Source organism: Kocuria sp. CPCC 204721 (assembly GCF_040980945.1).
Lineage (GTDB): Bacteria > Actinomycetota > Actinomycetes > Actinomycetales > Micrococcaceae > Kocuria > Kocuria marina.
The window spans coordinates 1-56432 of the sequence record NZ_JAVKPO010000003.1 but is presented as its reverse complement, the minus strand read 5'-3'; the positions used below and the strand labels follow the sequence as shown (position 1 = coordinate 56432).

Below are 56432 nucleotides of genomic sequence, written 5' to 3'. Positions count from 1 at the left end.
CTCATGCCCGGAGTGGTAGGAGGTCACGTGGTCCTCTGGGGCGAAGGCCGCGAACCACGCGAGCGGGACCACGTACGCGGACTCACGGGTGTACACGGGGTCGAACGTCTCGCGGGACGTGGCCTTCGCAGCGTCGCTGACCTGCTTCTCCGGAACGAGTAGCGGCAGCAACTGGGCGCTGTCGTCGTTCTCCGCGGCCGTGAACAGGCGAAGGGATCGACGCAGCCGTTGCGTGGGGTGGAAGACCGGGAAGTCGCCGGTGGGTCCGGGCAGGCGCCGTGAACCGGCGGGTGCGGTGGAGAACGGCATGGTCCACAGCGGCTCGCGTGCGGGCGGGAGCAACGGCTGGGAGGTGTCGGACAGTCGGGCCAGTTGCTCCGAAAGTTCGTGCACGCCCGCGGTAAAGGGGTCCAGGGCGCGGGGGATGCCGGGTGCGTAGGCGGCGTCGAGATCCTGCTGGGGCACGTAGATCCGCAGCGCGAAGCGCATGGGCGGGCCCGTGATGCTGCGGTAGGCGCTGCCCACGTTGATCAGGGGCATGGCTCAGTGGATCTCGATGACGACCGGGGCGTGGTCGGACGCGCCCTTGCCCTTGCGCTCCTCGCGATCGATCCACGCGTCCTGCACACGGGCCGCGAGCGCGGGGGAGCACAGCTGGAAGTCGATGCGCATGCCTTCCTTCTTGGGGAAGCGCAGCTGCGTGTAGTCCCAGTACGTGTACACGCCCGGTCCGGGGTGGCGCTCGCGGACCACGTCCTGGAACCCGGCGTCCTCGATGAACGCGTTGAAGGCCGCGCGCTCGGGTTCGCTCACATGGGTGTACCCGCCGTCGCGGAAGAGCTGGATGTCCCACACGTCCTCGTCACGCGGGGCCACGTTCCAGTCACCCACAAGTGCGATCTGGGCCTGCGGGTCCTCCTGCAGCCACTGTTCGGCGTGGCCCTCCAGGACACGCAGCCACTCGAGCTTGTACGGCATGTGGGGGTCCTCCAGGCCGCGACCGTTGGGCACGTAGAGGGACCAGATCCGCACGCCGTCGCACGTGGCAGCGATCGCGCGCGCCTCCTGGGCGGGTTCCTGGCCGGGTTTGCCGAACGTGGGCTGACCGGGGAACGTGCGCTCCACGTCCTTGAGCCCCACGCGGGACGCGATGGCGACGCCGTTCCACTGATTCACGCCGAAATGCGCCACTTCGTAGCCCGCGAACTCGAACAGCTCCCATGGGAAGTTCTCGTCCTTGGCCTTGGTCTCCTGGATGGCCAGGACATCCACGTCCGAGCGGTCGAGCCACGCCTCGATGCGGTCGGCGCGGGCGCGGATGGAGTTCACGTTCCACGTGGCGATTCTCATGGGGTCCACCGTAGCGAGCCGCGGCCCACGCTGGGAAACCGCGGGCGGACGACGGACCGGGTTCTGTGTGGCGGCGTTGCCCACGAGGTCGTCCTTTCACGAGGGCTTATGGGACGGGGTGGATTGCCATTCGGCGGATTCCCGCCGCGTAACACCTCAGTGCCCTTGGTCGCGGGACGGGCGGTGTGAATTCCCAGGGCCGGTCCGGTCATGATCCGGGACGCGCCATGTGACGCCGCAGTAGTGTGAGGTCATGGACGCAAGGCGGGCGCTAGCCGAGATCAGAGAACGCCGTATCCTCCTGAAAGCGGCCGGTGCGGGTGCTGGTGCCCTGCTGGGGGCGCAGGCCGTGGTGATCGCCTCGCTCGCCGGGCTCGACTGGTGGAAGCATCACGGGCGTCAGCAGCGTGACGCCCCGCACCCCGGGACGTTCAACGCGCACGTGCAGGACTCGGACATCACCATCTACACGTCGGGTGAGTCGGTGTACGAGGACATGCTCGAGGCCATCGACAACGCCCAGCACTCCATCCACATGGAGACGTTCATCTGGAAGAACGACGAGACGGGTCAGCGCTTCCTGGACGCGTTCAACCGGGCAGCGGATCGGGGCGTGGAGGTGTTCATCATCTACGACGGGTTCGCGAACCTCGTGATCCCGTCCTCCTTCTACGACTTCTCGGACCGGGTTCATGTGTACCGGATGCCGGTGGTGCGCCGCCCGTTCTGGAAGGGGCCCCTGCGGTTCTCGGGCTTCAACCATTCCAAGATCCTGGTGGTGGACGACAACATCGGTTTCGTGGGGGGCTACAACTTCGGTTCTCTCTATTCCCGGCAGTGGCGGGACACGCATATCCGGGAGATCGGGCCTGCGGTATGGGGGTTACGCAGCTCCATCGCGAGCGTGTGGAACGAGGACCGGGACCCGGAACACGCCATCGACTGGGTGGCGCCCAAGAATTGGGACCCGGAGGTGCGGGTCTCCGCGAACCTGCCCATCCAGCTCGTGTACCCCATCCGCGAGATGTACATGAACGCGATCAACAGGGCGCAGCACCACATCTGGGTGAACACGCCCTACTTCATCCCCGACCAGCAGATCCTGGACTGTCTCCTGGACGCGGCCGCTCGCGGGGTGGATGTGCGGATCATGGTCCCCAAGGACTCCAACCACATCCTGGCGGACTGGGTGTCCCGCGGGTTCTACGGCCAGTTGTTGGAGGGTGGGGTCACCATCTTGCTGTATGCCGCCTGCATGATCCACGCCAAGACCGCCACGATCGACGGCGAGTGGTCCACCGTGGGCACCGCCAACATCGACCGGCTCTCCCTCTCGTTCAACTACGAGACCAACGTGGAGATCGTGGACCCGGATTTCGCGGCCGAGATGGAGAAGGTCTTCCTCGCCGACAGCGAGCACTGTGAGGAGCTGTCCTCGCCCCAATGGCGCGATCGTCACCCCATGGCCCGGGTCGCCGAGACGATCCTGGTACCGCTGCGCCCGTTCCTCTGACCGGACCTTTCCGATCGGCGACGACGCCGCTGACGCCACCGACGATGCCGCCCCGCCCACCGTGCGGGGCGGCGTCGTCGTCCTGTGGCGGGGTTGCGCCGCGGGGTCTCAACCCCGCGTGAGGTGACCCCTCAGCGTGGTGGCGGTGTACGCGGTGCGGAACAGGCCGCGGCGCTGGAGTTCGGGGACCACGAGGTCCACGAAGTCGTCCAGGGAGTCCGGCTGGACGGGCGGCATGAGGTTGAAGCCGTCCGCGCCGGCGTTGTCGAACCATTCCTGCATTCGATCCGCGATGGACTCCGGGGTGCCCACCATCGTGCAGTGACCCCCGCCGGCGGCGAGGCGGCCGAGCAACTGGCGGACCGTGGGGCGCTCGGCCTCGATGATCCGCAGGATGGTGCCGTAGCGGCCCTGCGGACCGGTGAACTCCTCCAGGGGCGGCAGCGTGGGCACGGGCGCATCTAGGTCCCACTGCGCGCAGTCCTGCTCCACGAACGTGGAGAGCTGTGCGAGCGACTGCTCCACAGGGAGTAAACGGTCCACGCTGGCCTGCTTCTCGAGGGCCTCTTCGTGCGTGCGGCCCACGTACGTGACCAGACCGGGCATCACGATCACGGAACCGGGATCACGCCCGGCGCGGGCCACTTCGGCCTTCACCGCCGCGTAGTACTCCTGCGCGGCGGGCAGGTCGTAGGCCACGGCGTAGATCCCCTCTGCAAAGTCGGCCGCGAGTGCCTTGCCGGGCCCGGAGGCACCCGCTTGGAAGAGGACCGGTTCCCCCTGGGGGGGGAGGGCGGAAGCGTGAGGGGTCCATCCACCAGGAAGTGGCGGCCCTCGTGGTCCAGGCGGTGCAGCTTGGAGGGGTCCGCCCACTGGCCCTCGGGGTCCGCGGTGACGGCGTCCTCGTCCCAGCTGGCCCACAGGGCGCGGGCCACCTCCACGAACTCGCGGGCGCGCTCGTAGCGCTCATCCTTGGTCGGCATGGCCCGGTAGCCGTGGTTGCGGGCCTCGGAGTCCCACATGGAGGTCACCACGTTCCACCCCGCTCGCCCGCCCGAGATGTGGTCCAAGGACGCGAGCATCCTGGCCGCGTGGAACGGGGTGAAGAACGTGGTGGACACCGTGCACACCAGGCCGACGCGCTCGGTGGCCCGCGCCATCGCGGACAGCGCTGTCAGGGGTTCCAGGCTCCAGCGGGGCCCGCCGGAGACATCACCCACGCTGTGCCCGTCCGCGAAGAACACCGCGTCGAACAGACCGCGTTCGGCAGTCCGCGCGAGCTCCTCGTAGTAGGCGATGTCCGTGAGGCGGTGCACCGGGGAGCCCGGCGCGCGCCACGCGGCCTGGTGGTGGCCGGCCCCGTAGAGGAAGGCGTTGAGGCGCAGCGTCCGGGCGGGTGTCCCGGGCGGCTGGTTCACCTGGGTGGGACGAGTGGACGCCGCAGGGGCGGCGGACGGGGTCCGCGCGGTGTCGTGCGGGGCGGCCATGTCAGTCCATCACCAGTCCACCGTCGACCACGAGGTTCTGCCCGGTGACGCCGCGGGACCAGTCGGAGGCGAAGAAGAGGGCGGTGTCCGCGAACTCCTCCGGGGTGGTGACCCGACCCAAGGGCGTACCGGCGGCAATGGCGTCGAAGACTTCGGCCGGGGTAGCGGCACTCGCGTCCGTGGTGCGTAGCAGGCCACCGGAGATCATGTTCACGGTGATGCCCAGGGCCCCCAGGTCCTTGGCCGCCGTGCGGGTGAGGGAGAGCAGGGCGGCCTTGGCTGCGGTGTAGTCGTGGTAGGGGACCACGGGGTTCTGGAAGAGATTGGTGCCGATGTTGATGATGCGCCCGTGTCCAAACCGGCGCATCCCCGGGACGACCGCCTGGATCACGTTGAGTCCGCCCACGACCGCGCCGGTGAACTGCTGGGAAAGATCCTCGGCGGCGAGGTTTTCGAGCGAGGGGCGGGCGTCCCCGTTGAAGCTGAAGTCCACCAGCGCGTTGTTCACGGCCACCGTGATGGGCGCACCGAAATGGTCCTGGGCGAGTGCCACCATCTCCTGCACCTGCCCGGCATCGGTCACGTCCGCCCGAACGGCAATGACCTTGTCCTCACCGAGTTCGCGCACCAGTGAGCGGGCGCGGTCCTCGCTCGCGTGGTAGTTCACGACCACCCGGGCGCCTTCGCGGGCGAAGGCTCGGCTGAGGTGTTCACCCAGACCCCGGGCTCCCCCGGTGATCAGGACGATGGTGGTGTCGATCCGCATGCTCACTCCTGTGGCTCACGGCGAAGAACGCGGTGCGCCACCCGTGCGGTGCCACCGTGACATCCCTTCGCCAGTACTAACTGGACAGGTTCGACGGGTGTCATCTCAGCCATTGCCTCCAGGGCTCCCCGGCCCGGTGGGTCGTGGGAACGTGCAGCGGCACCCCGTGTCACTGGGCCCAGTCTAAGCACAGGGGTCCGGACCGGGGTCGCGCACGGCGCAGGCCGTCGGCGGGCATGGCCAATGCGGTTGTCCAGCGCAGTCAGGCCAGGGTCGTCCCCTTGGGTATCGCGCGGGCGGGGAGGATCAGCCCTCCCGCCACCACTCGTCCGCCGGGGTCACCGGGACCGTGCGCTTGTGGCGGGTGCGCAGGAACGTGCTTTCGATCTTGCGGGCCACCTCCTCGGGGACGTCCTTGCCCTCGAGGAAGTCATCGATGTCGTCGTAGCGCAGGCCCAGCTCGTCCTCGTCCGTGCGCCCGGGGTTCTCGTCCAGGAGGTCCGCGGTGGGGACCTTGCCCACGAGTTGCTCGGGGGCCCCCAGGTACGCGAGCACCTGGCGGTTCTGCCGTTTGTTCAGCCCGCTCAGGGGCAGGACGTCCGCGCCGCCGTCGCCGAACTTGGTGAAGAACCCGGTGACCGATTCCGCCGCGTGATCCGTGCCGATCACCAGCAGGTTGTGGTCCCCGCCCACCGCGTACTGCGCCGTCATACGCACGCGGGCCTTGGTGTTACCGCGGGTGAAATCGGTGAGCTGCTCACCGGTCGCGGCACCGTAGGCGGACTCGAAACCGCGGACGGCCGGCGCGACGTCGTACGTGATGACCCGGTCCGGTTGAATGAATTCGAGCGCCGCCTGGGCGTCGGCCTCGTCGTGCTGGATCCCGTGAGGCAGTCGCATGGCCACGAACTCGGCCTTAATCTCGTCCTCGCGCAGTTTCTCGACCGCGAGCTGGGCCAGGCGCCCGGCCAGGGTGGAGTCCAAGCCGCCGCTGATCCCCAGGACGAACCCCGCGGTGTGCGTGGCCTTGAGGTAGTCGCTCAGGAAGTCGACGCGGCGTTGGGCCTCCCGCTCCGGATCGATCTGCGGAGAGACGCCGAGCTCGGCAATGATCTGTGCTTGCAATTCACGCATGCGTCCATGCTAGTGGCCGGTTCCCGCGGGGACAGGGGCCTACCGCCGGCCCGTCCCGTGGCCCGGAGGACGGAGGCCGGCGCTGGGCCCCGGTGCTGGGCCCCGGTGCTGGACCCCCACGCTCGGACCCGCCCCCCCTGGGGGACCTATGAGATGCTGATCACATGAACGAGAACTCCTACGAGACCATTGAAGTCCGCCGCGAGGGACGCGTGGGTGTCATCACCCTGAATCGTCCCAAGGCGCTGAACGCGCTGAACGAACAGACCATGCGGGACGTGGTGGCCGCCGCGACCGAGCTGGACCGTGACTCGGGGATCGGCGCGCTGATCCTCGCAGGTTCGGAGAAGGCCTTCGCGGCCGGTGCTGACATCAAGGAGATGTCCGGCAAGTCCGCGTCCGATATGTACCACGAGGACTTCTTCGCGGGGTGGGATGCTTTCGCCCGGCTGCGCACCCCCAAGATCGCCGCGGTGGCCGGTTACGCGCTCGGCGGTGGGTGCGAGCTCGCGATGATGTGCGATCTGATCCTCGCCGCGGACACTGCAGTGTTCGGTCAGCCCGAGATCGCCCTGGGTGTGATCCCCGGGATGGGCGGCACCCAGCGCCTCACCCGCGCCGTGGGCAAGGCCAAGGCCATGGACATGATCCTCACCGGACGGCAGATGCGCGCCGAGGAAGCCGAGCGTTCCGGTTTGGTCTCCCGCGTGGTCGCAGCGGACGAGCTCATGGACACCGCCCTGGAGGTCGCCGGAAAGATTGCGGAGATGTCCAAGCCCGCGGCCCAGCACGCGGTCGAGACCGTCAATGCCGCGTACGAGTCCGGGTTGTGGGCCGGCGTCCAGCACGAGCGGCGGGTCTTCCACGGGCTGTTCTCCACCGCGGACCAGAAGGAGGGCATGTCGGCGTTCGCGGAGAAGCGTAAGGCGCGGTTCTCCCACGAATGAGCCCTGTAGGGGACGACGACGCCGCGCGGCCCGGTCCGCGCGGCGTCGTCGCGTGTCAGGTCAACACCACGCAAGTGCGGTTCAAACAGGGCCGTGGTTCCGCAGATGCGGATAAACTGCTCCCATGACCCACCTCCGTATCTCCCAGGCCGCGACCTTCGTGGGCGTCAGCGACGACACCGTCCGGCGGTGGATCGAGCAGGGCACGCTCACCGGGCACAAGGATTCCGCAGGGTACGCCGTGGTGGACGGCGCCGAACTCGCGGCATACGCGCGCGATAACGCCGTGAGCCCTCAGGATCCCGCCGGGGTGAACAGTTCGGCGCGCAACCGCCTCGTGGGACTCGTAACCGCCGTGACCTCCGATCCCGTGATGTCCCAGGTGGAGCTGCAGTGCGGCCCGCACCGGATCGTCTCGCTCATGAGCACGGAAGCGGTGCGTGACCTGGGGCTGGAACCGGGGTCCGTGGCCACGGCCGTGGTGAAGTCCACCGCGGTCATCGTCGAGACCGAGGGGCGCAAGTGATGGGGCGCGCGGCGACACGCATGCGCGCCCTGGCTTGCGCGGTGAGCGCGGTGGCGCTCTCCGGATGCGCGGGAGCGTCGGACGGGGGAGGGGACGCGGCGTCGTCGTCCGATCAGGAGACGACCCTGCGGGTGTCCGCGGCGGCCTCGCTGACCCATTCCTTCGACGAGCTCGCGCGCACGTTCGAGGCGGCGCACCCGGGGGTGAAGGTCAGCATGAACTACGGAGGCTCGTCCGGGCTCGTGCAACAGCTGACCGAGGGCGCCCCCGCGGACGTCTTCGCCTCCGCCGATCAGAAGAACATGAAGAAGCTCACGGACGCGGGCCTGGCCGCGGGGGAGCCGAGCGTGTTCGCGACCAATGTGCTCACCCTCGCGGTACCCAAGGACAACCCCGCGGACATCACCTCCTTCCGGGACGTGGTGGACCGGGACGTCAAGCTGGTCACGTGCGCCCCGGAGGTACCGTGCGGTGCAGCCACGCAGGAGATCGAGAAGGCCAACGGTGTCGCGCTCCACCCCGTGAGCCAGGAGAACGCGGTCACGGACGTGCTCGGCAAGGTGACCTCCGGGCAGGCGGACGCGGGGATCGTGTACGTCACGGATGCCAAGTCCGCGAAGGACAGGGTCACGACCGTCGAGATCCCGCGCACGGATCAGGCGGTCAACAACTACCCCGTGGTCGCCCTCAAGGATTCCGCGGAGCCGGAGCTCGCCCGGCAGTTCGTGGACCTCGTCCAGGGTGACGAGGGCCGGAAGGTCCTGGAGGACGCGGGCTTCGGCGCACCGTGACGCGCGGGTTCGTCACGACCCCCCGGTGGGTCCTGGTCCCGGCGGTGGTGGGGGCGTTGGTCATCCTGTTGCCCTTGCTCGGCATGGTGCTGCGCATCGATTGGGCGCACCTGGGGGAGTTGCTCACGAGCGAGTCCTCGCTCGCCGCGCTGTGGTTGAGCCTTCGCACCGCGGTCGCGTCCACGGCGCTGTGCCTGGTGCTGGGGTGCCCGCTCGCCCTGGTCCTGGCCCGTTCCACCGTGCGCGGCCTCACGCTCCTGCGCTCGCTGGTGCTGCTGCCGCTCGTGCTGCCACCCGTGGTGGGCGGTATCGCGCTGCTGTACACCTTCGGACGCATGGGTTTCCTGGGCAGCACCCTGTCCTCGGCGGGCGTGGACATCGCGTTCACCACCGCGGCCGTCGTGCTCGCCCAGACGTTCGTGGCCCTGCCGTTCCTGGTGGTCTCCCTGGAGGGCACGCTGCGCACCGCGGGCGTTCGCTACGAACGGGTCGCGGCGGGCCTTGGTGCATCCCCCACGCGCACCCTGTTCCGGGTCACGCTGCCCCTGGTGCTGCCTGCAATGCTCTCCGGGGCCGCGCTATCCTTCGCGCGCTGCCTCGGCGAGTTCGGCGCCACCCTCACGTTCGCGGGCAGCCTGCAGGGCGTGACCCGCACGCTCCCGCTCGAGATCTACCTGCAGCGCGAGACCGATCCCGACGCCGCCGTGGCCCTCTCCCTGCTGCTCGTGCTCGTTGCTCTGCTCGTCGTGGGGGTCAGTGCTCCCTCCCGACGACGCCGCGGCGCCGGCTTCCGCACCAACCTCACCCGGTGGTTCGCGCCGGGTCCGCAGTGGGGTCCCGATCCGGAGGGATCACGGCCCCGGTCCGGCGGCTCGACGCAGTCCTCGAAGGACAGCCGCGCTGCCCATGCGGTCGGTGACCGACCCGCGGCCGGGTCTGGGGCGGTGGACGCCGGGGCCGGGCGGAATGGCGCCGTGGTCAGGACCGCAGCCGCATCCGCGGTTGCACCCGGGGGCGCGTCGGGCCTAGGGGTGAGCACGCCCCGCGCAGCGGGGGAGGCGCCCGGACTGATGGTCCGTGTTGAACACGACCGCCGCCGTGTCGCCGCCGAGTTCACAGTGGAGCCGGGAACCACCGCGGCCCTGATCGGGCCCAATGGCGCGGGGAAGTCCACCGTGTTCGACGTGATCGCGGGCCTGCTGGCCCCCGACCGCGGTGAGATCCGGGTGGGGGACGAATCCGTGCTGCGCGCCGGTGGGACGGCCCAGGACATGTGGGTCCCGGCGCATCGCAGGGGTGTGGCCCTGATGGCCCAGGAACCGTTGCTGTTCCCCCATCTCAACGTGCTCGACAACGTGGCCTTCGGCCCCCGGGCGAGTGGCGCGGGGAAGGCGATGGCGCGGCGTCGTGCCCTGGCGTGGCTGCGCGAGGTGGACGCGCGGGCGTTCGCCCAGCGCATGCCGGACGAGCTGTCCGGCGGGCAGGCCCAGCGCGTGGCGATCGCGCGGGTGCTGGCCGCAGAGCCGCGCGTGATCCTGCTGGACGAGCCCCTGAGCGCCCTGGACGTGACCGCGCGGCCTCGGATGAGGAAGGTGCTCCAGCGGGTGCTCGCCGGGCGCACCGCAATGATCGTGACGCACGACCCGCAGGACGTGGCCGAGCTCGCGGACCATGTGGTGCGGCTGGAGCGGGCCGGCAACCGGGATCCGGCACCGCGCACGACCGCCGACTGAGCGCGGCGCGCCTACTTCACCTCGCGCGTGAGCACACGCCAGATCCCGATCACCAACGGGACGGACAGCAGGGCGAGACCGAACGCCACGCCCTGGAGCACGGCGATCAGCTGGGTGAGCCACCCGCCCGCGAGCTGTCCCCAGTCCGGATCGGGATTCAGGGACTGGCCGGTCAGTGCGGCGAGGATCAGGAAGGCCCCGAGGGCCATAACCCAGGCGAGAGCCACCGCGATGGTGCCCAGCGCCGCCGCCGAGAGCAGTTTGGCGAGGACCACGCGCAGCCTGCGGGGTTCCTGCGTGAAGGGGATGAGCGCGGTGCGCTGGCTCTACTCATTGCATGCCGTGATGATCCCGAGCACGGGCAGCAGCAGACCCTGGGGGGGGTCGTGGTCACGGCCAGGGCCGCCGACAAGGGTGCGCCGTCGTTGCGTGCGACCCACATGAACAAGCCCAGGGCCAGAGCGGTCAGCACGCCGATGGCGATCAGCAGACCGCGCCCGGCGCGGGTGTCCACCTGCTTGCGCAGCTCGACGCGCGGCAGGGTCAGGGGCACACGGCGTCGAGGTCCAGCATCTCGTCCACCCGCGCCCTGCCCGCATCCGTGATGGTGGCGGAGAGCTGCAGCACCTCGCGGCCGGTGCGTCCGGGGTGCTGCGCAGCGGCGTCGAGCATCACGCCCACGTGTCGGCTGGGGTTCGGCAGCTCCGCGTAGCGGCGGCCCAGCACGAGCGCCTCACCCGAGCTCGCCGGCGTGAGACCGGTGAGCATCCGCAGCCACCGAGGCAGGCGGGGTTTGTGGACATGTGCCTCCCACATGTCCAGGTCGATGGTGACCCCTGGGCCCACCGAATCCTGCACCCTCCCTGCGAGTCGTTCGCCCTCATGGCGGCCGGCCTCCCGCTGCTCTGCCGTTGGCCAGCCCCTCTCGTGGTCGAAGTTCCGAGTCCAGACCAGGACGTCCCTGGTGAGTTCCGGCGGGAGGGGGGAAGTCCTCCTGGTCCGGGAGACCGTTCTCTCCCCAGAACGGCCAGCTGCAGGTGTACTCGTTGAACATGCGAACGACGGGTGGTTCTGCCATGGCCGGTGCTCTCGGGTGGGCGGACAACGCGTGGTGGGGACATCTTGCCGGGGCCACGGTGCACGGCAGCGCATGCCTCCCCGCAGGGCACATCCGCCCTGCCCTGCAGAACCGCGCCAGCTCGGGTCGGTAGCATGAGTCGGGCCGGTGACCGTCCGGCGTCAACATCGAGAGAGGACAACCCATGGCCTTCGTCTGCAGCGCCACCTGGACTGCGAAGCCCGGAGAGGAGGACACTGTGCGTGACGCGCTCTCTCACCTCTCCCCGGCCGCTCGCCAGGAGCCCGGGAACCTCTACTACCAGGCGTACCAGAGCCCGGAGGAGCCTGCCGTGTTCCGCATCTTCGAGGTGTACACGGACGAGGATGCGTTCACGGCCCATGTGAGCTCCGAGCACTTCGACCAGTGGGGAACAAGCCAGGCGATCCCCGCCCTGGCGGAGCGTGCGCACAAGACCTACGAGACGCTCGACTTCTGACCGCCACACGTGACCAACTACGAGGGGACAACGCCGCCGCGCCCGGATCCTGCCCCGGCTGAACGAGGGCCCGCGTGGGCCCTTGTCCTCAGCGAGGTCTTCCAGGCGCCGCTCGTGCTGGCCGCGCTGCTGGTGGTCCTGCCGTGGACCGTGCACAGGAGCCTCGGGGCACTGCTGTGGGGCGTGGCGGCGGCGCTGGCGGTCTGCGGGGTCTCACTCGCCACGGTCACGGTGCTGGCGCGCCGGGGTGTGCTCACCGACCACCACGTGAGCGTCAAGGAGCACCGCCGACCCGTGATGCTGGGGACCTTCGCGCTGGTGGCCGTGTTCCTGGCGGTCAACCTCGCGTTCCACGGACCCGTGGAGATCACCGGACTGCTCATGGCCACGCTCGCGGCGAGCGCGGTGGTCGCGCTCGTGAGCCCGTTCTGGAAAATCTCCGTGCACGGGATGATGATGGGCGGCACTGCGGTGATCCTGCCCGTCGCGGTGGGGCCGTGGGGTCTGCTGTTCCTGCCCGTCGCGGTGGCGGTGTGCGTGAGCCGCCGCGTCCTGCGCGCCCATACGTGGGCCCAGTTGTTCGCGGGCTTCGGTTTCGGGATCGTCGTCCTGGGCGGGATCTACGCACTGATCGCCGGTTGACGACGACGCCGCGCGGCCCGGTGCCGTCGCCGTGCCAGGGGTCATCGTGCCGTCGGCCCATGTACGGGCGGCCGCGGCGTCGACCGCTATGCGGGCGACTCGAGTACCTGGTTTGTTGCCCGGACCAACCGGCCCTGACCCGCCGGCTCAGACCAGCGCGGTGAGCAGCGCTGCGGCCACCAACCCGCCGATCACGACCCACCCGGTGACCAGCAGCGTCTGTTTGGTCCCGAAATGCCGGGCGACCATGATGATCGAGGGGATGCTCAGGGCCGGCAGGGTGATGAGCAGGACCCCGGCCACCCCGTAGCTTGCGCCCGCCGCGGTGAGCCCCACGATCACCGGGAACTCGCCGCCGGTGGGGATCACCAGGGCCGCCCCGATCAGGCCCACGATGAGCAGCGAGAAGAGCCCGGCGTGGTCCGCGAGACCCGCGAAGTCCGAGAGCCATCCGGCGAACAACCCCACCAGCAGCACCAGGATCACGTACTCCGGGACGATCACCACCAGGTACCGGCCCAGTGCTCGCCCGAACCGGGTGACCAGCTCACCCCAGTGCTGCGGATCGGCGGGGAGGGCCTCGGGGGTCTGCACCGTGACGGTCGAGAACGTGCGGCTCACGAGCACTGCGGCGATCAACACCACCAGGATGCCCACGGCCACGCGCGTGGTCACGAAGGGCCAGGACATGGTCAGCGCCAGGAACACCAGCACCGCCGGGTTGAGCAGGGGGTTTGCGAGCCAGTACGCCATGGTGGCCCCCGCGGGCGCACCGCTGCGGCGCAGTCCGATGGCCACCGGCGCGGTGCAGCACGTGCACATCATGCTGGGCAGTGCCAGCAGCGCCCCGGAGATCCCCTGACCCCACGAGGTCTTGCGGCTGAGGACCCGCAGCAACCAGCGCCGGGGGACCAGGGATTCGAGGGCCGCGGCCACGAGCAGGGCAACGAGAGCGGCCTTCCATACGGCCTTCAGGTAGACCACGGTGAAGTCGATCGCACCCCGCAACGACGACGCGGACCCCGGTTCGCCCGCGGAGCCGAAGATCGCCGCACCGTTCCACACCCCGGTTTCGGCGAGCGTCTGGGTCTTGGCCTCGTAGGGGAGCCACTTGGCCCACAACAGCCCGCCCACGAGGATCGCCAGGGTGATGCCCAGTCCCACCCACCCCAGGACGCGGGCGCGTGAGCGGTCGGTGGTCTCCACGGGAGTGACGGTGATGCTCACGGCGGGCCTTTCGCAGCAAGGAGGTTCCAGGGCGCCGTCATCCGGGGACGACGACGCCCGGCAAGCTTACGTCCGCGCCGGAGCTTCGGAGCACAGGCCCGGGAACGCGCGACCCCGACATCACGCCGTGACGTGGGAGTGACGCACTGGACCCCTCTGTTGCACCCGTCACAGCGCTTTGGAAGGCTGGCTGGTGGATCAACAGTCGCCACCTCCAGGAGTTCCCGTGACCCGTGGTCAGGGGATCGTGCCCGCCGCACTGCCCGCCCACGTCGCGGACAACAACGCCTATTCCTGCGGTGTGCTGGACGAAGATACCCTGCACGTGTCCGGGATGGTGGAGGTCGCTGCGATGGCGCGGATCGTCACGTAAGGACGACGACGCCGCTGCGGCGCTATCCTGCCGCGCGGTCTGTCGGGTGCCGCGCGAGGTGGGTGAACTGCCCGGACCCCTACTTCCCGCGTAGCGAGGGGAAGTCAGAGTCCGAGAACTCGGTGTGCTCCCCGGTGGTCCCGCCCTCCGGGCCGCCCGGGTGCAGCTGGGCTTCCCGGGTGCGCAGTTCCACCCGGCGGATCTTGCCGGAGATGGTCTTGGGCAGGTCGAAGAACTCGAGGCGCCGGATTCGCTTGTACGGCGCGAGGTTCACGCGGCAGTGATGCAGGATGCTCTCCGCGGTCTCGGCGGTGGGCTCGTGACCCGCGGCGAGCACCACGTACGCCTTGGGAACGGCCAGGCGGATGGGATCCGGCGAAGGCACCACTGCCACCTCCACGACCGCGGGGTGCTCGATCACCACGGATTCCAGCTCGAAGGGAGAGAGCCGGTAGTCGGAGGCTTTGAAGACGTCGTCCGCGCGGCCCACGTAGGTGAAGACCCCGTTCTCGTCCCGCGAGACCACGTCCCCGGTGTGGTAGACGCCGCCCCGGAACGCCTCATCGGTCTTCGCGGCGTCCCCGTGGTAGCCGGGTGTCAGGCTCACGGGACGCGGGTCCAGACGCAAGCACAGTTCGCCCTCGGTCTCGCTCACCTCACCGGTCGTGGTGTCGATCAGCACGGTCTCGTACCCGGGTAGCGCACGGCCCATGGCCCCGGGTTTCACGGGCATCCCGGGGGTGTTGGCGATCTGCAGTGAGGACTCGGTCTGACCGTACCCGTCACGGATCTCGGTGCCCCACGCGGCCTTGACCCGCGCGATGATCTCCGGATTCAGTGGTTCACCCGCGGACACCGTCTTGCGCGGCGGGTTCTTCAGATGGGTCAGGTCCGACTGGATGAGCATGCGCCACACGGTGGGCGGTGCGCAGAAGGACGTCACGCCCTCGCGGTCCATCTGGTCCATGAGTGCCACGGCGTCGAAGCGCGAGTAGTTGTAGAGGAACACGGTGGCACCCGCGATGAACGGTGCGTAGAAGTTGGACCACGCGTGCTTGCCCCACCCCGGCGACGCCACGTTCAGGTGCACGTCCCCGGGTTCCAGCCCAATCCAGTACATCGTGGACAAATGCCCCACGGGGTACGTGACGTTGGTGTGCTCCACGAGTTTCGGCAGGGACGTGGTCCCGGAGGTGAAGTACAACAGCAGCGGGTCATCCGCGGGCGAGGGCTCGGTCACCTCGAACTCCTCGGGACCCGCGAAGGAGTCCCGGTAGTCGATCACGGGGTGCTCCCCGATCTTCCGCGGGCTCGGTTCTTCACCCTCGCCCGACGACGCCGCAGTCCCGGCCTCCGGCGCTCCCGCCGCGTCGTCGCCGGCAGCAGCGGGCGACGACGCGGCGTCGTCGTGCCCAGCGGAGGACGCGAAGACCGACGGCGCGGAACGGGGACGGTGATCGGGCTGATCGGGAACCTCGATGATCGTGAAGTCCCCGGGGACGTCCTCGAACTTCAGGGCGTTCGTGTGGGACGTGACCACCCAGGCCGCCCGGCCGCGCTCCACGCGGTCCTGCAGATCGGCGGGCCCGAGCATCACGGTCGTGGGGATCATGGGTGCGCCCAGTTTGGTGCACGCAAGCATGGTTTCCCACAGCTCCACCTGGTTGCCGAGCATGAGGATGACCCGGTCACCGCGGCGCACGCCCCGGGAGCGCAACCACGTGGCCAGCTGCGACGAGCGCCGGGACAGCTGCGCGTACGTGCGGCGGGTCTCGGTGCCGTCCTCCTCCACGATCACGAGGGCCTCGCGGTCCGCTTCCTCGCCGTTGCCCAGGACATCGAACCAGTCCAGGGCGAAGTTGAAATACTCGAACCGGGGCCACTCGAACTCGCGGTGTGCGGCGTCCAGGTCGGTGCGTAGGCGCAGCAGCTGGTCCCGTGCGGCGCGCAACCGCTGCGTGACGGAGTGTTCTGAGGCGGTGGTCTCGCTCATGGGATCCTCGCTGCGACGTGTGCGGATCCCCGGCCCGTTCACGGGAGGGCGGCCCGGCGCGCCGGTGGTGCTCGCGCCTCGAACCGGGGGTGGCTGGTTCCTCAAATTTACTGCACCACACCGGGGCGTCGTCGCTGGTCGCGCGCTGACCGGGGCTTGCCGGCTCATGGGGCCCGTCGACCTGCGCGCACCGGAGCCGTACGATCGGGCGGAGAAAGCGACGAACGGCGTCATCAACAGCGTGCTGGACCGCCCACGAGGCGGGGAACGGAGCGGACATGGACATCAGGGACTCGACGGCGGTCGTCACGGGTGCGGCCTCCGGGCTGGGGGCGGCCACGGCCGCGGAACTCGTGGCGCGTGGGGCGCGCGTGATCGGCCTGGATCTGCCGCAGGTCGTGCACGCCGCCGCGCCGGTCGATGGCGTGCAGTACGTGTCCGCGGACGTCACCGACGAGGAGCAGGTGCGGGCCGCCGTGGTCACCGCCGCGGACGTGGCGCCGTTGCGCACCGTGGTCAACTGCGCGGGCATCGGGACCTCCGCGCGCGTGGTGGGCAAGAACGGCGTACACGACATCGCGTTGTTCGAGCGCGTGGTGCGGATCAACCTGGTGGGCACGTTCACGGTCCTCGCGCTCGCCGCGGAGGTCATGACCGCGCAGGACCCCGTGGACGAGGCCGGTCAACGCGGCGTCATCATCAACACCGCCTCCGTGGCTGCCTTCGAGGGACAGATCGGCCAGGCCGCGTACGCCGCGTCCAAGGGCGGTGTGCATTCGATGACGATCGCCGCGGCGCGTGACCTCTCCTCCCGCGGGGTGCGCGTGATGACGATCGCCCCCGGGATCGTGGACACCCCCATGCTCGGTCGGGTGAGCGAGGATTTCCGCAGCGCCCTGGCGGAGTCCGTCCCCTTCCCGCGCCGCCTTGCCCGCCCGGACGAGTACGCCCAGCTCGCGGGGATGATCGTGGAGCACGACTACCTCAACGGGGAGACCATCCGCATGGACGGCGCCCTTCGCATGGCGCCGCGCTGATCCTCGCTGGCGCGCGCCTGTCCCGTCCCGGCCACGCAGCCACGGGCGACGACACCGCACGGCCCCGCACATGACGATGCCTCGTCACGGTCCACCCGTGACGAGGCATCGTCGTGATGTGGTCAGAGCTCCGTGGCCCCGGCCTGCGCGAAAGGCCCCCGGGAGTCGCCCCGCTGAGGTCGAGACGCCCCCGGGGCGTTCCGCGGATCAGTCGACCGTGAGCACGATCTTGCCCACGGCGTGGCCCTCCTGGCTGGCGGTGAATGCGTCCGGCAGCTGCGCGAGCGGGAAGGTGCAGTCCACGCGGACGGTGAGCTTGCCGTCGTCGGCCAGGCGACCGAGCTCGGTGAGTTGCTCTGCGTCCGGAGAGACCCACATGTAGCTCCCGCCGTGCTCCTCCACCTCGGGGTCCGCGATGGAGGCGTGCTGGCCGCCGTCCGCGAGCACGGCGACGGAGTCCTCCACCACGCCGCCCACGAAGTCCACGACGATGTCCACACCGTTCGGGGCAAGCTCCTTGACGCGTTCCACGAGACCGTCCCCGTACTCCACGGGCTCCGCGCCGAGCTCACGCACGTAGTCGTGGTTCTTGGTCGATGCGGTGCCGATCACCCGCGCGCCGAACGCCTTGGCGATCTGCACGCCCATGCTCCCCACACCACCGGAGGCCGCGTGGATCAGCACGGTCTTGCCCTCCGCGAGACCCAGTCGGGTGAGCACCTGGTACGCGGTGAGTCCCGCGAGCGGCAGTCCTCCGGCCTGTTCCCAGGAAAGACTCTTCGGCTTGGGGGCGAGTGCGCGCACGGGGACGGAGACGTACTGGGCAAACGTACCGCCGTGGATCCAGTCCTTGCGGGCGTAGGCGATCACTTCATCGCCCTCGGAGACGCTGGGGGTGTCGAAGCCCTTGCCCACGACGACGCCCGCGACGTCCCAGCCGGGGGCCGCCGGGAACTGGACGGTCATCATGGGATCCAGCCCGCCGGACATGACCTTCCAGTCCACCGGGTTGATGCCCGCGGCCTTCACCTTCACCAGGACCTCGCCGGGGCCCACCTTGGGCATGGGCTGGTCGGTGAGCTCCAGTACGGAGGTGTCGCCGTACTGCTGATATGTCTGCGCCTTCATTGTGGTCATGTCTGTCTCAACAGCCCCGGGCGGGGACCTTATTCCATGCCGCAGCAAGTTTTTCGTGCGCGCTGCCGGACGACGCCGCCCGGTGGCCTTGGTCTTCCAGTCTCCCCGGGGGTACCCGGGCGAGTGGGGGAGCAGCCTCAGGCGGAGATCAGCGCAATGCCCGTGAGCACGGCGGCGCAGCCGATGAGCCGCGGCACCAGGCGGTTCTCCTTGTAGATCCACCACGCGAGCAGCGAGCCCACCACGATGCTCGACTCCCGCAGGGGAGCCACGAGCGCCACCGGGGTGGACTGCATGGCGAAGAGCACCAGGATGTACGCGAGCGGGGACAGCAGGCCCACCGCGACGATCCGGTTCCGGTCCACGGCCCACGAGCGCACCATGTCCTGGCGCTGCCGCCACGCCTTGGGCGTCAGGGTGAGCACCAGGACCACCGAGGTCAGCGCGAAGTACAGCACGGGCGGCAGGTCCAGGGTGGCCATGGAGTGGTTGTCCCACAGGGTGTACCCGGCGATGCACGCGCCCACCGCGGCACCCCACAGCACGCCGGTCAGGGCGGACTCGCGGGTGGGTGTGGCAGCGGCGTCGCCCCCCGGTGAGTGCCCGTCCGCCCCTTCCGGGGTCGACGTTCCGTACGCGGAGGAGTCCAGCGGGGCGGCGTCGCGCGCGATGACCGCGCCGGGATCCGACGCGTCGGACGAACTCGGCGGGGCGGCGTCGTCGTCCCGGGTGGAAGTGGGCGTACCGAACGTGGCGACCACGGCCACGCCCACGAGCACGGCGATCGCCCCGGCGGCGGCCGTGAGGGAGAGCTGCTCACCCAGGAACAGGACCGCCACGATCATGGTGATCATGGGCCCGGTGCCGCGGGCCACCGCGTAGACCACGCCCAGAGGTGCGCGGTCGTAGCCGGTCTGCAGGGCGGTGCCGTAGACGGTGTGCAGCAGCCCGGAGACCACGGCGGCGCCCACGAGGGGCCACCCCCAGGACTGCCACGCCCCGGGTTCCAGCAGGCTCACGGGGATCAGCACCACCGAGGAGACGAGCCCGTACCACCACACGAACAGGGTCCCGTTGCCGCGGATGCCCTTGGCGAGGATGTTCCAGACCGCGTGCACCACGGCGGCCAGGAGGATCAGGGACACGCTGAGGGTGGACATCACCGTCCATTGGAGCGCACGCGGGGACGCGCGGCCGAATCGGAGCGCGGATTGTGTCGCCGCGCCACGCCCGCCGGGCGGCGGGCAGCGTCCGGGGCGGTTCAGTCCCGCCGGTACCTCAGCAGCTCCGCCATGGCCGCCACGGTCTCCCGGGCGATCCCCGTGCGGTTCTCCACGTGCAGCTTGAACATGACGCCCTCCCCCAGGGAGATCACCAGCTCCGCGGGAACGGTGGTGCACCCGCTGAGCCGCAGCAGCTCGCGTGCCTGCCCCTCGAGCCGCACGCGCTCCTCCGCGAGCACGGTGGCCAGCTGCGCGTTCTCCCGGGTGCGCGTCCGCGCGGAAGGCTGCGGCGACACGCCGGTGAAGGCGGTGACGCTGCTGAGCCGCCGGGCGGACGACGCGGAGACCACACGCACGCCCATGCGGGAGACCGCACTGAACGGCGAGTACACGGCCCACCTGCCGCAGGGCCCGGCCTCGGGTGAGATCGAGTACGCGGTCGAGGTGACCTCCGAGGATGGCCGCGTGCAGCGCTGGCCGCGCCCGTCGAAGGCGTGGCTGCGGGCGGCGATAGACTGACCGACCGTGGCCAAGCTCTACTTCCGCTACGGCGCGATGAACTCCGGGAAATCCACGGCGCTGCTCCAGGCCGCCTACAACTACGAGGAGCGCGGGCAGCGCGTGCTGCTCGCCAAACCCCACGTGGACACCAAGGGCGAGGACCAAATCCTCTCCCGGCTGGGTGTCACCCGCACGGTGGACTTCCTGATCCAGCCCGGCGAGAGCGCCATGGGCCTATTCAAGCGCCACTCCACCGGCGATGACCCGGAGGCCCTGCTCGAGCACGTGGACGCCCAGCCCGTGGCGTGCCTGCTGGTGGACGAGGCGCAGTTCCTGGAGACCGGGCAGGTGGACGACCTGCTACGGATCGCCGTGCTGCTGGACGTGCCCGTGATGGCCTACGGCATCCGCACCGACTTCCGTACCCGTTCCTTCCCCGGCTCCGAGCGGCTCATGGAGCTCGCCCACACCTTGGAGGAGCTCAAGACCATCTGCCGCTGCGGACGCAAGGCCCTGTTCAACACGCGGAAGGTGGGCGACGACTTCGTGTTCGAGGGGGACCAGGTGGCCATCGACGGCGTGGCCGTCACCTACGAGTCCCTGTGCGCGGCGTGCTACCTGCGAGAATCCGGCGGCAGGCTGGGCTGAGGGGTTAGCCCCGACACGTAAACTGCCCGTATGAGCACCGACTTCTCTCCCGTGGACCTGGCCACCGCCCGTGAGCGCCTGCGCGAACTGATCAAGGACCTCGCCGTGGTGCGGGGCAAGGTCACGCTGGCCAGCGGCATCGAAGCGGACTACTACGTGGACCTACGCCGCGTGACCCTGCACCACGAGGCCTCCCGGTACGTGGGTCAGGTCATGCTCGGTCTGCTGGACGAGGCCGGGATCGCGTTCGACGCCGCCGGTGGGCTCACCATGGGCGCGGACCCGGTGGGCAACGCGATCATGCGCACGGCCGGGGACCAGGGCCGCGCCGTCGACACCTTTGTGGTGCGCAAGGCTCAGAAGTCCTACGGCATGGGGCGTCAGGTGGAGGGCCCCAGCGTGGTGGGCCGCAACGTGGTGGTCGTCGAGGACACCTCCACCACGGGTGGTTCCGCGCTAACCGCGGTGGAGGCGCTGCAGAAGGCGGGCGCGAACGTCGTGGCCGTTGCCGTGATCGTGGACCGCCGCACCGGCGCCAAGGAGCGCATCGAGGAGACCGCGGGCGTCCCGTGCCTGTACGCCTACTCCAAGGACGAGCTCGGGCTTGACTGAGCCGGACGCGTCCGGGTCTCGGCAGGACGACGACGCTGCGCCCCGCGTCGTCGGCGTGGGCCCCTGGCAGGGCGAGTGGCCCGCCGGCGAGCGCTGGGACCCCGAGCTGCTGCGCGAGGGCGACCGCCGCAACGTCGCGGACCAGTACCGCTACTGGCGCATGGACGCGATCATCGCGGACCTGGACTCCAGGCGCCACGCCTTCCACGTGGCGGTGGAGAACTGGGAGCACGACTTCAACATCGGCTCCGTGGTGCGCACCGCCAACGCGTTCCTGGCTCGTGAGGTGCACATCATCGGACGACGCCGCTGGAACCGCCGCGGAGCCATGGTCACGGACCGCTACCAGCACGTGCGCCACCACGCGAGTGTCGCGGAGTTCACGGCCTGGGCACGCGGCGAGGGACTCGCGGTGCTCGCGATCGACAACGTCCCCGGTTCCCAGCTGCTCGAGACGTTCGAGCTGCCCGAACGCTGCGTCCTGGTGTTCGGTCAGGAGGGCCCGGGGGTCTCCGAGGAGCTCGTCGCGGAGGCGGACGCGGTGCTGGCCATCGAGCAGTTCGGCTCCACCCGCTCCATCAACGCCGGAGCGGCCGCCGCCGTGACCATGCATGCATGGATCCGCCGCCACGTGTTCGAGCAGCGTCCTGCGCCCTCGTCCGACGTCACGAAAGGCGCGGGAGCGTGAAAAAGGCCGGCCGACCATAGCCAGGAGGCAGAAGTTACCGTATGGTCATGTGAGTTGAATCACATGATGAAAGGTTCGCATGCTCATGGCTGCCTCAACCACTCGGCCATCGTCCTTGCGGCGTTCTGCGGGTGCCCTCGCCCTGGGCGTTGGGCTGCTGCTTGCTGGACTGCAGCCCGCGAATGCGCAGAGCGCAGCAGGCTCCGCACCGGATGGCGGTTTCTCCGAGCTGCCGCGCAGCGAGCAGGACCAGAAGCTCCAGGAGCAGGGTCTGACCCGCGATGATCTTGCTCGCGAGGATGCGCTGAAGAAGCTCCGCAGCTCCACGGACACGGACTTCTACAGCACCCCGGCGCAGCTGCCTGCCGCCAACGGGGGCGTGGTGCGTTCGGAGCCGTCCACGTTCTACCTGGACCCCGTCAAGCTCATCAAGCCCAATGCGTCCGCCACGCGCATCATGTACAGGACCACCAACAGCAAGAACCAGGCCGTGGCCACCACGGGCACCGTGCTGCAGTCCAAGGCTGCGTGGCGCAAGCCCGGCCCACGGCCGCTCGTGGTGCTGTCCTCGGGTACCCAGGGTATGGGCGACTCGTGCGCACCGTCCCGTCAAATGGCCATGGGCACGAACTCCGAAGGTCTCAGCCTGGCCGGCCTGATCAATGCCGGCTACAACGTGGTGGCCCCGGACTACATCGGTCTGGGCACTGACGGCGCCCACACCTACATGAACCGTGTGGACCAGGCTCACGCCGTGCTCGATGCCGTGCGCGGTGCGCAGCAGCTCGGCATGGAGGGAGTGGACGCTAAGACCCCCGTGGCCGCCGTGGGATACTCGCAGGGCGGCGGTGCCACGGCTGCAGCCGCGGAGAGCGCCCCTGAGTACGCCCCGGAGGTGCAGCTCAAGAGTGCCTGGGTGGGTGCGCCGCCCGCGGACCTCACACTCACGGGTCAGCACATCGACTCCTCTCTCTTCTCCGGCCTGTCCTTCTACGTGATGGGGGCGGCCGAGGACTCCGGGGTGGCGGTTCGGGACAGACTCAATGCGGAAGGGCAGAGGCGCTATGACAAGGCCCAGGACAGCTGCCTGGTGGGCACCGTCCTCGCCGACGCCCTGGTGCCGTCCGAGAAGCTCACGGCTGACGGGCGCTCCTTCTCCCAGCTGCTCGGGGACCCCGCTCTGAAGGCGTACCTGGACGAGCAGACCATCGGTGCCGCGGGCCGCCACCCTCGTGTCCCGGTGCGCATCGCCCACACCGTGGCGGACGATGTCGTGCCCTACCAGTCGGGCCGACGGCTCGCCCAGAAATGGTGCGCCTCCGGGGTAAACGTTTCCATGCAGACGCTCGCTACGCCCACCCATGTGGGGGCCTCCCTGGAAGGCATTCCCTCGATGCTCGTCTACCTCGACGCACGGTTCAATGGCATCCCGCAGACCAGCTCATGCTGGCGGCTGTGAGCGCCACGGGCAACGACCCCCGGGCGCCGCGCACCCACCGAGGAGGTCACCCGTGGGTCCGCACGTGGTCACGGCGGCGTGACCACGTGCGGCTCTGAGACGATCGGCCCGCCACGGTTCATCCCGTGGCGGGCCACAATTTTGCGGTGCCGTCCCGGGTCACGAGCAGACCCGTCGCCTAGACTGGAAACAGGCCTCAGGCCACGGTCCAGCCGTGCATCGGGAACCCAGTAGAAGGAGTGTTTCATGCCCATCGCAACCCCTGACGTTTACTCCGAGATGATCGACCGGGCCAAGGAGAAGGGCTTCGCCTACCCGGCCATCAACGTGACCTCCTCCCAGACCCTCAACGCCGCGATCCGCGGTTTCGCCGAGGCGGGTTCGGACGGCATCATCCAGGCGTCCACCGGTGGTGCGGCGTACTGGTCCGGCTCCTCCGTGAAGGACATGGTCACGGGTTCGCTGGCCATGGCGGCGTTCGCCCGCGAGGTCGCCAAGAACTACGACGTCAACATCGCGCTGCACACCGACCACTGCCCCCAGGACAAGCTCGAGGGCTTCGTGCTGCCGCTGCTGGCCGAGTCGGAGAAGGCCGTGGCCCGCGGTGAGGACCCCATCTTCCAGTCGCACATGTGGGACGGTTCCGCGATCGATCTGGACGAGAACCTCAAGATCGCCCAGGAACTGCTGGAGCGCACCCACAAGGCCAAGATCATCCTCGAGGTGGAGATCGGGGCCGTGGGCGGCGAGGAGGACGGCGTCGTCGGCGAGATCAACGACACGCTCTACACGACCGTCGAGGACGGCATGAAGACCATCGAGGCGCTCGGCGCCGGAGAGAAGGGCCGTTACATCACGGCGCTGACCTTCGGCAACGTGCACGGCGTGTACAAGCCCGGCAACGTGCGCCTGCGCCCCGAACTGCTCAAGCAGATCCAGGACGAGGTGGGTGGCAAGATCGGCAAGGACCGCCCGTTCGACCTCGTGTTCCACGGCGGCTCCGGTTCCACCGCGCAGGAGATCGCGGACGCGGTGTCCTACGGCGTGATCAAGATGAACGTGGACACCGACACCCAGTACGCGTTCACGCGCCCCGTGGCCGGTTTCATGTTCAGCAACTACGACGGCGTCCTCAAGGTCGACGGCGAGGTCGGCAACAAGAAGAAGTACGATCCCCGCGTGTGGGGCGCCGAGGCCGAGACCGGCATGGCCGCCCGCGTGGTGGAGGCGTGCCAGAACCTCGGTTCCGCGGGTACCTCCATCAAGTAGGTTCCCCGTGCTCCTCCGGTGCCCCGTACCCCGTGGTGCGGGGCACCGTCGTGTCTCGGGCCGCAACACTACAGGGTCGCTCACCGGGGTGATGCGAATCACTTGTTACGCTCCCCAAGTATGGGAACGAGCCACTCGCCGGAAGAAAACCCAGACCGCGACCGCCACCACCTGACGATCAATTCCGAGCCCTCCCGGGCCTACCTCGAACAGCTCGAGCAGGATACGGAACGTCGTAAGAACGAGCTGAAACATCACCTGGCCAGCCACGACGGCGCAGCGGATGAGCTGCATGAGCGTCTCGAATCCTCGATCGAGGGCCAGACCACGGCCCTCGGTCACGTACTGCACGAACTGCATGAGAACCCCGAAACGGCATTCCAGGAACATCGTGCGGTCAAGCTGATCGTCAATCATCTGGCGGACCATGACATTCCCGCGGAGAACCCCGCTTTCGGTCTGGACACCGCCATTCGCGCTGAGGTGACCTCCGAGGACTTCGACCCGGCGTGTCACCGCACCATCGCGATCATGTCGGAGTACGACGCCCTGCCCGGTATCGGCCACGGCTGCGGACACAATGTGATCGCCGTGACCGGCCTGGGTGCGTTCGTGGCACTCGTCGAGCTCATCCGGGGCACACCCTCCGCGTTCTCCGGCCGCGTGGTTTACCTGGGAACGCCCGCAGAGGAGGGTGAAGGTGGCAAAGAGATCATGGCCAGAGCAGGTGCACTGGAGGGTATCGACGCCGCGGTCATGGTGCACTCCTACATCGCGGATCTCGTGGACCAGGTGTGGCTCGGTCGCCGTCAGTGCACGGTGCACTATCGCGGTGCGGCAGCCCACGCGTCGTCGCACCCGTTCATGGGACGCAACGCTCTCGACGCCGCGGTGCTCGCCTACCAGGGGCTGGGCCTGCTGAGACAGCAGACCCCGCCCACCGATCGGATCCATGCCGTACTACCCGAGGGCGGAGAACGCCCCAACATCATCACCGAGGCAGCCACCCTGCAGCTGTACGTCCGTTCCCAGCGCCCTGCGACCCTAAAGGCCTTGTCCCAACGGGTGACCGAGGTTCTCCAGGGTGCCGCGCTGATGGCCGGGGTGGATGTCGAGATCGATTGGGATTCGTCCCCCGCCACCCTTCCCGTGCTGGGCAATTCGCCCCTCTCCGATCGGTGGGTCCTCGCTCAGCGACGCCGCGGGCGCGATCCTTACCCGGCGGGCACGGTGTCCGAGGTGCTGGCCGCGTCCACGGACTTCGGCAACGTCAGCTACCGGATTCCCGGTATTCACCCGTTGATCAGCATCACGGACCAGCACATGGGCCTGCACACCCGGGATTTCGCGGCTGCTGCAGCTACCCCGCAGGCAGAAGCTGCGGGTGTCGACGGCGCCTACGGACTGGCAGCGGTGGCTCTCGACTATCTGGTCGATGATGCACTGGCTCAACACGTCCGTGATGACTTCCACGCCGGCGGGGGCGGCATTGCCGTGGAGAGCTATTTCGACTGAACCGGAGCCGGCGGGCCACGCATCGACATTTTTCGACCACTGACCTCGATGGAGTACACATGACCGCCACCGCGACCAAGAGATCGAATGTGGGAGACAGACTCCTCACCGGTATCGAGCGGGTGGGCAACAAGCTGCCCGAGCCCTTCGCCCTGTTCACCATCCTGTTCCTCATCACGGCGGTCGTGTCCACCGCCATGGCCTGGGGCAACGTGGTCGTACACGTACCGGGGAAGGATGAACCCCTGGCGATCAAGGGTCTGTTCACCGGGGAAGGTCTCGCGTGGTTCACCACGACCCTGGGTGAGAACTACATCGGGTTCCCGCCGTTGGTCACCGTGGCCACCATTCTGCTGGCGATCGGGATCGCGGAGAAGTCCGGGTTCCTGGCCGCAGCCATCCGATTCACGATCGGTGGAGCCCCGCGCTGGTTGCTGCCGTACACCGTGGGTTTCGTGGGCGTGGTGGGGTCGATCATGGCCGATTCCGCGTTCGTGGTGATTCCGCCCCTGGCCGCCCTCGCGTTCAAAGCAGCCGGCCGTCACCCGGTGGCAGGTCTGCTCGGCGGCTTCGCGTCGGCCGGTGCTGGTTACTCCACCAATATCTTCCCGACGTCGCTCGATGCCCTGTTCGCGGGCATTACCAACGCCGTGATCCCTACCGTGCCCGCGCTCGCGAATCACGCCACCGAGGCCAACCCGCTGTCCAACTACTACTTCAACATCGTCGCGGCGGTCGTACTCTCCTGCGTGGCGGGGTTCGTCATCGACAAGGTGGTGGAACCGCGAGTCATGCGAGCAGGGGTGTCCAAGGACGAGGTCAACCCGGAGACGGGTCAGCTCATGACCGACACCCGCGCCATGCGCGTCGTGGGGGACGAGCAAACCGTTGCGGAATCCCGGGAACCCCAGGTCGAGGCCGAATTGTCCCCCAGGGAGAAAAAGGCACTTCTGTGGGCATGTGTGACGTTCGTGCTGATCGGTGTCGCACTGACCGTCTTCACACTCTTGCCGAGTTCACCATGGCGCAACGAAGACGGGAACTTCCTCCCCAAATCACCGCTGCTGGCGTCCATCGTCTTCATCATCTTCGTGTTCTTCTCCGTGAGCGGTTACGTCTACGGCCGGATTGCGGGAACCGTTCGGGGATTCAAGGACGTCCCGGTGATGATGGGAGCAGCCCTCAAGGACATGACGTCCTTCCTGGTCCTGGCGTTCATCCTGGGGCAGTTCATCGCGCTGTTCAACTGGTCCGGGATCGGTTCCTGGATCGCGGTCACCGGCGCATCGGGTCTGGAAAACGCAGGTGTCACCGGCTTCCCCGTGATCATCGGGTTCATCATTCTGTGTTCGATCCTGAACCTGTTCATCATTTCGGGATCCTCCATGTGGACTCTGATGGCCGCAGTCTTCGTGCCGATGTTCGGCATTCTGGGATTCGAGCCCGCCTTCATCCAGGCCGCGTTCCGCGTGGGTGACTCGGCGACGCAGGTGATGACCCCTCTCAACCCCTACATGGTCGTGCTGCTCGCCATGCTCCGTAAGTACGAACCCTCTGCCGGGCTGGGGACGGTGATGGCCAGGATGATTCCGTTCGTAGTCCCCTTCTGGGTGGTGTGGGTTCTCATTCTCATGGTCTTCTACTTCCTCGGACTGCCGTTGGGCCCGGGAGTGGGCATCATGATTACGCACTGAGCCGCTTCGACGGCGCTCGGTGACGTCGTGCGCGAACGGCGTGGAGCGACGTCGTGCACGCTGCGTAGAGTGGCTACGAACCCTTGAACTCGGCGTGGAAAGGAACCCACCGTGGCACTGCTCGGCAAGAATCTGCTGGACGAACCGGCTCCCACCTATCTGGACGAGAACCCCGAGCTGACGGCCCGCCTCGACGCGGGTGACGTGGCCGAGGACCTCGCGGCGGCCTTCCCCAAGGAGCAGTTGCCGTGGGCGATGCTCGCGGAGGAGGCGCTCGCGGACGGCCGCACTCTGGAGGGGTACGCCTACGCCCGGGTGGGCTACCACCGCGGGTTGGACTCGCTGCGCGGCCATGGATGGAAGGGGCACGGCGCGGTGCCGTACTCCCACGAACCCAACCGCGGGTTCCTGCGGGCGCTGGCAGCGTTGGGCCAGGCCGCCGCGCAGATCGGCGAGATGGATGAGGCCGCCCGGATCGAGAAGTTCCTCCACGATTCGGACCCGGAGGCGGCGGAGCAGATCGCTCGCCGCTGACCCCGTCCGGCTGCGACGATGAACCGGTCGCCCGGTCCTGAACGGACCGGGCGACCTGGTCATATTCGCCCCGGCCCCCTGTGCGGGTGCGGGTGACGCGGGGCACAATGGAAGGACAGCCGGGGCCCATCGTCAGACCCGAGCACACCTCCTCGGGTACGCGTGCCCCATGAGAGGAGCGCGCCGTCATGAGAATCTCCGTACCCCGTGAGATCAAACCGGAAGAGGCCCGCGTGGGCCTCACCCCCACCATGGTCACCGCACTGGTTGCCGAAGGCCACGAGGTGTTCGTCGCGGAGCACGCGGGGGAGGGCGCGGGTTTCTCGGACGAGTCCTACCGCGCGGCGGGAGCGCGGATCACGTACCAGGAGGACGCATGGGCGCAGGCCGAGCTGCTGGTGAAGGTCAAGGAGCCGATCGCCTCCGAGTACGACTTCCTGCGCCCGGACCTCACGCTGTTCACGTACCTCCACCTGGCCGCGAGCCGTTCGCTGACGGAAGCACTGCTGGACAGGGGCACCACGGGGATCGCCTATGAGACCGTTCGGGTGGGACGCACGCTGCCCCTGTTGCGCCCGATGTCCGAGATCGCGGGCCGTCTGGCGATCGCCAACGCCGCACACCACCTTCAGCACCACGCGGGCGGCCCCGGGATCCTCCTGGGTCGGGTGCCCGGCGTTGTTCCGGCCACCGTGCTGGTGATCGGCGGTGGCACCGTGGGTGAACACGCGGCCCGCGCAGCGGTGGGGGCCGGCGCGGACGTCACGATCCTCGAGGCCAACGGCGATCGCTTGCGACAACTGGACGCGCTGTTCCCCCACGCCCGGGTCCTGATGAGCGACACCCACCGCCTGGATGAGGAACTGCCGCGCGCGGACGTGGTCGTGGGTTCCGTCCTGGTCCCGGGCGCCTCCGCCCCCAAGCTCGTGCGCCGGGAGCACCTGTCGATCGTGAAGCCCCATGCGCTGCTCGTGGACGTGGCCGTGGACCAGGGCGGGTGCTTCGAGACCACCCGGCCCACCACGTACGACGACCCGGTCTATGCCGTGGACGGTATTCGTCATTACTGCGTGGCGAACCTGCCCGGTGCCGTGCCCGTCACGGCCACCCAGTCGCTCACGCACGCGACGTCCCCGTACGTCATGGCGTTGGCGCGCGGTGTGGACTCCGCCCTGGAGAACGACGCCGCTCTGGCCGCCGGGCTCTCGACCCGTGCCGGGCAACTGCACTCACCGGGCGTGGCGGCGGCCTTCCCCGATCTGCCCGCGGCGAGCTGAGGACGCCGACGGCGCGCCCTGGAGCCGGGGCGCGCCGTCGTCCGAGCGACTCGGGATCTGCGCTCGGTCACGCCGTTGTCGGCGTGGAGCGGGGTCAGAGCCGGGGTACGACGTCGTCGGCCTCGCCGGTGGAGGAGGTTTCCTCGGGGCGGACGCGTGAACTCGTGAAGATCTTGCACGCGAGCGCGATCAGGCACACCAGGATGAACGTGGCGATGAGCTGGAACCGCACGGCGGTGTCCAGGAGGCCCAGGACGACGATCGCGGCCAACAGGGCCAGGGCGAAGTAGGACAGCCACGGGAAGGCCCACATCTTCAGCGGCGAGGACACCCCGGCGCGGTCGGCGCGCTTGCGCAGGATGATCTGGGAGATCAGCGCCAGGGCCCAGACCACCAGGCACGTGGAGCCGATCACGTTGAGCATGACGTTGAGCACCGTCTCGGGCCACAGGTAGTTGAGCACCACGGCGATGAAGCCGAAGAGCACCGAGATCGTGACGGCGAGGCGGGGAACCCCGCGCGAGGAGGTGGCCGCGAGCCCACGCGGTGCGGATCCCCGGCGCGCGAGGGAGTAGAGCATGCGCGAACTGCCATACACGTTCGCGTTGAGCGCGGACAGCAGCGCCAGGATGATGACGATGTTCATCAGGACGTTCGCACCGGGGATCCCCACCTCCGTGAGGACCGCGACGAACGGGCTGGAGGAGAGGCCCTCATTGTTCCACGGCAGCACCAGCACCATGACGGTCACGGAACCCACGTAGAAGATCAGGATGCGGATCAGGATGGTGCGGATCGCGCGGGCCACGTTGGTCTGCGGGTCCTCCGTCTCGGCGGCGGCGATAGTCACGAGCTCGGTGCCGCCGAACGCGAAGACGACCACCAGCAGTGCGGCCGCAACCCCCGTGATGCCGTTGGGCATGAACCCGCCGTGCTCCGTGAGGTTGGACAGCCCCGGGCTCGGAGCGGGCAGCACACCGATCAGCAACAGCACACCCACGACCAGGAACGACACGACCGCGGCGACCTTGAGCAGCGCGAACCAGAACTCCGTCTCACCCAGCGTCCCCACGCGCACCAGGTTGATGACCGTGAACACGGCCATGAAGATCAACGCCCACAACCACTGGGGCAGCGAGGGCCACATCTCGGTCACGAGCTGCGCGGCGGCGGTGGCCTCCGCGGCCACGACCACCACGATCTGGGCCCACCACAACCACCCGAGGGCGCGACCGATCGTGGGCCCCATGGCCTTGCCCGCGTAGGTCGAGAACGCGCCGGAGGACGGATCCGCGGCGGCCATCTCGCCCAGTGCGCGCATCACGAGCACGAGCAGCAGACACGCCACGAGGTAGGAAATCAATACGGCGGGCCCGGCGGTCTGGATCGCCGCGCCCGTCCCCACGAACAGGCCGGTGCCGATGGCCGAACCGAGCGCCATCATCACCAGGTGGCGCGGCTTGAGGTAACTCCCCTGTGGCGGTTGCGACGGCGCGTGCGGCGAGTGCTCGCGGGATCCCCCGTGGATCACGCTGGCCGAACCGCGTGCGCCGGTGGGACCGTCATGGGGTGGGCGGGGTGCAGTCATGGGAGAGAACATTACCCGTCCGCACGGGCACCGGTGGTGGCCGTCCGTCATCCTGCGCACGGCAGGCGGGACCGGACGGGGCTACTCTGGGGCTGTCGCGGCCGATGTGTTCGGCGCGGTGATTCGCCGAGCCGACAACGGCCCCGCCGACGGGGACACCGTGCAACCCCTGAATCCGGGGATCGACCTGTGGGTACCCTGCATCCATGCGCAATCTTCTGAAGGACCATCGACGGGTCCCTCCCGCTCGCAAGCCCCCGATCTACCTGATCTCATGGGCGGGCTACCCGAATTTCGGGGACGAGCTGATTGCGGCCACCTGGGTCAACTACCTGGCCAAGGCGGCACCCACCACGGACGTGTGGCTGGACGTCCGCGAACCGGGGACCGTCACCGCCCTGCTGCGCGGCATCCATCCACGACTGCATGTGGTCAATACGGTCTTTCGCGCTCTGCACGACGTGGAACACGGCTCGGGGCGCTCGATGCGCAGCCTGATCGAGGATCTGGGGTCCCCGAAGTACGACGCGGGATTGCTCGCCCTGCGCGAAGCGAGCACCGTGCACCTGCTGGGCGGCGGGGTGCTGCACCGGGACTGGGCCACGAACCTGCACATCGTCGAGGCGATGCGCGCGGTCCGGGAGGTCTCGGGAGCGCGGTTGTTCGCCACGGGCCAGGGGCTGATGCCCTTCGCGGGGGACCCGCTCACGGACCTGGACCACCTCAGCGTGCGGGACCGCCCCAGCGCCCAGGCTGCCGGAGTGCCCATGGGGTTCGACGACGCTTTCCTCCTCGCGGAGGACGCCCGCCACGCACGGGCCCTCGGGCTCCTGGCCGGGCACAAGGGGGATGGGTCGTCCGCTCGCACCGAAGGTACGGACGCCCCGAGCGAGGTGGTGGTGTGCGTGCAGTCGGACACCCTGGCGGAGGGGTCCTTCGAACGGATGCTGGACTTCGCCGGGGCGCAAGTGCGGCGGTGGGATCTACCCCGGGAATCCGTGCGCTACCTCGAGGCCATCCCCGGGGACGATCATGAGGGCTTCGACCGGCTGCGGGATCTCGTGGCCCCGGACGGGTTCATCCCGTTCCAGGCCGCATGGGACGGGGATTTCACGTTCGGGCCGCACCAGGTGTGGTTGACCACCCGTTTCCACCACCACCTGGTCGCGGCGCTGCACGGGGCCAGGGGTGTCGCGCTCAGCGGCAAACCCGGGTACTACGACGTCAAGCACCAGTCCGTGATCGAGGTCGGCTCCAACTGGTCGCTGGTCCATGCCGGGCAGACCCCGGAGCCTGTGGCCCTGGAAGAACTGACGGCGCCCGCGGGCTTCGCCGAGGCGGTACGTGCCAAGCGGGACGAGGCGAAGCAGCTCTACGGCCGGTAGGGCAAAAGGCCTGACCCGGACACGGCGAGGGCCCCGTGACACCCACACTGTGGCTGCCACGGGGCCCTCGCCGTTGCGGAGGATCAACCGATGGGGTGAACCCCGCTGGGAGCGACTACTTCTGCTGGTCGTAGCGGAAGAGGAACGCCGCCATCTGATCGCGCCTCACGGGCTCGTAGGGGCGGAAGGTCCCGTCCGACCAACCACGGGCGATGTTCTGCCCGTTCATCCAGGCGATCTCCTTGTAGAAGACGTGGCTGGTGGGCACGTCCTTGAAGGGGGAGGCCTTCGGAGCGGTGTACGCCGGGGATCCCGCCATCCGGTAAAAGAACGCGGCCATCTGGTCGCGGTTGATCTGCTGGTACGGGCGGAAGGTCCCGTCCGGCCACCCCTTGGTGATGCCCTGCTCGCTCATCCAGGCGATCTCCTTGTAGAAGACGTGGCTGGTGGGCACGTCCTTGAAGGGGGACTTGGTGGGAGGCGTGTACTGCGGCGAACCGGCCATCCGGTAGAGGAACGCGGCCATCTGGTCACGGTTCACGGCCTGGGCGGGGTGGAAGGTCCCGTCCGGCCAACCGCGGGTGATGCCCTTGTTGGCCAGCCAGGAGATCTCCGAGTAGAACACGTGATTCTTGGGAACGTCCTTGAACATCGGGTTCTGGGTCTCGGGGGCCTTCGCCGCGGACTGGAAGGTCTTGACCTCGGCCTTGGCGCCGTCCTGACCCGCGCGGATACCGGAGAGGTCCCCGGCGGCGTTGTGCAGGTGCAGGAACAGGGCCTCGCCCTTGGCGCTCTCCGAACCGCGGTGCGCGGTCAGCTTCTTACCGGGCAGGTCGGTGAACAGTGACGTGTTGACCTGTTCCCCGCGGAAGGAGATCTTCGGGGTGACCGGGCTGTACTCGATCACGCCCGTGCGGTCCACGGGGCCGTCGATGCTCCCGGAAAAGGTGGTCACCTGGTAGGTCAGCTTGGTGTCGGTCTTGGTGGGATCGATACCCAGTTTCGCGGCGCTGACCGGCATCACCATGGCGTTGGTGTCGAACGTGTTGGTGTCCACGTCACCCCAGGAACCGTTCAGCGGCTGGCTGTCGATCACCGTGAGTTCACCGTTGACGTAGCCGTACAGGTTCACCACCGGGTAGTCCAGACCATCCGTCCGGCCCAGGGCCGCGATGTAGTTGGGGCGACCGTTGCCGGTGGTGTCTATCGCGATCTCCGTGGAGACGTCCGGCTTGATCGTGCTCGCGTTGCCCCAGCTGGAGACACCGAAGTTGATCATGCCGTCCTTGCTCACGTCCTTCTTCTCGGCCTTCAGTTGCGGGAGGTTCGAGGAAGCGCCCACGTACTGCAGATCGGCGAACTGGGAGTTGCCGCCGGCCAGCTTGGTGGAATCCAGGCGGCCCGACTTGGCGCCCAACTCGAAAGCCCCCAGGGCCGACTGCCAGCCGCCCTGGTCCAGGCCGGTGCCGGCGAGGGCGACGGCGCTCGTGCCGTTCTTGTCCCACCGGTCCAGCGTGGCGTTGTCCACCCGCATGTCGGCCGCCGGCTTCGGGGCGATCGACATGGGGACGCGCAGGTCCTGGCCGTTCTCCGTCAGGACCAGGCGGCCGGATTCGGAGGCCAGGAACTGACGGGCGAAGCCCAGCTGGGTCACGGCCTCGGAGGGGTCGTGGGTCTTGGCCAGCTGCGCGCGATCCACGGTGGCGGTCACCTTGACGGTGGCCTTGCCGCCCTTGGCCACACTGACCGAGCCCGGCGTGGAGAAGCTCACGCCCGGGACGTCGGTGGAAGCGTCGAAGCGCACCTGGTACGTGTGCGCCGCGCCGCTGGTGTTGTCCACGACCAGCTCACGGGAGAAGGTCTCCTTGCCGTTCTTGATCTCGGTGACCCCGAAGGTCGAGGAGATCAGGGCCGGATTGGCCTTGTCGTAGACCAGCACATCCTGGTTCACGGCGCGCAGTGCGTCCACACGACCCGAACCCACGCGGTCCACCGCGGAGGTGGCCCCGTTCGCGGCGTGCACGTCGTGCACGGCCGAGTTCATGATGGCGGCCTTGATCATCTGGGGGTCGTAGTTCTGGTGCTTCTGCTGCACCAGGGCGGCGATCCCGGCCACGTGCGGGGTGGCCATGGAGGTGCCGGTCTTGACCGACACGCCGTTGCCCGCGGCCACACCGGCGGAACCGATGTTGGTGCCGGGTGCGGCGACGTCGGGCTTGATGACCCCGTTGCTGCCGTGCTGACCGCGGGAGGTCGAATCGTTGACCTGGTCCTTCTGGCCGGTCTGCGCCCTGGCGGCACCGATCCACTCCGGGGCTAGCTTGACCCGGGCCCCGCCGGCCTGGGCGGCCGGCTTGATCTTGGCGACGGATTCCTTGCTCATCAGCAGACCCGGGACGCCGGCGTTGCCCGCGATGCTCGTGGGATCCACCGAGTAGTCGGACTCCAGGACCACGCCCTTGCCGCCGGCGGCCTGGACGTTGTCGAAGCGGACCTTGGAGCCGCACGGGAAGCCGGCCTTGTCTTCCCAGTCGAGCATGACCCACTTGCCGCCGAAGTTCTGCGAGAAGGGAGCGCAGCCGAAACGGTTGTCCTGCGGGCCGACCACGACGTCGCCCTGGAGCTGTTCGGGCTTGGCATCGCTGTAGTTGAAGCTCCCGCTGTAGGAGCCGGTCAGTTCACCCTTGGCGCTGTCAGGCGAGAGGCCCTCGGCCTTGTCCTGCGCGGCGGTGCTGCCCTGGGAGTTGGCCACAGTCAATGCGGAACGCGCGCTGCCCGGGGAGCCGGAGATCTCGTGGGCGTCCCCGGCGTTGCCCGCGGCGATGACCGAGAGGATGCCCTGGCGGGACAGCGCGTCGATCAAGTCGTTTTGGGGGTCGTCGGCCGGGCCGAAGTCGGACCCGAGGGACATGTTGATGATGTCCACCTTGTCCGAGAAGTCCCCGTCCATGTTGGGGTCCAGGGAACGGTCCAGGGCGTCGAGGACCAGGTTGGTGGAACCCTCACAGCCGAAGACGCGCAGCCCGATCAGTTGCGCCTCGGGTGCGGTGCCCGGGCCGATCCGCATCTTGCCGACCTGCTCCTGCGTCAGCTTGGTGAAATCGCCCTTGTAGGTCTTGCCGTCCGCGCCCACACCGTAGCCCGCGGTGGTGCCCGCCACGTGCGTTCCGTGGCCGCCAGCCTCGCAGTCCAGCGGGTTGTTGTCCGGCTTCGGGACGCTGGTGGGAATCTGGGCGTCGTAGGCGTCGCCCGCGAGGTCGTACCCGCCGAGGAACTTCTTGGAGTCGTACAGACCCGAGTCCTTGCCCGGCAGGTCGTTCGAGGCCTTGGCCTTCTTGTAGGCGTCGACGGTGCCCGGACCACCGAAGTCCGCGTGGGTGTAGTCGATGCCCGAGTCGATGATGGCGACCCTGACGCCCTTACCGGTCTGGCCGGTCTGGGTCCAGGCGTTGAGGGTTTTGGTGTCCAGCACGGAACCCGCGTTGTTGCGGTAGGCGGGGACGATCTTGGAGATCTTGACCACGTCGGAGCGTTTGCTCAGCTCACGCAACTGCGCGGCATCTCCCTTGAGGGCGACTCCGCGCAGGGCGTTGGATGTGGTGTACAGCAGGTCGGACCCGGAGGCGGAGGCCAGGGTGGAACCCATGCTCTCCACCGACTGACGGATGGCCCGCACCCGCGCGGCGGCCTGGACCGGGTCCTGGCTCCCGGAGCGCACGCCCTCGGGTTGCGTGGCCTCGAAAGCACTCGGTCCCTGCAGCTGCACGAAGACCGCCACCTGGCCCTCGGCATCCTTGAGGTCCGAGCCGATCAGCCGGTCGGGGTTCTGGGTGTTGTGGTCGTCCGTCTTGGGCGCCGGGGTGATGTCGACGGCGCTCGCCGGCAGCGCCGTGCCCAGGGCCAGTGCCAGGCCCAGGGCGGTCGTGAGGCAGGCCTTGGCGGCTCTGCCACGACCAGCCCTTGTCTCGTAGTTCATGTCTCGTCCTTTGACATTCGGGGGATGTCGTGAGGTGCATCGCAATGACCCAAGCCTGCGTGCGCCCTACCGAAAAGTAAAGGTTTCATCAAAATATTCTGTGCTCTCACCAGTCGCGATGTCCGTGGCGTGTCGGACGCCGGATTCGCGCCGTGACCGGGGTGGGCGGACGAGAGCGGCGGTGGTGGGCGTCACCGTTAGAATTGGTTGGTACGTGCCCCGCGCGTACTCCTCAACCGTTGTCGTGCCGAATGGGTGCAAGCCCGGGCAGGAGTAGCCAGCTATGCCAGCAATCGTGATCGTCGGAGCCCAGTGGGGCGATGAGGGCAAGGGCAAGGCCACGGATCTCCTGGGTGGCCGGGTGGACTACGTGGTCAAGCCCAACGGCGGCAATAACGCCGGGCACACCGTGGTGGTGGGCGGTGAGAAGTTCGAGCTCAAGCTCCTTCCCGCGGGCATCCTCAGCCCCAACGCCACCTCTGTGATCGGCAACGGCGTGGTGATCAACCCTCAGGCCCTGTTCGAGGAGATCGACGGCCTCGAGGCCCGCGGCGCGGACACGTCCCACCTGCGGATCTCCGCCAACGCGCACCTCGTGGCCCCGTACCACCAGACGCTGGACCAGGTCACCGAGCGGTTCCTGGGCAAGCGCGCGATCGGTACCACGGGCCGCGGGATTGGTCCCACGTACATGGACAAGGTGGGCCGCCTGGGCATCCGCGTGCAGGACGTGCTGGACGAGTCCATCCTGCGGCAGAAGATCGAGGGCGCGCTACGCCAGAAGAACGAGCTGCTCGTCAAGCTCTACAACCGCCGCGCGTTCGAGGTGGATGAGATCGCGGAGTACTTCCTGGGCTTCGCCGAGCGCCTCGCGCCCATGATCGTGGACTCCACGCGAGTGCTCAACGAGGCCCTGGACCGCGACGAAGTGGTGCTCATGGAGGGCGGCCAGGCCACGTTCCTGGACGTGGACCACGGCACCTACCCGTTCGTGACGTCGTCGAACCCCACCGCGGGCGGCGCGTCCGTGGGCTCGGGTGTGGGCCCCACGCGCATCACCCGGGTGATCGGCATCCAGAAGGCGTACACCACGCGCGTGGGCGCCGGTCCGTTCCCCACCGAGCTCTTCGACGAGATGGGCGAGCAGCTGCGCAAGACCGGCGGCGAGTTCGGCGTCAACACGGGCCGGCCGCGCCGCACCGGCTGGTACGACGCCGTCATGGCCCGCCAGGCCGCGCGGATCAACGGCTTCACGGACTTGTTCATCACCAAGCTGGACGTGCTCACCGGGCTGCGTGAGATCCCGGTGTGCGTGGCCTACGAGGTGGACGGTCAACGCTTCGACGAGATGCCCATGACCCAGTCCGACTTCCACCACGCCCAGCCCGTGTACGAGAACTTCCCGGGCTGGACCGAGGACATCACCGGGGCCCGCACCCTGGGGGACCTCCCCGCCAACGCCCGCGCATACGTCGAGGCATTGGAGAAGATGTCCGGGTGCCGGATCTCCGCGATCGGTGTGGGCCCGGACCGGGACGACACCATCGTGATGCGGGACCTGATCGCGGACTGACGCCCCGATTCCCACCCGCGGACACGACGACGCCGCTCCAAGCCTTGGAGCGGCGTCGTCATGTCATCCGTGGGGCACGGTCGGATCAGTGCTGCGAGACGTCTGCGGTGAGCAGGTCCACGGGCTTGTCCTTGGTCACGACCTTGTGCCCGAGCCACAGGGCCAGGAACACGGGCAGGCCCAGGTACGAGGACAGCAGGCCCAGGGCGTTGACCTCCCCGGACGTGATCAGGCTGTAGCCCTGACCCAGGATCACCACGGCACACATGATGAGCGCGACCACGGGGCCGATGGGGAAGAACCGGGCACGGTAGGTGAGGTTCTTGGGATCCCCGCCCTGCAGGACGTAGGCCCTGCGGAACCGGTAGTGGCTCCACGCGATCCCCATCCACACGATGAAACCGGCCAGGCCGGAGGCGTTGATGAGCCACACGTACGCCTGACCCTCACCGATCAGGGTGGTCAGGAAGCAGAACATGCCGATCAGCGTGGTGGCCAGCAGTGCGAGCATCGGGACACCGCGGCGGTTGACCCGGGCCAGGAACCGGGGAGCCTTCCCGCTCTTCGCGAGCGCGTAGAGCATACGGGTGGAGGCATACAGGCCCGAGTTGCCCGCGGAGAGGATGGCGGTGAGGATCACGGCGTTCATCACGCTCGCCGCGGCCAAGACACCGGCGTGCTCGAACACCAGGGTGAACGGGGAGATGGAGACGTCCTCCACATCGCTCGCGAGCAGGTGGGGATCGGTGTAGGGGATCAGGAAACCGATCACGGCGATCGCGCCGATGTAGAAGAGCAGGATGCGCAGGAAGACCGTGCGGATGGCCTTGGGAACGGTCTCGCGGGGGTTGTCGGCCTCGCCGGCCGCGACCCCCACGAGCTCGGTGCCCTGGAAGGAGAACCCCGCGACCATGAAGATGGCCATGATGCCGGTGAAGCCGTTGACGAAGGGCGCCTCGCCGGCGGTCCAGTTGTGGAACCCGGGGGACGGGCCGCCCAGGATGCCCAGGATCATCAGGACACCCAGGACCAGGAAGATCACCACGGTGATCACCTTGACCAGGGAGAACCAGAACTCACTCTCGCCGTACGCGCGAGCACTGAGGGCGTTGAGGGAGAAGAGGATCACCAGGAACAGTGCGGACCAGATCCACGCGGGGACGTCCGGGAACCAGTAGCGCATCACCAGCGCGGCCGCCACGAGTTCCGCGGCCACGGTGATCGCCCAGTTGTACCAGTAGTTCCACCCGATCGCGAAGCCGAAGGAGCGGCTGATGTAGCGGGTGGAGTACTCCTCGAACGAGCCCGCCACGGGCAGGTGCGTGGCCATCTCGCCCAGGGACTGCATGAGCAGGAACACCATGAACCCGATCGCAGCGTAGGCGACGAGCGCCCCGCCGGGACCCGCGGTGTTGATGGAGTTGCCGGAGGCCACGAACAGACCGGTGCCGATCGCACCGCCCATCGCGATCATGGTCAGGTGACGCGACTTGAGGGTGCGGCGCAGCGAGCCGTCGGGCGCGACGTCCTGGCCGGTGGGCCGTGGATCGGGGCGGTGGGATGCGTGTGGATCGGGCGGCGTGGCCGCCGTCGAGATGTTTCCCCCACCGGACGAAGATGAAGACACAGGGTTCTCCCGTAGTTGTGATGGTCCGGCGCCGCAGCGGATCGCGGCGGCTGAGGGACATTATGCGCGGCATCGCAGCACACGTGGGGATCCCCACGCAAGGGTCCACCGAAGTGGCCACAAATTCTCAGAAGATGATCACCGTGATGATTCCCAGGACGCCCAGCACCAGACACGTCCCGGAGGTCACGACCACGGCCACCAGGTCCGGCGTGATCCGCTCCCCGGCGATTCCCACGGATTCTCGCCGATAACGCATGCGTTGTGTGGCATAGATCCCTCCGGAGAGGCACAACGCCACGGTGAACAACGAGAGCACGAACGCGCCGTGGGCCGGGAGCCACTTCAGGTAGATCGCTGCGGCGGTGCACAGTGCCAGCATGGTCCGGCCCCAGGACAGCACGGTGCGCTCGGGTTGCAGTCCCGGATCTTCGTGCGTGCGCACGCCCGGCGGGGTGATGGAACTCATCGGGTCAGCACCACGACCACGAGCACCCCGGAGGCGATCGCGCCCCCTACCGCCACGAGCGGGACGATCAGCGGCAGGGGCAGGGGAGCCTTGTGCCGCATGGAACGTTCCACGCGCAGCCACCGCAGTGCGGCTCCGGCACTGAGGAACATACCCAGCACCAGCAGGACCAGGGCCAGGAACTTGCGCACCGCGATGTCGAAGATGTCCCCGGTGAACGCCTCGATGGCGATGCCCCCGGCCAAGAAGGCCAGGGACGTGCGGATCCAGGCGAGGAACGTGCGTTCGTTTGCCAGCGTGAAGCGGGGGTCCGGTTCCGTCCCGCCGCGCAGGACACGGTGGCTGATCGATCCACGACGCCGCTCGGCCGGGTCTTCGGGGTGGCTCACGGTTCTCCTTCGTCTGGGCTCTCCGTACGCGCCTCTCGGTGCAGAAGCAGGATCCTGAGGTGATGGTATGCGCTCGGGGGCCGGAAGCGGCGTCGTGGGCGGGGGGGGCGCACCCTTGTCCGCTCGTGCCGCGCACGAGAAGATGGTCGCACTCGCAGACCACTGGCGTAGGGAGAACAGGTCATGAGCACGAGCAACCACCCGGGCAGTGGCACCTCGCCCCACGAGGAAGGAACCCGGTACTCGGGGACCGAGTACCACCGCGACACGCGGCCCCTGTCCGTGTCGGCCGATACCCACCGCCCCTACGCGCAGCCCGCAGGACAGTGGCACTACGTCCCCGCCGGACCGGAGGACGCCCAGCGGCAACAGCAGGCGAGCTCCAGCTCGGAGACGTCACTCGTGCTGGGCATCCTGGGAGTCACCGTCCTGCCGATCCTCGCACCGTTCGCCCTGTGGCAGGCCACGAAGGCTGAGAAACTCGGCGGCAGGGCGACCGCGGGCAAAGTCCTGGGCTGGGTCGGTGTGGTGCTGCTGATCCTGATGGTGCTGTGGTTCGTGTTCTTCTTCGCGATCTGGGGATTCGCGATGAACGAGTTCATGCAGCAATCCCGCTCGAGCGTCTGAGACGCGCAGGAGCCCCGCCGGTCCGACCGGCGGGGCTCCTGTCCACGTAGCTCGAGGGCGCTACCAGATGGCCACGCGTTCCTCCTCCGGCAGCCACATGCCGTCCGAGTCCTGGACGTCGAACGCCTCGTAGAACGCGTCCACGTTGCGCGGGGTCTGGCCGGCACGGAACTCGGCGGGAGAATGCGGATCCGTGGCGATGCGTGTTTTTAGCGCCTCGTCCCGGGACTTCTCCTGCCACACGTAGGCCCAGGAGATGAACAGCCGCTGCGCGGGGGTGTACCCGTCGACGCTCTCGCTGTCCGGACGGTCCTTCTTCTCCTGCGCGGTCTTCCATGCCTTGTAGGCAATGGACAAGCCGCCCAGGTCTCCGATGTTCTCACCCAGGGTGAGTTCGCCGTTGACGTGCGGAGCGGCGTCGTCGTCCGCGAACTGCGCGGGGGACAGCGCCGCGTACTGGCCCACGAGACGGGCCGTGCGCTGCTCGAACGCCGCGCGGTCCTCGTCCGTCCACCAGTTGCGCAGCTTGCCCTCGCCGTCGCACGTGGAACCCTTGTCGTCGAAGCCGTGACCGATCTCGTGACCGATCACCGAGCCGATGGCCCCGTAATTCACGGCGTCGTCCGCGTCCTCGTTGAAGAAGGGGGGCTGCAGGATGGCCGCGGGGAACACGATCTCGTTGCGCAGCGGGTGGTAGTACGCGTTGACCGTCTGCGGGGTCATGAGCCACTCGTGCTTCTCCACCGGCTTGCCGGCCTTGCGCGCGAGCTCGTCCACCGCGAACTGGGCGGTGCGCACTACGTTGCCCACCAGGTCGTCCCCGCGCACCAGCAGGCCCGAGTAGTCCTTCCACTTCTCCGGGTAACCGATCTTGGGGGTGAATCCGGAGAGCTTCTTGAGCGCCTCGGCCCGGGTGTCTTCCGTCATCCAGTCCAGGCGCTCGATCGAGTCGCGGTACGCCTCCAGGAGGTTCGCCACGAGCTCGTCCATGCGTGCCTTGGCGGATGGCGAGAAGTTCTCGGCGACGTACAGTTCGCCCACGGCCTCACCCAGGGCGCCGTTGACCAGCCCGACGCCGCGCTTCCAGCGTTCGCGCAACTGCGGCGTCCCGGAGAGCACGGTCCCGTAGAACGAGAAGTTCTGGTCCACGAAGGCCTGCGGCAGGTACGCGGCGCGGGCGGAGACCACGTGCCAGCGGGCCCAGGACTTCCACGCGTCCAGCAGGTCGTCGGTGAGTAGTTCGTCCAGGCCCGTGAAGAAGCTGGGCTGGGCGTTGATCACGGTGCTCAGGTGCTCCGGGGTGAGCCCCATGCCCTCGAGCACGGCGTCCCAGTCCAGGCGGGAGACCTGGTCCGTGAGTTCCGCGAACCCCATGGGGTTGTACATCTTGGTGAGGTCCCGCACCGTGACCTTGTCCCAGTGCTGCGCGGCGATGCGCGTCTCCAGCTCCATGACCGCCTGCGCCTGTTCGGCGGCGTCCTCGAATCCGGCCAGTTCGAGCATCTTCGCCACGTGCGCCACGTACTTCTCGCGGATCTCGGCGTACTGCTCCTCGCGGTAGTACTCCTCGTCCGGCAGCCCCAACCCGGACTGGCCCACGAACACGAGGTTGCGCTGCGGGTCCCCGGGGTCCGAGTCCAGGTCGATGTCCAGCGCCGCCCCGATCCCCCGGCGCATGGCCGTACCGAACCACTTGGACAGCGCACGCGGGGAGTCGATCACGGCCACGGCGTCCAGGTCCTCGCGCAGCGGCTCGGTGGCCAGCTCCTCGATCCGGTCCGTGTCCATGAAGGACGCGTACAGCAGCGCGATCTTGGTCTCGGCGCCCTGCTCCGCCGGGTTCGACGCCGCTGCGCCGCCCTCCGCGCTTGCGCCCGTGATGATCTCGCGCACCGCCTGCTCGGCCTGATCCCGCAGTTCGATGAACGCCCCGGTGCTGGCCTTGTCGTCCGGGATCCGGGCCTCCTTCAGCCATGAACCGTTGACGTGGCGGAAGAGGTCGTCCTGCGGGCGGACCGAGCGGTCGAAGGCATCGAGGTCAAACACGGAAGTGGTCATGAGCCCCACGGTACTGAGCGGCGGTGGGGCGGGTCGCACCGGGGCTCGGCCTGTTCCCGCAGGGCGGAACCGTACGGCGTCGTGACCCCGGGGGCGGGACGGTCAGTCATGCGCAGAACATCTGAGGCCCGGAAATGCCATCCGAACCCGCCACCACCGGCCTTTTGGGGACTCAGATGTACCGGCCGAATTGGCAGCCCATGGTACGCCGTATCGCCATGATGACCTAAATGGGCGCCATCCGTGAGTATCTACAGGACCTGGCGGTAGCTACGAACGCAGTGGCGAGCGATTTGCCCCACCACCGTGTTGGACAGAGGAATGGTCCGCTCCCTGCGGGCCGATTGTGTCAGGACCGCGACGGCGATAGGCGGTTCGTCGGGGTGGGAAATGACCCCAGCCTCATGGCTGAACGCCGTCAAAGACCCAGTCTTGGCTGCGATCTGGACACTCGGGTACGTGAAGACTTCAGCGAAACGGTGTCCCCATGCTTGTTGTCCCAGTACATGCCGCATGAACGAGCACTGGGAGGGAGTGGCTGCGTGGTCCTCCCAGATGAACGAAAGGACATCTACGAGATCGGAGGTCGTGGTACTCGATACCACAGGGGGTCGTATTCCCGGGGATCGGGCAGAAGGTAAGGATCCAGATTATCGGCGTCACGGCCAACCTCGGCCGTGTGCAGATCGGTTGCGGGTAGGTAGGCCCGGATATCGGTTTGCAGCAACCCGAGACGTCTCAGAGTGTGTGCCACACGGTCGAAACCCACAGCGCATAGCACCGCGTTTCCAGCCGTGTTGTCCGAGATGGTCGTCATCAATTCGACCAGGTCTCGCCACGACATGCATACGGGGTCCAGGCATATCGACAACCCCGTGGGCCCGGGAACGCGGGTCTCAGGCACCAGATCGACCGGTGCAGCCGGGTCGATGAGGCCATCGTCCGCAGCCTGACAGAAGGCGGCCATGACAACGAGCTTGTACAGGGAAGCCGTTGGAAACCTGACCCCAGTCCGGTAATTAAAGGGAGATAGCGGACCGGTGACAGTTTGACCTGCCCCACCGCCTGCAAAGCTGTTCTGCGGATCAACAATCCGAGCTACCTCCCGTGTCGGGTGAATCAGGTGAATATGGCCAGCCTGTACCCTTCTCGGCAACCATTCTCCATGGGGGTACGGGAAATGTTTATTCCTGTCGGGGGGTGGGATCCGGATACTCAATGGTTGGAACACCGAAGCGGAAGGGCTGCATTAGAGGAATTAATGGTCGATTTTGCTGGGCGTACAGGCAGGGTTCCCATCAGACAGGCGAGAGCGTCCATTCCTGCGGGGGCTACCCAGTTCTCGGTGACGGGGTAACTCTTCCAGCCGCGATCGAGAGGGCGATCGGAAGATTGTTGATCAAACGGGTAAACCCTTCACGGGAAACCGAACATGTGTCGGCGAGGGGCATTTATCACGGTCAGTCCTCTTCTTCGTCCTCGGAGGACGCGTCCGAGATCTTCTCCCCCCGGCGCTCGGCCATCAACAGTTCCCACGTGCGGATGAGGCGGGGGATGGAGATGATCACCAGGCCGCCGATCATGTTCAGCGGGATGACCCACGCGAACCACACGAACCAGTCCAGGTAGGAGTAGTCCCAACCGGCGTGCATGGCCCCGAAGATCACGATGGAGTTCAGCGCCCCGTGGAGCATGCCCAGGCCCACGACCAGCAGTCCGCCGATCAGGGAGATCACCGCGGTCATCATGTCGTTGTTCGTACCCTGCTGCATGCGGGTCATGAGGGTGATGGTGGAACCGGCCAGCAGGGCAAGACACACGGTCTCCAGCCCGATCCCGTCCGCCACGTACCCCGAGGCCACCTCCACCAGGGAGTCCGTGAAGTCGGGGAATGCCGCCACGACCACCCACATGAACACCCAACCACCCACGAGGTTGGCCAGCAGGGTCACGACCCACAGCCGCACCAGGGACCACCAGGAACCGTGCCCGGCCACCACCGCGTTGATGGGGAGCAGGAAGTCCTCGGTGAACAGCTCGGAGTGGGCCAGGCGCAACGCGAGCAGCCCCACGCCGAACGCGATGCCCGCCAGCAGTTTGGAGTCGGTGACATCCATGACCGCGAGCATGGCCATGATGCCCAGGCCCACGTCGATCCCGCCGAAGAGGCCGGTGATGATCAACGCCCGCCACGTGCGGTGCAGCCGATCCGTGCCTTCCTGGACGGTGTTCTGGAACTCCTCGACCAGTTCGTCCTCGAGGGGTTGATCGGTGCGTCCCGAGGAACGCCGCTTGGACTCGCTGTCACGCGCTGTGGGCATGGGCCTCAGCGTAGGCCACGCGAGAAGCCATCACGCGATACATCTGTGTCCCGAAAAAACACGGACAGGCGCTTCCCGTGGTCTTTCCGGGGCACAGATCTACTCACTGCGTCGGAGCAGCCGCCCAGGTATGCGCAGCGAAGGCCGACGGCGTCCCTACTCACCGCGGCCCGGCTGCGGCCCAAGCGCTCAGCCCCGTCCCGTGAACTCCGGCTTGCGCTTCTGCTGGAAGGCCGCGAAGCCCTCCTTGTAGTCGTTCGTGGCGCACAGGGCCGCCTGGGCCTTGTTCTCCGCGGCCATGGACTCCCACAACCCCACGCGGTTGTCCCGCACCTGGGCCACGAGTTCCTTGGACGCCAGGTAGGACTGCGTGGCACCGCGGGCCACCTTCGACACCCGCTGCATGGTGAACTCCATGAGCTCCTCCGCCGGCACGGCTCGGGAGAACAGTCCCGCCGCCACGGCCTCAGCGCCGGTCATCATCTCGGCGGTGTAGATCAGGTCCAGGGTGCGGTGGGGGCCCAGTCGTTCGGTGAACAGGGCGTGCCCGCCCGAGTCCAGCGTGGCCCCCAGGTTGGCGAACGGGGATCCGATGGTCGCGTCCTGCGCCACGTACACCACGTCCGTGGCAATCGCGAGCCCCAACCCCACGCCCAAGCACGCGCCCTGCACCGCGGCGAACGTGGGCGCGGGGAACCGGGACATCTGCTGCAGCAGCGGTTGCACCTTGCCGGTGAGGTAGCCGTCGGTGTCGTCACTCGCCGGGTCTACGGCGGAGATGTCCCGGCCCGCGCAAAACGCACGCCCCTCGCCACTCAGCGCGAGCGCTCGCACGCCGGCCCGCTCGGCCTCGGTGTATGCGGCGGCGAGATCGTCCAGCGCGGCCTCGTCCAGCGAGTTGAGCTTCTTGGGCGCGTCGAGCACCACGCGGGCGATCGCGTCCTCGATCGTCAGGTCGATCATGGGGTTCTCCTTGCGGTTCGGGGTTCCTGTGCGCCCCGTGGGGCGAGCGGGCAGGTACGACGACGACGCCGCGCGGTCCCGGCGCGGCGTCGTCGACGGAGTGCATGGGACTCAGGCGTCGAAGTCCACACTCAACCGGTCGGACGTGGGGCGCGTCTGGCAGGTGAGGACGTATCCGGCGTCCAGCTCGTCCTTCTCGAGCGCGAAGTTCTCCTCCATCTCGAACTCGCCGGAGGTGACCTTGGCGCGGCACGTGCCGCACACCCCGCCGGCGCACGCGAAGGGGACGTCCGGGCGCACGCGCAGGGCGGCGTTGAGAACGGTCTCCGCGGCGGACGTGGGAGACTTTACCTGGGCGGAGGTGCCGTCCAGGGTGAAGACGATCTTGTAGTTCTCGCCCTTGGGGTCCGCCTTGACCACGCGGCCCTGCTGGCCTTGCGGGGTGGTGGGCTTGCCGGTGGTGAACAGCTCGTAGCGCACGCGGGACTCGTCCACGCCGCGCTCCTTGAGGACGTCCCGGCACAGCTGCACGAGCTCGAAGGGCCCGCACAGGAACCACTCGTCCGTGGAGTCCACCTGGACCACGTGGTCCAGCAGCTCCTTGAGCTTGTCGTGGTCGATCCGCCCGGACATCAGCGGGGAGATCCGCTGCTCGCGGGAGAGCACGTGGTGCACGGCCAGGCGGGCGGGGTACTTGTCCTTGAGGTCGCCCAGCTCCGCCGCGAACATCACGTCCATGGACGAGCGGTTGGCGTAGATGACGTCCATCGCGGCGGTGTCGGAGGCGCGCAGCAGCGCGCGGGCGATCGCCATGATGGGCGTGATCCCGGACCCGGCGGCGAACGCCACCAGGTGCACGTTGCGCTTCTTGGCCACCTCCCGCTCGGCGAGCTTCTCGGGGTCGTTCATGGAGGTGATGTTGACCTTGGAGGTGAACGCGCCCTGCGGGTTCATCACGTCGAGGGTGTCCCCGGCGGCGAGCTGCTCGTTCGCCCACGTGGAGAACACGCCGCCCATGTCCTTCTTGATGGCCACACGGATCTCACCCGGGGTGGGGTCCGCGCAGATCGAGTAGGAGCGGCGCACCTCGTGGCCGTTGATCTGGGCCCGGATGGCCACGTACTGGCCCGGGAGGTAGTCGTAGTCCGCCACGAGGTCCTCGGGGACCTCGAACGTGACCTCCACGGCGTCGGAGGTCAGCTTGCGCACCTCGGAGACCGCGAGGGTGTTGAACGTGGCGCGGCGCTTGCCGTCACCCGCGCTGGCCTCGGTGGCTTCCTCCACGGCGGAGGTGTCCGGCGTTTCGCTCATGATCAGTGCACCTTGAAGTAGTCGAAGGGTTCTTTGCAGTCGTTGCACACCCACAGGGCCTTGCAGGACGTGGACCCGAAACGGGTCATTTCGCGGGTGTCCAGGGAACTGCAGTGCGGGCACTTCACGGCCAGGCTCAGTCGCACCGGTCCGGAGTTGTGCCCGGCGGCGGTGCGCCCGGTGGGCGGGGCGATGCCGTACTCGCGCAGCTTGGCCTGGCCCGCGGTGGACATCCAGTCGGTGGTCCACGCCGGGCGCAGCACCTGCACCACGCGCACGTCCTCGTAGCCGGCGGCGGTGACCGCGGCTTCGAGATCCGCGGCCATGGTGTCCATGGCGGGGCAGCCCGAGTAGGTGGGGGTGATGACGACGACGTTCTCGTTCTCCCGCGCCACGGCGTCCCGCAGCACCCCGAGGTCCTCGAGCGTGAGCACGGGGATCTCGGGGTCGCACACCGTGGCGGCGACGTCCCACAGGGCGGCGTCGCGCGCATCGCCCGGGCGCCGGGACGGCCCCAGGGGGACCTCCCGGGGCGCCACGCCGCCCGTGGGTGGCAGCGAGCGGGGCGGAACGCGGGAGAACACGGTGCTCACCACGTGGCGCCGGGATGCTGGCGGGCGAGCCACTGCATCTCAGCGAGGATGTACCCGCGGTACTCGGAGTAGGAGCCGTCACGCGGTGCGGCGGAGAGTCGGGCCTGGGCCACGTTCGGGACATCGAGCTCGGCCTCCGCCAGCAGGGCGGTGACGCGGTCCATGGTCCGCTCGCGCAGGCTGGAGGGCCGCACGGCGATGCCCTCGAGCTCGTCGTGCAGGGGCTCGTCCGCGAACAGCTCGTCCAGGTAGGGCCACATGTAGTAGAGGCCCTCCTGGATGCGCCGCTTGGACTCCTCGGTTCCGAGGCCCAGGCGCAGCATCCACTGGGCGGCGTGGTCCTGGTGGTACTCGACCTCCTTCAGCGCCTTGTCCGCGATCGCGGCCAGGGTCTGGTCCGTGGAGGACTGCAGCGCCGAGTAGAGCTCGTACTGGTAGAAGGAGAACAGCAGCTGACGCGCGATGGTCTGACCGAAGTCCCCGTTCTCCTGCTCCACGAGGCGCACGGAGCGGAACTCCTCCTCGTTGCGGAAGTACGCGAGCTCGTCCTCGGTCTTCCCCCACGCGGAGCCCGCGTAGGTCAGCAGGAAGCGCGCGTGGCCGATGAGGTCCAGCGCGATGTTGGCGAGGGCGATGTCCTCCTCGAGTTCGGGGGCCCGGGAGATCCACCAGCCCAGGCGCTGGGACAGCATCAGGGCGTCGTCGCCGAGACGCAGAGCGTACTGGGCCACGGCTTCCGAGGCCTTGCCGCCGGTCTCCGCGATCTCCTCGGCGGTGATCGCGTCACCCGCGGACTGCTTGGTGGCGGAGTCGTGGGAGGCGAACGCGCTCACAGGTGCTTCACCCCTTCGCTCTTGGTGTAGTACGTGGCGTGGCGGTAGCTCTTGCCCTGCGCGGACTCGAAGTAGCCGCCCTTGGAGTCCGGATCCGAGGCCGTGATGGCGTCCGCGGGGACCACCCACACGCTCGTGCCCTCGTTGCGCCGGGTGTAGAGGTCACGCGCGTTGCGCACGGCCATGGTGGCGTCCGGGGCGTGCAGGGAGCCCGCGTGCACGTGAGACAGCCCGCGCGAAGAACGCACGAAGACCTCCCACAGGGGCCAGTTGCCGGTTTGGTTCTCACTCATGCTCAGGCTCCGATCAGCTCGGCGGAGCCGCGGCCCGCCATCACAGTGGTCTCGTCGATCGCCACGGCGGCCTCGGGGGACGACGCCGCTGCCTCCACCTCGGTGGCCTCGCGCGCCTGCCGCTGGGCATAGGCCTCGGCCGCCTCGCGGACCCAGGCACCGTTGGTGTGGGCCTCGCGGCGGCGCTTCATGCGCTGCACGTTGCACGGGCCGGAGCCCTTGATCACGGACATGAACTCGTTCCAGTCCAGCTGGCCGTAGTCGTAGTGGCCGCGGGCCTCGTTCCACTTCAGGTCCGGGTCCGGCAGGGTCAGGCCGAGAGCCTCGGCCTGCGGAACGATCATGTCCACGAAGCGCTGGCGCAGCTCGTCGTTGGAGAAGCGCTTGATGTTCCACTGCATGGACTGCTGCGAGTTGGGGGAGTCGGCGTCCGGGGGGCCGAACATCTGCAGGGCGGGGCCATAGAAGCGGTTCACGGCCTCCTGGGCCATCCGCTTCTGCGCCTCGGTGCCGTGGGAGAGCTCGTAGAGGATCTCCCAGCCCTGGCGCTGGTGGAAGGACTCCTCCTTGCAGATGCGCACCATCGCGCGGCCGTACGGGCCGTAGGAGGCGCGGCACAGCGGCACCTGATTGCAGATCGCGGCGCCGTCCACGAGCCAGCCGATCGCGCCCATGTCCGCCCAGGTGCGGGCCGGGTAGTTGAAGATCGAGGAGTACTTGGCCTTGCCGCTCAGCAGCTGCTCGTTGAGCACGGAGCGCGGGGTGCCCAGGGTCTCCGCCGCGGAGTAGAGGTACAGCCCGTGGCCGGCCTCGTCCTGGACCTTGGCCATCAGCACGGCCTTGCGCTTGAGGCTCGGGGCGCGGGTGATCCAGTTGGCCTCCGGCTGCATGCCAATGATCTCGGAGTGCGCGTGCTGGGAGACCTGGCGGGTCAGGCTCTTCCGGTAGGCCTCCGGCATCCAGTCCCGGGGTTCCACGCGGGAGTCCTCGCTGAGGAGGTGCTCGAAGTGCTGCTGCTCGGCGGTGGGCTCCGCCTGGTCCGCAGAGGTGGTCTGCTCAGTCATGGTGTGTGTCCTCGATTCGCGGGTGAGATGGGAGCGGAGGATGAACTCTGTACGCTGCCGACAATAATAACTGACCGCTCGTTCAGAATATAGGCCCCCGGTGTGGTCGTCAACACATTTCGGGGGGCTGTTCCGCGCTCGCGGGAGGCCTCACGGGGCTCGCGTCATGCACGGATTTTTGTTGACACGGGTCACATTTCTGCGATTACATACTGACCGATCGTTCGAATAATCTGAGGAGCGCCCGTGCCACATCATCCTGTTCTGACGGGGGACCGTGCATCCGAATGGCTCGGGATCACGGTGGAACGAGCCGACCCCGGGCACAGCGTCATCACCATGCCCGTGCGCGAGGAGATGCTCAACGGCTTCGGCGTCGTGCACGGCGGGATGATCTTCGCGCTCGCGGACTCGTGCTTCGCCATGACGTGCAACGACCCGGAACCGGACGGCACCTCCATGATCGTGGCCCAGGGCGTGGACATCAACTTCCTCAGCTCGGCCCACCCGGGCCAGACCCTCGTCGCGGAGGGTCGCCAGATCGCCACCACCGGGCGCAGCGGCCTGTGCGACATCACCGTCTCCACCCAGGACGGGGACGTCGTCGCCCAGTTCCGCGGCCGCAGCCGCACCGTGCCCCTTCGCCAGAAAGCGTGAACCCATGACGTCGTGCTCCGTGCCCAGCCCGTACCACCCCGTGGCCTCCGGGGACTCCTCCCAGCCGGATCCCGAGGAGCTGATGAGCCGGGACCAGATCGAGGCGCTGCAGACGGAGCGCCTGAACTGGACCCTGCACTACGCGTACGAGAACGTGCCCGCCTACCAGGAGCTCTTCGACGAGCACGGGGTGCACCCGGATGACTTCCGGGAGCTCGAGGACCTCGCGAAGTTCCCTTACACGGACAAGGAATTCCTGCGCAAGGCCTACCCGTTCACGTCCTTCGCCACGCCCATGTCCGAGATCCGACGCATCCACGCGTCGTCGGGCACCACCGGGCAGCCCACCGTGGTGGCCTACACGGAGGAGGACCTGCAGACGTGGGGGGCCCTCGTGGCACGCTGCTTCCGGCTCTCGGGAATGAAGCCCGGGGACAAGGTGCACAACGCGTACGGTTACGGGCTGTTCACCGGCGGGCTGGGCGCCCACTACGGTGCGGAGCGCCTGGGATGCGCCGTGATCCCGATGTCCGGAGGGCAGACGGAAAAGCAGGTGCAGCTCATCCGGGACTTCGAGCCGCAGGCCATCCTCTCCACCCCCACGTACCTGCTCACCATCGCGGACGGCTTCCGCAAGCTCGGTCTCGACCCGCGCGAGACCTCCCTGCGACACGCCGTACTCGGGGCGGAGCCGTGGACCGAGGAGATGCGCCACGAGATCGAGAAGACGTTCAACATCTCCGCGTGCGACATCTACGGCCTCTCCGAGGTCATGGGTCCCGGCGTGGCCGGCGAGTCCTGCGAGACGAAGGACGGTTCGCACATCTGGGAGGACCACTTCCGCCCGGAGGTCATCGACCCGTTCGACGACACCGTGCTGCCCACCGGCCGCCCCGGCGAACTCGTGTTTACCGCCCTGACCAAGCAGGCGCTGCCAATCATCCGCTACCGCACCCACGACCTCACCCGTCTGCTGCCGGGCACCGCGCGTCCGGGTCACCGGCGCATGGGCCGGATCACGGGGCGCTCGGACGACATGATCATCCTGCGCGGTGTGAACCTCTTTTCGTCCCAGATCGAGGAACTCGCGCTGAAGATCCCCGCGCTTTCCCCGCACTTCACGCTCGAGATCACCCGGCCCCACCGCATGGACCAGATGACCATCCACATCGAGCGCCGCGAGGAAGCCACCCTGGAGCAGGCCCAGGAGGGTGGCAAGAAGCTGCTGCACGACATCAAGACGAAGATCGGTTCGAGCGCCACGATCGACATCGCCGAGCCCGGGACCCTCGCACGTTCCTCGGGCAAGCTGCGCCGCGTCTACGACCACCGTGACAAGTGAGTTCCGGCGTTGCCGGGGCCCGCTGCGGCGGTGGAGCCCAGGTGACGAGCCGGTAGCCTGAGGTTCTCCGTTCCCGACAGCCCGACAGAAGGTCGAGGTCCCCGTCCATGCCCCCCGCGAGCACTCCCCCCGCCTCCGACGACGCCGCGGCGGCCCCCAAGCGAGGCCGTCCCGGGTACGACCGAGAGACCCTGCTGTCCGTGTGCGTGGACGTCTTCAACCGCTACGGCTACGACGCCACCTCCATGGGGACCCTCTCCAAGCACCTGGGGATCTCCAAGTCCGCGATCTACCACCACGTGGAGTCCAAGGAGGCGATTCTCGGCCAGGCCCTGGACCGTGCGCTGGACTCGCTGGAGGCGGTCTTCGAGTCCGTCCTGGCCTCGGACCACGGGCCGGTCAACAAGCTCGAGGCGATCCTCGACGGCTCGGTGCGGGTGCTCGTGGACCAGATGCCCTACGTGACCCTGCTGCTGCGCCTGCGTGGGAACTCGGAGATCGAGGAGGCCGCGCTGCAGCGTCGTCGCACCCTGACCCGCACGGTCGAGGACCTGGTGCGCGAGGCGCAGGAGCTGGGGGAGCTGCGCACGGACGTCTCCGGCAAGTCCGCACCGCGTCTGATGCTGGGCATGGTCAACTCGATCGTGGACTGGTACCAGCCCGGCCGCTCGGGCACAGTGGACCAGCTCACGGCGACCGTGGTGACGATGGTCTTCTCGGGCCTGCGGGCGTAGCCGGCGCTCCCTCCGCAGGGAGGTGTCCAGGCCCGCCTAGGGTGAGCCCATGGACATCTCCCGTTCCCGAGATCTCGACCACGCTGCGCTGATCCGCCTGTACGACGCCGTCGGGTGGCGCTCCTACACGCGGCGCCCCGAGGACTTCGGGCCCATGGTCCAGAACGCGTGGCTGGTCATCTCCGCGTGGGATGCGGGGGAGCTCGTGGGAATGGCCCGGGTCGTCGGCGACGGTGTGACGGTGGCGTACATCCAGGACCTGCTGGTGGACCCGGACCACCAGCGGCGGGGCATCGGTCGTGCGCTGCTCACCGAGGTGCTGGACGAGACGTCCCACATCCGCCAGGTCTACATCACCACCGACGATCCCCTCTGGAACCGCCATGTGGTGAAGCTCTACCGCTCCCTGGGATTCCGCCCCACCTCGGACCTGGGCTGCACCACGCTCGCCATCATGCGGTGAGCCGATGCGCTTGAGCAGCCCGTCGTCGAGGTTGAGTTTTCAGTCCTCGGTGCCGTCCTGCTCCAAGATGTAGCTGCTGAATCCGGGCGCTGTGAAAGCCAGCAAACCCCTGGCGGGCGAATCGAGAATCCCTTTGTCCATGAGAGAACGCCGGGCCATGCTGATGGCCGTGGTCGGCTTTCCCATGGCGGCTGCCACGTCGGCCCTGCGCGGTGCGGGGCTGGACTGCAGTGCGATGGCGCGCAGCAGTTCGCGTTCCGCAGGCGTAGCTTTACCCCATCTGGTGCGGTAGAACACATCCAGCTGTTCGAGCACCTCATCCTCGGACGCCTCCACTGCACCCAGCGTGATCGTCCCGCCAGGGTCGGGAAAACCCGCCGATTCCCATGCGGCGTGTGCCCACAGCTGGAGGAAGTGGGGGTAGCCGTGAGCTTTCTCCAGGACGGCCTCCACTGCTTGGTACTGCCAGGAGACACCGAACTTGATGGCGGGTTCGGACAGCGCGTTGTACGCGGCTTCCCGGCTCAGGTCCTTCAAGCGGACGAACTCGAAGCGTTCTCCGAACGTGGCGGCATCCGTGACCACATCCGACGTGTGACCCAATCCGGCCGCTACGAGGGTGGCTGGCAGGGGGCTTTCATCCCGGGAACGAAGATGCTGCCATGCATAGGCCAGCGCTTTCAGTGCCGTGTGATCCGCTGCCTGGAGCTCATCGATGAAGATCGCCAGGCCCCCGCCGTGCCGGTGCAGTGAGTGCGCAGTGGCGGTCAAGCCCCGAGAAGTGGTGTAGCGATCTTTCGTAGGGGTCAGGCAGTGAGGGCGGTCAGGGGGTCGGGGATCACCTCGCTTCCGGTGCGGGCCACGGGGGTGAGCCGGCAACGGGTGAGGACCTCGAGTCCGAGGTAGCGGCGGCCCTCGGCCCACTCATCGGTCTGCTCGGCCAGCACCGCGCCCACGAGGCGAACGATGGCGGCTCGGTTGGGGAAGATCCCGACCGCGTCGGTGCGCCGGCGGATCTCCTTGTTCAGCCTCTCGGCGGGGTTGTTGGACCAGATCTGCATCCACACGTCTTTCGGGAAGCCGGTGAAGGCCAGCAGGTCCTCCCGGGCGTCGGCCAGGTGCTCAGCCACCTCGGGCAGCTTCTCGGCGACGTAGTCGATCAGCCGGTCGAACTGGGCGTTCACCGCGGCGGCATCGGGCTGGTCATAGACCGAGTGCAGCATCGCCTTCACGGCCGGCCACATGCTCTTCGGGCAGATCGACATGAGATTGGCCGCGTAGTGGGTGCGGCACCGCTGCCAGGACGCCCCGGGCAGGTGCGCGGCGATCGCGTCCTTGAGACCGGCGTGGGCGTCACTGGTGACCAGGCGGACTCCGCCCAGGCCCCGGGCCACCAGGTCGGCGAAGAACTCGTTCCACGCCGCCCCGGTCTCGGCCGTGGCCACCCGCATCCCGAGGACCTCCCGGTGGCCGTCGCCGTTGACCCCGGTGGCCAGCAGCACGACCGCGTTGACCACCCGCCCGCCCTCTCGGACCTTCATGGTCAGCGCGTCGGCGGCGACGAACGTAAAAGGGCCGGCCTCGTCCAGTGGCCGGTGGCGGAAGGACTCCACGTGCTCGTCGAGGTCACCGGCCATGCGCGAGACCTGGGACTTCGACAGGGAGTTGATGCCCAGGGTCTTCACCAGCTTGTCCATCCGACGGGTCGAGACCCCGGCGAGGTAACAGTCGGCGACCACGGTGATCAGCGCGGACTCAGCCCGTTTGCGCCGCTCCAGCAACCACTCGGGGAAGTAGGTGCCGGTGCGCAGTTTCGGCACGGCGACGTCGATCGTGCCGATGCGGGTGTCGAGCTCACGGTGCCGGTAGCCGTTGCGCTGCGCAGACCGGGTCGGGGTGGGCTTGCCCCATTCGGCGCCGACCACCGCCTCGGCATCAGCAGACAAGAGAGCGTTGATCACCGTCTGCAACAAGCTGCGCATCAGATCCGGGGACGCGTCGGACAGGGCTTCGCCGAGCAGGCCGGCAGGGTCGACAATGTGAGGAGCGGTCATCGTGATGATGTCCTTTCGAGGGTGCTGTGAGAGGTGAACTCGAAAGATCTCACGGTGGCCGCGCTCTCGTCGGCAACGACGAGCAAGACCACCGCGCTACACCACTATCGGGGGCTCAACTGCAGTGGCGGCGATCAGGGCTTCAAGGGCCTGTCCCGGGGCCTCGGCCGTGGAGCGTCCCTGACCGGGAGAGGTTGTGGCCCCCAGACCTGCGACACTCACGGAGAGTTCCAGGTTCCGGATCAGGGATGCGATCTCCTGCGCGGCCGCGGAGTGCCACGCGCGGGTCAGCTTCTCGAGTTCTGCGGACAGGACGGGCAGAAGGTCGGCATCGCCAGCGGTGATCCAGACCGGGGTCAGTCCTCGTTCGCGTGCAGCTCGTTGGCCATACCGCAGCAAAGACGTTTTGCGGCTCTTCAGGATCCAGGGTGTAGTCGCGGCCTGAACCCGCCGGTCTCCAGGAGCGATCTGGCGATGTAG

54 protein-coding genes, 2 pseudogenes and 1 riboswitch (1 of these 57 running past the window's edge) are annotated in these 56432 nt (G+C 68.2%); of the genes and pseudogenes, 26 read left to right on the top strand and 30 right to left on the bottom strand.

Translation table 11 applies throughout. The features are described 5' to 3' along the window. Together RF637_RS04310 and RF637_RS04305 are read right to left on the bottom strand one after the other, a co-directional pair. A protein-coding gene (locus RF637_RS04310) for a hypothetical protein (protein ID WP_064846459.1) crosses the window boundary here: on the bottom strand, positions 1-540 show its 5' portion. The gene continues 375 nt to the left of window position 1, outside the view; the window shows 540 of its 915 coding nt (coding positions 1-540); it begins with the start codon at positions 538-540; the stop codon falls past the left edge of the window. Between the two features lie 3 nt (positions 541-543). Beyond that, entirely contained in the window at positions 544-1350 is an 807-nt protein-coding gene (locus tag RF637_RS04305; RefSeq protein ID WP_368844232.1) for an exodeoxyribonuclease III, read from the bottom strand. A gap of 253 nt (positions 1351-1603) precedes the next feature. On the opposite strand from RF637_RS04305, the gene RF637_RS04300 reads away from it, so the two are divergent. Beyond that, positions 1604-2863 (top strand): phosphatidylserine/phosphatidylglycerophosphate/cardiolipin synthase family protein, encoded by a 1260-nt coding sequence (locus RF637_RS04300; protein WP_368844231.1) that lies wholly within the window; start codon positions 1604-1606, stop codon positions 2861-2863. 108 nt (positions 2864-2971) lie between these two features. Here RF637_RS04300 and RF637_RS04295 read toward each other — a convergent pair. The 3 genes and pseudogenes from RF637_RS04295 to nadE all read right to left on the bottom strand — a co-directional run bounded on the left by RF637_RS04295 (position 2972) and on the right by nadE (position 6250). Then, positions 2972-4281 (bottom strand): annotated as a pseudogene (locus RF637_RS04295) (LLM class flavin-dependent oxidoreductase). A gap of 70 nt (positions 4282-4351) precedes the next feature. Further along, positions 4352-5116 carry a 3-oxoacyl-ACP reductase gene (locus tag RF637_RS04290; protein ID WP_368844230.1) on the bottom strand — a complete coding sequence of 255 codons (765 nt, stop codon included), beginning with the start codon at positions 5114-5116 and terminating at the stop codon, positions 4352-4354. Positions 5117-5161: 45 nt separating this feature from the next. Continuing rightward, positions 5162-5293: riboswitch (TPP riboswitch) on the bottom strand. A gap of 129 nt (positions 5294-5422) precedes the next feature. Further along, positions 5423-6250 carry an ammonia-dependent NAD(+) synthetase gene (nadE, locus tag RF637_RS04285; RefSeq protein ID WP_368844229.1) on the bottom strand — a complete coding sequence of 276 codons (828 nt, stop codon included), beginning with the start codon at positions 6248-6250 and terminating at the stop codon, positions 5423-5425. Positions 6251-6414: 164 nt separating this feature from the next. Between nadE and RF637_RS04280 the strand changes: the two genes are divergently transcribed. The 4 genes from RF637_RS04280 (at position 6415) to RF637_RS04265 (ending at position 10247) form a co-directional block, all read left to right on the top strand. After that, complete coding sequence (locus RF637_RS04280) at positions 6415-7197, top strand: enoyl-CoA hydratase (protein ID WP_098053563.1); 783 nt, start codon at positions 6415-6417, stop codon at positions 7195-7197. Between the two features lie 124 nt (positions 7198-7321). Next, the gene (locus RF637_RS04275; RefSeq protein WP_064846464.1) at positions 7322-7723 is read left to right on the top strand and encodes a molybdopterin-binding protein; all 402 of its coding nucleotides are present in this window, start codon (positions 7322-7324) and stop codon (positions 7721-7723) included. Positions 7724-7743: 20 nt separating this feature from the next. Continuing rightward, positions 7744-8514 (top strand): molybdate ABC transporter substrate-binding protein, encoded by a 771-nt coding sequence (gene modA / locus RF637_RS04270; protein ID WP_368835984.1) that lies wholly within the window; start codon positions 7744-7746, stop codon positions 8512-8514. Continuing rightward, positions 8511-10247 (top strand): ABC transporter permease, encoded by a 1737-nt coding sequence (locus RF637_RS04265; protein ID WP_368844228.1) that lies wholly within the window; start codon positions 8511-8513, stop codon positions 10245-10247. The genes modA and RF637_RS04265 overlap by 4 nt, the downstream gene beginning before the upstream one ends. 11 nt (positions 10248-10258) lie before the next feature. Here RF637_RS04265 and RF637_RS04260 read toward each other — a convergent pair whose 3' ends face one another. Both RF637_RS04260 and RF637_RS04255 read right to left on the bottom strand, forming a co-directional pair. Then, the gene (locus tag RF637_RS04260; RefSeq protein WP_239317140.1) at positions 10259-10522 is read right to left on the bottom strand and encodes a hypothetical protein; all 264 of its coding nucleotides are present in this window, start codon (positions 10520-10522) and stop codon (positions 10259-10261) included. A 286-nt stretch (positions 10523-10808) separates the two neighbouring features. Further along, positions 10809-11021 (bottom strand): annotated as a pseudogene (locus RF637_RS04255) (ABC transporter ATP-binding protein); the annotation flags it as partial. Positions 11022-11509: 488 nt separating this feature from the next. Here RF637_RS04255 and RF637_RS04250 point away from each other — a divergent pair. Together RF637_RS04250 and RF637_RS04245 are read left to right on the top strand one after the other, a co-directional pair. Further along, positions 11510-11803: a putative quinol monooxygenase gene (locus tag RF637_RS04250; RefSeq protein WP_035960885.1), complete on the top strand. Its 294-nt coding sequence runs from the start codon at positions 11510-11512 to the stop codon at positions 11801-11803. 9 nt (positions 11804-11812) lie between these two features. Next, positions 11813-12445, top strand: a complete 633-nt coding sequence (locus RF637_RS04245) for a hypothetical protein (protein WP_035960884.1) — start codon at positions 11813-11815, stop codon at positions 12443-12445. Between the two features lie 147 nt (positions 12446-12592). On the opposite strand, the gene RF637_RS04240 is transcribed toward RF637_RS04245, so the two are convergent. Then, entirely contained in the window at positions 12593-13672 is a 1080-nt protein-coding gene (locus RF637_RS04240) for a permease (protein WP_368844227.1), read from the bottom strand. Positions 13673-13898: 226 nt separating this feature from the next. Between RF637_RS04240 and RF637_RS04235 the strand changes: the two genes are divergently transcribed. Beyond that, positions 13899-14045 (top strand): hypothetical protein, encoded by a 147-nt coding sequence (locus RF637_RS04235; protein WP_183085809.1) that lies wholly within the window; start codon positions 13899-13901, stop codon positions 14043-14045. Between the two features lie 79 nt (positions 14046-14124). Here the strand turns inward: RF637_RS04235 and RF637_RS04230 are convergent, their stop codons facing one another. Beyond that, positions 14125-16038 (bottom strand): AMP-binding protein, encoded by a 1914-nt coding sequence (locus tag RF637_RS04230; RefSeq protein ID WP_368844226.1) that lies wholly within the window; start codon positions 16036-16038, stop codon positions 14125-14127. A gap of 278 nt (positions 16039-16316) precedes the next feature. Here RF637_RS04230 and RF637_RS04225 point away from each other — a divergent pair, with 278 nt between their 5' ends. Continuing rightward, positions 16317-17075, top strand: a complete 759-nt coding sequence (locus RF637_RS04225; RefSeq protein ID WP_085106800.1) for an SDR family NAD(P)-dependent oxidoreductase — start codon at positions 16317-16319, stop codon at positions 17073-17075. Positions 17076-17282: 207 nt separating this feature from the next. Here RF637_RS04225 and RF637_RS04220 read toward each other — a convergent pair whose 3' ends face one another. From RF637_RS04220 to RF637_RS04210, 3 genes are all read right to left on the bottom strand, one after another. After that, the gene (locus tag RF637_RS04220) at positions 17283-18203 is read right to left on the bottom strand and encodes an NADP-dependent oxidoreductase (RefSeq protein WP_368844310.1); all 921 of its coding nucleotides are present in this window, start codon (positions 18201-18203) and stop codon (positions 17283-17285) included. Between the two features lie 146 nt (positions 18204-18349). Next, entirely contained in the window at positions 18350-19372 is a 1023-nt protein-coding gene (locus RF637_RS04215; protein WP_085106802.1) for a DMT family transporter, read from the bottom strand. A gap of 101 nt (positions 19373-19473) precedes the next feature. Next, complete coding sequence (locus RF637_RS04210) at positions 19474-19797, bottom strand: hypothetical protein (protein WP_368844225.1); 324 nt, start codon at positions 19795-19797, stop codon at positions 19474-19476. Here RF637_RS04210 and RF637_RS04205 point away from each other — a divergent pair. The 10 genes from RF637_RS04205 (at position 19796) to ald (ending at position 29632) form a co-directional block, all read left to right on the top strand. Then, complete coding sequence (locus tag RF637_RS04205) at positions 19796-19954, top strand: hypothetical protein (RefSeq protein WP_368844224.1); 159 nt, start codon at positions 19796-19798, stop codon at positions 19952-19954. The two genes, RF637_RS04210 and RF637_RS04205, sit on opposite strands and share 2 nt — an antisense overlap. Before the next feature lie 6 nt (positions 19955-19960). Continuing rightward, the gene (locus tag RF637_RS04200; RefSeq protein ID WP_035960877.1) at positions 19961-20584 is read left to right on the top strand and encodes a thymidine kinase; all 624 of its coding nucleotides are present in this window, start codon (positions 19961-19963) and stop codon (positions 20582-20584) included. Positions 20585-20614: 30 nt separating this feature from the next. Then, positions 20615-21196 (top strand): orotate phosphoribosyltransferase, encoded by a 582-nt coding sequence (gene pyrE / locus RF637_RS04195; protein WP_085106803.1) that lies wholly within the window; start codon positions 20615-20617, stop codon positions 21194-21196. Beyond that, on the top strand, positions 21189-21884 hold the full coding sequence (locus RF637_RS04190) for an RNA methyltransferase (RefSeq protein WP_035960874.1): 696 nt from the start codon (positions 21189-21191) through the stop codon (positions 21882-21884). The genes pyrE and RF637_RS04190 overlap by 8 nt, the downstream gene beginning before the upstream one ends. Positions 21885-21969: 85 nt before the next feature. Further along, complete coding sequence (locus RF637_RS04185) at positions 21970-23343, top strand: lipase family protein (RefSeq protein ID WP_231885563.1); 1374 nt, start codon at positions 21970-21972, stop codon at positions 23341-23343. A 246-nt stretch (positions 23344-23589) separates the two neighbouring features. Further along, the gene (gene fbaA / locus RF637_RS04180) at positions 23590-24612 is read left to right on the top strand and encodes a class II fructose-bisphosphate aldolase (protein ID WP_311253963.1); all 1023 of its coding nucleotides are present in this window, start codon (positions 23590-23592) and stop codon (positions 24610-24612) included. A 120-nt stretch (positions 24613-24732) separates the two neighbouring features. Further along, entirely contained in the window at positions 24733-26127 is a 1395-nt protein-coding gene (locus RF637_RS04175; protein WP_368844223.1) for an amidohydrolase, read from the top strand. 59 nt (positions 26128-26186) lie between these two features. After that, on the top strand, positions 26187-27821 hold the full coding sequence (locus RF637_RS04170) for an AbgT family transporter (RefSeq protein WP_085106808.1): 1635 nt from the start codon (positions 26187-26189) through the stop codon (positions 27819-27821). 111 nt (positions 27822-27932) lie between these two features. Then, positions 27933-28355: a DUF3151 domain-containing protein gene (locus RF637_RS04165; RefSeq protein WP_064846478.1), complete on the top strand. Its 423-nt coding sequence runs from the start codon at positions 27933-27935 to the stop codon at positions 28353-28355. 188 nt (positions 28356-28543) lie between these two features. Then, entirely contained in the window at positions 28544-29632 is a 1089-nt protein-coding gene (gene ald / locus RF637_RS04160; protein WP_144931995.1) for an alanine dehydrogenase, read from the top strand. A gap of 94 nt (positions 29633-29726) precedes the next feature. Here the strand turns inward: ald and RF637_RS04155 are convergent, their stop codons facing one another. Next, positions 29727-31220, bottom strand: coding sequence for an amino acid permease (locus RF637_RS04155; RefSeq protein WP_260849379.1), 1494 nt, complete (start codon positions 31218-31220; stop codon positions 29727-29729). A 206-nt stretch (positions 31221-31426) separates the two neighbouring features. On the opposite strand from RF637_RS04155, the gene RF637_RS04150 reads away from it, so the two are divergent. Further along, entirely contained in the window at positions 31427-32605 is a 1179-nt protein-coding gene (locus RF637_RS04150) for a polysaccharide pyruvyl transferase family protein (protein WP_144931997.1), read from the top strand. Positions 32606-32720: 115 nt separating this feature from the next. On the opposite strand, the gene RF637_RS04145 is transcribed toward RF637_RS04150, so the two are convergent. Next, on the bottom strand, positions 32721-36581 hold the full coding sequence (locus RF637_RS04145) for a S8 family serine peptidase (RefSeq protein ID WP_368844222.1): 3861 nt from the start codon (positions 36579-36581) through the stop codon (positions 32721-32723). Positions 36582-36864: 283 nt separating this feature from the next. On the opposite strand from RF637_RS04145, the gene RF637_RS04140 reads away from it, so the two are divergent. After that, positions 36865-38154 carry an adenylosuccinate synthase gene (locus RF637_RS04140; RefSeq protein ID WP_064846482.1) on the top strand — a complete coding sequence of 430 codons (1290 nt, stop codon included), beginning with the start codon at positions 36865-36867 and terminating at the stop codon, positions 38152-38154. An 85-nt stretch (positions 38155-38239) separates the two neighbouring features. Here the strand turns inward: RF637_RS04140 and RF637_RS04135 are convergent, their stop codons facing one another. From RF637_RS04135 to RF637_RS04125, 3 genes are all read right to left on the bottom strand, one after another. After that, positions 38240-39628, bottom strand: a complete 1389-nt coding sequence (locus RF637_RS04135) for an amino acid permease (protein WP_240919125.1) — start codon at positions 39626-39628, stop codon at positions 38240-38242. 280 nt (positions 39629-39908) lie between these two features. Then, positions 39909-40250, bottom strand: coding sequence for a DUF202 domain-containing protein (locus tag RF637_RS04130; RefSeq protein WP_368844221.1), 342 nt, complete (start codon positions 40248-40250; stop codon positions 39909-39911). Continuing rightward, positions 40247-40639, bottom strand: coding sequence for a YidH family protein (locus RF637_RS04125; protein ID WP_064846485.1), 393 nt, complete (start codon positions 40637-40639; stop codon positions 40247-40249). The genes RF637_RS04130 and RF637_RS04125 overlap by 4 nt, the downstream gene beginning before the upstream one ends. Before the next feature lie 183 nt (positions 40640-40822). On the opposite strand from RF637_RS04125, the gene RF637_RS04120 reads away from it, so the two are divergent. Next, positions 40823-41266, top strand: a complete 444-nt coding sequence (locus RF637_RS04120; RefSeq protein WP_085106815.1) for a DUF4190 domain-containing protein — start codon at positions 40823-40825, stop codon at positions 41264-41266. A 60-nt stretch (positions 41267-41326) separates the two neighbouring features. Here RF637_RS04120 and RF637_RS04115 read toward each other — a convergent pair whose 3' ends face one another. The 10 genes from RF637_RS04115 to paaA all read right to left on the bottom strand — a co-directional run bounded on the left by RF637_RS04115 (position 41327) and on the right by paaA (position 50702). Then, positions 41327-43324, bottom strand: coding sequence for a M13 family metallopeptidase (locus RF637_RS04115; protein ID WP_368835996.1), 1998 nt, complete (start codon positions 43322-43324; stop codon positions 41327-41329). Positions 43325-43575: 251 nt separating this feature from the next. After that, positions 43576-43929: a serine hydrolase gene (locus RF637_RS04110; protein ID WP_368844220.1), complete on the bottom strand. Its 354-nt coding sequence runs from the start codon at positions 43927-43929 to the stop codon at positions 43576-43578. Next, positions 43896-44555, bottom strand: a complete 660-nt coding sequence (locus RF637_RS04105; protein ID WP_368844219.1) for a serine hydrolase — start codon at positions 44553-44555, stop codon at positions 43896-43898. Before RF637_RS04105 ends, RF637_RS04110 begins: the two co-directional genes overlap by 34 nt. 229 nt (positions 44556-44784) lie before the next feature. Then, positions 44785-45645, bottom strand: a complete 861-nt coding sequence (locus tag RF637_RS04100) for a formate/nitrite transporter family protein (RefSeq protein WP_368835920.1) — start codon at positions 45643-45645, stop codon at positions 44785-44787. 189 nt (positions 45646-45834) lie between these two features. Beyond that, positions 45835-46608 carry an enoyl-CoA hydratase/isomerase family protein gene (locus RF637_RS04095; RefSeq protein WP_368844218.1) on the bottom strand — a complete coding sequence of 258 codons (774 nt, stop codon included), beginning with the start codon at positions 46606-46608 and terminating at the stop codon, positions 45835-45837. A 111-nt stretch (positions 46609-46719) separates the two neighbouring features. Beyond that, positions 46720-47919, bottom strand: coding sequence for a 1,2-phenylacetyl-CoA epoxidase subunit PaaE (paaE, locus tag RF637_RS04090; protein ID WP_368844217.1), 1200 nt, complete (start codon positions 47917-47919; stop codon positions 46720-46722). Positions 47920-47921: 2 nt separating this feature from the next. Further along, a complete protein-coding gene (paaD, locus tag RF637_RS04085) occupies positions 47922-48437 on the bottom strand; it encodes a 1,2-phenylacetyl-CoA epoxidase subunit PaaD (protein ID WP_131333843.1) in 516 nt (171 codons plus the stop codon). Between the two features lie 71 nt (positions 48438-48508). Beyond that, positions 48509-49345 carry a 1,2-phenylacetyl-CoA epoxidase subunit PaaC gene (gene paaC / locus RF637_RS04080; RefSeq protein WP_131332189.1) on the bottom strand — a complete coding sequence of 279 codons (837 nt, stop codon included), beginning with the start codon at positions 49343-49345 and terminating at the stop codon, positions 48509-48511. Next, positions 49342-49638: a 1,2-phenylacetyl-CoA epoxidase subunit PaaB gene (gene paaB, locus RF637_RS04075; protein WP_055082364.1), complete on the bottom strand. Its 297-nt coding sequence runs from the start codon at positions 49636-49638 to the stop codon at positions 49342-49344. The genes paaC and paaB overlap by 4 nt, the downstream gene beginning before the upstream one ends. 2 nt (positions 49639-49640) lie before the next feature. Further along, positions 49641-50702, bottom strand: a complete 1062-nt coding sequence (gene paaA / locus RF637_RS04070; RefSeq protein ID WP_368844216.1) for a 1,2-phenylacetyl-CoA epoxidase subunit PaaA — start codon at positions 50700-50702, stop codon at positions 49641-49643. A 246-nt stretch (positions 50703-50948) separates the two neighbouring features. Here paaA and RF637_RS04065 point away from each other — a divergent pair, with 246 nt between their 5' ends. The 4 genes from RF637_RS04065 to RF637_RS04050 all read left to right on the top strand — a co-directional run bounded on the left by RF637_RS04065 (position 50949) and on the right by RF637_RS04050 (position 53898). Further along, entirely contained in the window at positions 50949-51359 is a 411-nt protein-coding gene (locus RF637_RS04065) for a PaaI family thioesterase (RefSeq protein ID WP_368844215.1), read from the top strand. 4 nt (positions 51360-51363) lie between these two features. After that, positions 51364-52701: an AMP-binding protein gene (locus RF637_RS04060; RefSeq protein WP_368835923.1), complete on the top strand. Its 1338-nt coding sequence runs from the start codon at positions 51364-51366 to the stop codon at positions 52699-52701. Between the two features lie 107 nt (positions 52702-52808). Further along, positions 52809-53435, top strand: coding sequence for a TetR/AcrR family transcriptional regulator (locus tag RF637_RS04055; RefSeq protein WP_064846497.1), 627 nt, complete (start codon positions 52809-52811; stop codon positions 53433-53435). 49 nt (positions 53436-53484) lie between these two features. Beyond that, positions 53485-53898: a GNAT family N-acetyltransferase gene (locus RF637_RS04050; RefSeq protein ID WP_064846498.1), complete on the top strand. Its 414-nt coding sequence runs from the start codon at positions 53485-53487 to the stop codon at positions 53896-53898. Between the two features lie 39 nt (positions 53899-53937). On the opposite strand, the gene RF637_RS04045 is transcribed toward RF637_RS04050, so the two are convergent. From RF637_RS04045 to RF637_RS04035, 3 genes are all read right to left on the bottom strand, one after another. Continuing rightward, a complete protein-coding gene (locus tag RF637_RS04045; RefSeq protein ID WP_368844214.1) occupies positions 53938-54669 on the bottom strand; it encodes a hypothetical protein in 732 nt (243 codons plus the stop codon). A 35-nt stretch (positions 54670-54704) separates the two neighbouring features. After that, positions 54705-55952, bottom strand: a complete 1248-nt coding sequence (locus tag RF637_RS04040; protein WP_064846431.1) for an IS256 family transposase — start codon at positions 55950-55952, stop codon at positions 54705-54707. A 96-nt stretch (positions 55953-56048) separates the two neighbouring features. Then, a partial coding sequence (locus tag RF637_RS04035) for a hypothetical protein (RefSeq protein ID WP_368844213.1) occupies positions 56049-56432 on the bottom strand: 384 nt, incomplete at its 5' end.

Coding starts and splice junctions, on each gene's coding strand:
- RF637_RS04055 (WP_064846497.1), top strand. CDS start 52,809: ATGCCCCCCGCGAGCACTCCCCCCGCCTCCGACGACGCCGCGGCGGCC.
- ald (WP_144931995.1), top strand. CDS start 28,544: ATGAGAATCTCCGTACCCCGTGAGATCAAACCGGAAGAGGCCCGCGTG.
- RF637_RS04250 (WP_035960885.1), top strand. CDS start 11,510: ATGGCCTTCGTCTGCAGCGCCACCTGGACTGCGAAGCCCGGAGAGGAG.
- RF637_RS04290 (WP_368844230.1), bottom strand. CDS start 5,116: ATGCGGATCGACACCACCATCGTCCTGATCACCGGGGGAGCCCGGGGT.
- RF637_RS04120 (WP_085106815.1), top strand. CDS start 40,823: ATGAGCACGAGCAACCACCCGGGCAGTGGCACCTCGCCCCACGAGGAA.
- RF637_RS04145 (WP_368844222.1), bottom strand. CDS start 36,581: ATGAACTACGAGACAAGGGCTGGTCGTGGCAGAGCCGCCAAGGCCTGC.
- RF637_RS04115 (WP_368835996.1), bottom strand. CDS start 43,324: ATGACCACTTCCGTGTTTGACCTCGATGCCTTCGACCGCTCGGTCCGC.
- RF637_RS04100 (WP_368835920.1), bottom strand. CDS start 45,645: ATGCCCACAGCGCGTGACAGCGAGTCCAAGCGGCGTTCCTCGGGACGC.
- RF637_RS04095 (WP_368844218.1), bottom strand. CDS start 46,608: ATGATCGACCTGACGATCGAGGACGCGATCGCCCGCGTGGTGCTCGAC.
- RF637_RS04150 (WP_144931997.1), top strand. CDS start 31,427: ATGCGCAATCTTCTGAAGGACCATCGACGGGTCCCTCCCGCTCGCAAG.
- fbaA (WP_311253963.1), top strand. CDS start 23,590: ATGCCCATCGCAACCCCTGACGTTTACTCCGAGATGATCGACCGGGCC.
- RF637_RS04210 (WP_368844225.1), bottom strand. CDS start 19,797: ATGGGCGTGCGTGTGGTCTCCGCGTCGTCCGCCCGGCGGCTCAGCAGC.
- RF637_RS04175 (WP_368844223.1), top strand. CDS start 24,733: ATGGGAACGAGCCACTCGCCGGAAGAAAACCCAGACCGCGACCGCCAC.
- paaE (WP_368844217.1), bottom strand. CDS start 47,919: ATGAGCGAAACGCCGGACACCTCCGCCGTGGAGGAAGCCACCGAGGCC.
- RF637_RS04130 (WP_368844221.1), bottom strand. CDS start 40,250: ATGAGTTCCATCACCCCGCCGGGCGTGCGCACGCACGAAGATCCGGGA.
- modA (WP_368835984.1), top strand. CDS start 7,744: ATGCGCGCCCTGGCTTGCGCGGTGAGCGCGGTGGCGCTCTCCGGATGC.
- RF637_RS04135 (WP_240919125.1), bottom strand. CDS start 39,628: ATGATCGCGATGGGCGGTGCGATCGGCACCGGTCTGTTCGTGGCCTCC.
- RF637_RS04060 (WP_368835923.1), top strand. CDS start 51,364: ATGACGTCGTGCTCCGTGCCCAGCCCGTACCACCCCGTGGCCTCCGGG.
- RF637_RS04305 (WP_368844232.1), bottom strand. CDS start 1,350: ATGAGAATCGCCACGTGGAACGTGAACTCCATCCGCGCCCGCGCCGAC.
- RF637_RS04280 (WP_098053563.1), top strand. CDS start 6,415: ATGAACGAGAACTCCTACGAGACCATTGAAGTCCGCCGCGAGGGACGC.
- pyrE (WP_085106803.1), top strand. CDS start 20,615: ATGAGCACCGACTTCTCTCCCGTGGACCTGGCCACCGCCCGTGAGCGC.
- RF637_RS04155 (WP_260849379.1), bottom strand. CDS start 31,220: ATGACTGCACCCCGCCCACCCCATGACGGTCCCACCGGCGCACGCGGT.
- paaA (WP_368844216.1), bottom strand. CDS start 50,702: ATGACTGAGCAGACCACCTCTGCGGACCAGGCGGAGCCCACCGCCGAG.
- RF637_RS04275 (WP_064846464.1), top strand. CDS start 7,322: ATGACCCACCTCCGTATCTCCCAGGCCGCGACCTTCGTGGGCGTCAGC.
- nadE (WP_368844229.1), bottom strand. CDS start 6,250: ATGCGTGAATTGCAAGCACAGATCATTGCCGAGCTCGGCGTCTCTCCG.
- RF637_RS04050 (WP_064846498.1), top strand. CDS start 53,485: ATGGACATCTCCCGTTCCCGAGATCTCGACCACGCTGCGCTGATCCGC.
- RF637_RS04215 (WP_085106802.1), bottom strand. CDS start 19,372: ATGTCCACCCTCAGCGTGTCCCTGATCCTCCTGGCCGCCGTGGTGCAC.
- RF637_RS04300 (WP_368844231.1), top strand. CDS start 1,604: ATGGACGCAAGGCGGGCGCTAGCCGAGATCAGAGAACGCCGTATCCTC.
- RF637_RS04185 (WP_231885563.1), top strand. CDS start 21,970: ATGGCTGCCTCAACCACTCGGCCATCGTCCTTGCGGCGTTCTGCGGGT.
- RF637_RS04225 (WP_085106800.1), top strand. CDS start 16,317: ATGGACATCAGGGACTCGACGGCGGTCGTCACGGGTGCGGCCTCCGGG.
- RF637_RS04220 (WP_368844310.1), bottom strand. CDS start 18,203: ATGAAGGCGCAGACATATCAGCAGTACGGCGACACCTCCGTACTGGAG.
- paaB (WP_055082364.1), bottom strand. CDS start 49,638: ATGAGTGAGAACCAAACCGGCAACTGGCCCCTGTGGGAGGTCTTCGTG.
- RF637_RS04170 (WP_085106808.1), top strand. CDS start 26,187: ATGACCGCCACCGCGACCAAGAGATCGAATGTGGGAGACAGACTCCTC.
- RF637_RS04230 (WP_368844226.1), bottom strand. CDS start 16,038: ATGAGCGAGACCACCGCCTCAGAACACTCCGTCACGCAGCGGTTGCGC.
- RF637_RS04205 (WP_368844224.1), top strand. CDS start 19,796: ATGCGGGAGACCGCACTGAACGGCGAGTACACGGCCCACCTGCCGCAG.
- RF637_RS04040 (WP_064846431.1), bottom strand. CDS start 55,952: ATGACCGCTCCTCACATTGTCGACCCTGCCGGCCTGCTCGGCGAAGCC.
- RF637_RS04140 (WP_064846482.1), top strand. CDS start 36,865: ATGCCAGCAATCGTGATCGTCGGAGCCCAGTGGGGCGATGAGGGCAAG.